This window comes from Elusimicrobiota bacterium (assembly GCA_028718185.1).
In the GTDB taxonomy this organism is placed as follows: Bacteria; Elusimicrobiota; UBA8919; order UBA8919; family UBA8919; genus JAQUMH01.
This window is the reverse complement of the sequence record JAQUMH010000015.1, coordinates 1-43,868: the sequence shown is the minus strand read 5'-3', so window position 1 is coordinate 43,868 and position 43,868 is coordinate 1. Positions and strand designations below refer to the sequence as shown.

Here is a 43,868-nt window from a genome sequence, read left to right as displayed (position 1 = left end):
TAGGTAATAGCGGTAAGGTAGTATGGGATGGTAAGAATGATGGTGGTAAGGGAGTAGCGAGTGGAGTATATATTATATTTATAGAAAACAGCACAGGAGTAAAGAAAATAAAGATTGGTGTGGAAAAGTAGCGCACCATCTTATGGCGCCGGTTAATTAGTGGATTAGAGAATTAGAGATTAGGAAGTCCAAAATCCCTGCCTAACCAATGTTTAGTGTCAGTCAAAGACACCGACAATGTTTAAACTTAAGAGCTCAGGAGACAATGACAATATAAAAATCTATCCTAACCCGTATGTTAGTCCGAAATCCAATGTCGAAATTTAAACAAAGCAATCTTGATTTATTGAGATTGCTTTGTTTTTTATGTATATACTGAACGATACTTTATTTGGAATTTAATATTGTTTATGCATCTTTCTTTTTGTTTCTTAGTAATAATTAGATAATATGTATTTTATTGAATAATTTTAGATAAAAATATTTTACGAGCAATCTCATGTAAATAAATGGCAATATTTCACAATAATTATTAGTTGACAAGTAAGCAAAAGGTTGTTAATATGTTGTGTGCGTAGTGAGTTATAATTTCTAAATCCAATAACCGATGTCATGATTGGCAACAGAAGAAAGAAACAAGATGCAAGAAGTAAGATTTGGACTGCTTGTTTCTGATTTCCGATTTTTTGCTTCTTGATTATAAAAAGGGAGGTAGGTAAAGATGAAAAACTGGTTAGTTGTAGGATTAGTATTTGGTATGTGTTTAACTTGTGTGGGACAAGTTGAGGCAGTGAAGAAATCTATAAGTAAAAAAACTGCTACTACAAAGAAAAACAATAGTAAAGCAAGTAAAAGTGACAGTAAATCAAATAAAACAGAAATAATGATTGAGGCAGAAGATTTTAGCGCCCAAGGCGGCGGAGAAATAAAAATAGAAGAAAATAAGGTAGGTGTAAGTAAAAAATCAATTGGGAATTGGAATACTCCTGGGCAATGGGTTGAATGGAAATTTTCTGTTGCAAAAGATGGTTTATTTACTATTACATTAAAATATGCAACACCGGAAGAACCTGTTCGCTCACTAATGATAGATGGAGTATACCCAACAGAAGATTTGAAAAGAATATTCTTTAAACCTACCGGCGGTTGGGGTGGTAAAGAAACTGAATGGCAACCATGGATTATCCTGAATCCAGATGGACAAACTCCCTTAAAATTTAACATTAAAGCGGGAGAACACATTCTCAAACTGCAGCAAGTATATTCTCCCGGGCTGAATTTAGATTATATTGTTATAAAAATTGCAAAATAATAGAAATTAAAATGACTTATTGTAATGTTGCGACCCTATGACGCTATGACACTAAGACCCTATACCACCCCAGCACTACTTTATAGAAAAGATTTGTTTCTTCGGAATTGACCGGGTGGTGTTCCAAATTGTTTTCTGAATACTTTTGAAAGCTGATATTCATCAGCAAATCCAACTTCTTTGGAAATAGCTTTTAATGGAGAATCAGTTGTAAAAAGCATATCCTTAGCAGTTTCAGCACGGATAATTCTTAAATCATCCATTGGTGTTCGTCCCGTAAGTTTCTTGTATGTTCTTAAAAAATGGTATTTACTCACACCGATATACTCTGCTAATTTTTCCAAATTCAAACGTTCTTTTAAATGCTCTTTCATAAAACTTCTTAAACTACTAATCATAGGATGAGATTCTTTAGATTTAGAAATTTTTTTTAATTCAATTAATATCACTTCAAATATTTTTTCTTGCAGTAAACTCCTGTAAGGAGAAACCAATTCTTTCTCTTCATATAACCATTGTGCCAAAAACCGGATTTTTTTATTTGTGTCATGGGTTAAAATGGGGATTTCTGTTTTTCCTTTTTCTTTCTTTTCTTTCCAGGCAAAGTAAAATATTTCAGCAGGGGTAGTACTAGTAAGATGTTCTTTATGAGATATTCCTGCAGGATAATTCAATATGTCACCTGGATTCGCAAAAATATTTTTTTTTAATACTTCAACACTTATGGAGCCCTTAATAAGAATCACCATTTCATTACATGGATGGTGATGTCTCTTTATTTCCGCTTCAGGGTAAGGATCAGCATGCCCTACGTAAATTAATTTATTAGGATTTTTTAAGTTCCAATTATAACCTAGTTTCATAATTTAAATTTATCCTTTGTAAAGATTGTTTGAGATATTTGATAGATTAACAATTTTCCAAATTATCTATTGACACGTTTTATCAGTTTTATTTAGGGTAATATATGGGTTCAAATAACGATAGCAACTTTTAACAAAAGAATAGCAACCATAACCATTGACATTTTTCACATTGTACGTTATACTTCGCTTAGAGAGTCTAAAAAGAAACACAAACAATTATATGAAAATATTTGAATTTGTCAATAGCAATATTTAACTAAAGAGGGATTAAACAAACAGCAATATTTGCAAACTCATTAACAATTAAGTCCAAGACAAAAGACCAATTGTATGTTATATATATACTGAAGAGCAAGTAATGACTAATCGTTAGCAAGTTACGAGTATTCAATAAGAAAACATTATACAGTTGAACAAAGGTCATCAGGATTCATCCGTCAAAATGCGTCGAAATATGGTGACTGAACTTTAGTGAGAGGAGATAAAAGAAATACATATTGTTTTACCTCGCATATTGCGGGGTTGTGTTCTCGCTCGGTCCAGTAGGTCCGAGCTCCGAGCACTAATCCGAAAAGGCTGCTCAAGGGAAACCTTGATGAGTTCGCAAAACCAAGGGCTAAGATAGTGAAAGCCAACAGGTTGCCGATAAACAAAAAGTCTTGATAATCGTGTTGTTAATAGCTATTATCAAGACTAAAAACTATCAAGCCAGCTAGGTTATCGAAAACAAAAGAAGTAAATTAGTAAATTAGTAAATTAGTGAATTAGGTTGAAAAAACTTAATTGACTGATTAGCTAGTTTTCTAATATGCTTCTTTTTTGTTTTATTGAGTCCCCTACCGGAGACCAATAAAACAATCTCAATCACATATTCAGTTATAAATAAAAATTGGGATCATCAACTCAAGAACTCAAGAACATAAGAACAGCAGTAAAGGGGGTTAATATGCGCAAGATGTTAAGTGCAGTAATGTTGGCAGTCCTGGTTGTACCTATTATATGTACAAGCAATGTACAAGCCGGCGTTGGCAGTTCAGCTATGCAGTTTTTGAAAGTGGGAGTAGGTGCCAAGCAGGAAGGAATGGGCGGCGCACAGGTAGCAGTAGCTGAAGACGTCAATAGCGTATATTGGAATCCCGCAGGGTTAGGTTCAGTAAGTGCAACCGAATTCTCCTTTATGCATTTATCATATTTTGAAGGAATAAGTTACGAGTATTTAGCAATCGGGCATCCAATAAATGAGAGTTCCACAATAGGCTTACAGATAATGTACCTTAATTATGGCAATATAGACAAAACATTAGAAGATGCAGCTGGAGCATATGATACAGTAGGCAGTGTAGGCACTTTCGGTGCCAAAGACATAGGTGGCGCAATAAGTTACGGTAAGCAGGTAGATGAGACAATAAATGTAGGTGGCAGTTTGAAGATGGCGAGCCAGAAGATAGATAGTGACAACACAACAGGATTTGGAATAGATTTAGGAGTAGAGTATGTTCCAGTAAAAGGCGGAATACAATTAGGGTTAGCAGTCCAGAACATAGGCAGTAAAGTAGGTAGTGACAGCTTACCCGGCAATATAAAAGCTGGATTAGGTAAGAAGCTATCAGCATTTGAAGGTGAGAACAATCTAACAATAGCAGCTGATGTCAATTATGGATTAGACAGTGCAACAACAAAAGAGAATATTGGTATGGAGTTAGTAATAGCCGAGATGATAGGAATCCGTGCAGGCTACAAGCTCGGCTATGATGAAGAGACATACACATTAGGCGGCGGGTTTAAGATAAATGGTGAAAGTTCAACATTCAATATAGATTACGCATTTGTTCCTACAAAAGATTTAGGCGATACGCACAGGATATCGTTAGGTATAAGGTTTGGGGGCGGTAAAGAATAGAAACAGAGGCGTCCGAAGTTCCTGCCCGCCCGATGGTTTAGTGGCGGGCGTAGTCCTTGGTCTTTAGTCCTTAGTCAAAAGTAGCAGCAGAGCAAAGCTCTGCTTCCGTAAAAAAAATTGAAAAATTAAACAATAAATGATAAGATGTTAAATAAAATTAACACAATTAAAAAAGTAAATAATATGAGAACATTAGAACTTAAGAACGCAAGAACGAATTTAAAGGAAACTGGAGGTAAAAGTATGGGTAAAATTATCAGATGGTGTATGCTATTTGCAGTCGTAATTATAGGGTTAAGTGCAATATCGCAATCGGCAATTGGACCAGGCGACATATTCAAGGAAAAATATATTTGGAGTACACCACCGGCAAAAAATTATAGTAATGCGTGGTGGAGAGTAACAGATCCTAATCCCAGTTATACGGATGGTCCATTACCCTATGATGCACCCCAGGATTTTCTCCCAAATTACGTCCAAACTTTTAGCGGACTTGATTTAGCAGGAGCAACGAGAGCAGAAATAGTAGTAGAGATGTGGGGTGGTCACATAGGTACTACCGGCAAACAATTCAAAGTAAATAACAATTCATGGATACCGGTACCGGAAAATACAGACATATCAAGTCCTGAATGTTATCTTAGTTTTAGATATCCTGTAGTTACTATACCGATTGGTCAGTTAACAAGTGGAACTAACACGATAGAATTTACCGCTGGACCCCAATCCTGCGGTAGTTTTAATTGGGGACAATGGGCATACTACGGATTAAAATTAAGAATATATTATGATGCAACTAAGACCCACCCGACAGGAAGTATAACCTCACCAACCGCCAGTTCAACAATAAATGATAATCCTGCAATAACTGCCGCAGTAAATACATATACCGGTGGAATAAACCGGGTAGATTTTATAGGATATTATGATGATTTTGACGAGGATGGTAATGGCATTTATTCACAATGGCATTACAGGTATGTGGTGCGTAATGGAGCTTTGGTAGGACACATAGGAACAGTTACATCATCACCATATACTAAGACATGGGATACAACTTGGGTACCTGACCAGGCAGCATCATCAATTAAGTTTATGGCAGTGATAGCAGGCAATGACGGGATGTGTTATGCAACACCTGAAGTAGCAGGTATAACCCTTGCACGCACTACCACTTCAGTTAAGATGTATAAACCGACCAATGTACCACAAGGTTTTTCAGTAACAGCTAGTGCTAGTCCTAGTTCAAAATCTTGCAGTATTGTAATCCCATCAAACGCATTAACAATCACCGGTGCAAGAATGTCAGTTGTTACATGGAATGGTGCAGAAGGTGGTTTAACTCAGTCAGTAACATTAGCAGGAACTGAAATAGCGACTTCATTTCCAACTTCAACAGATCACGATTATGGTTATAGTAATATAACAGTTCCAACAAGTCTTATAACAAGTGGAACAAAAGAATTTAAAGTAACTGCTTATCATCCAAGTAATACTGCATGGACTCACGGACCGGAGATAATTTGGCCGGGACCTGTTTTATTTGTACAATATAATACCGGTGGAATGTTACCGGTGGCAGATCCGGCAATAAATCCAAATGGGGGAACATATAGCAGTGCCCAGACAGTAAGTATTACTTGTGCAACCGGTGGAGCAATAATAAAGTATACAACCAATGGCAGTGACCCATCATCCACAAACGGCACTGTATATTCCGGTCCACTAACATTATCTAGCGACACTACTTTAAAAGCAATAGCAACTAAATCGGGAAATTTGGATAGTAATGTGGTAACAGCAAACTTTACAATAACAGCTCCTACTACTGGTGACCCTATTTATTTTGTGCCGGTAACAGTTGCAGTTGGTAGTTATGCAAGATATGATAAACCGGTAGAAGTAGCAGTTAATTTTACACAGTATCTTACAACTCTTGGCGTTGGCGGCAGTTTGAATGACCAATCTTTAAGAGTGAGAGAGACAGACAGCACAGGTACAACAGTAATAAATGACAGTGTAGTATTTCAGTTTGACGAAGATTCTACATATAATGCTTCAAACAATGCAATAGGCACAGTAACACTTATGATGAGTGGGACAACAAATGCCAGTGCAACAAGATATTTCAGGATATTTTTTGATGTAGATCCAACAATAACAAAAGTTAATTTTACAAAGCAGGTAACATTAACAGATAATGTAGATGACGAGGGACAGTCAAGTTACAAAATAGAGACAGTTAATGCGACCTATTATTATCACAAGCAAGGCGGTGGTTTTTCCAGTATGGTCGACACTCAAAACAACGACTGGTTAGGTTATCATGCTACGGGCGGTTCAGCGGGTAATTATCGCGGAATACCTAACATGGTATATCCCGCTTCTTATTTTCACCCTGGATTTGTAAATAGTAGCAGCAGTATATTAAATCAGGGTCCAATAAAGATTAAATATAAGACAGATAGTCTTGATGGTTTATGGTCATGTACCTGGGAAATATTCCCTAAATATGCAAGGATGACAGTAACAAAAAAGAACAGTGCATACTGGTTCTTATATGAAGGCACCCCTGGCGGAAATTTAGATGTAACCGGCACACAAGATTATTTCTACAGGTCAAACGATACAAGCCCGCAACTTTGCGGGTCATATCCTTCAACTAATATATTAAACGGCGATATCCCGGCACCGGAGTGGGTATATTTTGCAGATGGTACAATAAACAGGAGTATATATTTGATTAACCATCAGGATGATACAGCAAATGATTCATATTATCAGATGGAAAATAACATGACAGTATTCGGATTTGGCAGAACTGGTACAACTTCATCTTTAAATCCTGTTGTTCCTGCATACTATACAATAGGATTTGCAGACAGCCGTGATTTGACAACAACAAAAAACACAATAGAATCAGCATGGCGGGATCTGACAGAAACTATAGGAACACCCGGTAGTTCTTCAGGACCAATCAAAGTGGCGACACCACAGTTTAATTTACCGGCAGGCACTTATTCAGGCACACAATTAGTAATAATAACTTGTGGGACAAGTGGAGCAACTATAAAATATACGAAAGATAACACCCCTCCATTGACCAGTGGAACAGCTACTTCCGGCAGTTCGCCTCTTGTAGCAGCAATAACAACATCAGGAACGTTAAGAGCAGCAGCAGTAATATCAGGCAGTGACGACAGTTATGAAAATACAGCAGCATATACAATAACACCTTCAGCTTCACCTGTTGGCTTTACGAAATATTCAAGTAAAGATGGATATTTATCTTTACCAGGCACGACAGGTTCTGAATATGTAGATAGTGTAGTATTAGATGTAGATAATGATGGTTTGAGCGATTTTGTTATTATGAAAAGAGGGGAAGCGCCCGCATTAGTATGGTACAAGAAAAATGGAAATAACTGGGACCAAAAAAGTATAGACCCTGACGTATTAAAACTAGGTTGTTTTAGTCAACCTTATGATATAGACAATGATGGAGATTTGGACATAGTGAATATGGGTGATTGGAACGAGGTTCAGGGTTTTTGGTGGGAGAACCCGGGTCCCCAAGCAGTTGGAACAGCAACCAGATGGACAAAACATTTAATAAAGAACACAGGAACAGTAACCTGGCATGATGCATGTTTTGGCGATTTTGACAACGATGGTGTTGCAGAACTGGCAGCGTGGGGACGTCAATATGGGACTGGAGTAACAACATTATATTTATGGAAAGTACCCGCAGACGTAAAAACTCGTACTACAGTATGGCCGGCTCCTGCTACAATATATACAAAAACAAGTGCGCCTGAAGCTGAAGGAATGGCAGTTGCCGATATAGATTTAGACGGCAAAGTAGATATAGTCGGCGGTGGCGGATGGTTCAAGCATGTAAGCGGAACGACATATACATTTAATTCAATAGAGCCAGCCGAAAGTGCAGTAAGAGGCAAATGCGCTGTAGGACAGATAATAAAAGGCGGCAGACCTGAAGTGGCTTTTTCAGCGGGCGATTTCACCGGTTTTGCTGCATGGTATGAATCTACAAATGCTGCAGCAACTACATGGACAAAACATATAATAGATAGTAATGTAATCCAGGCACATAGTTTAAAAATAGGTGATTTAGATACAGATGGCGATAATGATATATTTATAGCAGAGATGAGCCGTGTTGGTGCTAATAGCTACCCTGCTGCAAGAATGACGATATACAAGAATGACGGTGCAGCAAGTCCTGCATTTACACCAACCATACTAGCAACAGGACTAAACAACCACGAAGATGCATTGGGCGATTTTAATGGAGATGGCCGTCTTGACATATTACAGAAGAGTTATTCCGACCCTGGTAATGTTGACAACGAAGTAGCAGTATGGATACAAACCGGTGGTGGAAAAAGAGGATTAACGGATTGGACATATAAAGAGTTAGACACAACTCGTGCAGTATATGGTAGTTGGTATGAATGGTTTGGATTAGCAGCTGTGGATTTGAATAATGACGGCTATAAAGATTTAGTATCAGGAAAATATAGCTACAAAAACCCTGGCGGTGATATGACCGGGACATGGACAAGAACAACATTCCCTGTAAATGTAGATGCCAGTTTGGTAACCGATGTAGATGGCGATGCATATCCTGATGTAATAGGTTTTGGACTTACAGCAGCATATACTCCTAATCCCGGTGTGTATTGGTTAGAGAAAACCGGTTCAGGAGATACAACAGCAGATTGGACAGCTACAAAAGTTGCAGTTATACCTCCGACTCTACATTCGCAATCACAGGGAATGAGAATGGCACAAATAGTTCCCGGTGGCAGGGAAGAGATAGTGTGTACTGGTGATTTACCTTATCCCGGCGATGGTGCCAGTAGCGGAAAATTGTATTACATCCAGATACCGTTAGTAAGTCCTCAAAACGGCAATTGGCCTGTTACGCAGATAAGCAATAGTGTAAGCAATAGTAGTAACAATCAAGGAATAGCAGTAGGCGATATAGACAAAGATGGCGATTTAGATATAGTAGGAGTGTTGGGTGATAACAAAACAGTAGTATGGTATGAAAATCCCGGTGTTGCCGGACAAGGTAACTGGGCAGTCCACAAGATAGGTGACGCAACCCCGATTAATAACGTAACAAGCGCTGATGGACCTGACCGGGTCCAATTGGCAGATTTGAATGGTGACGGCCGGCTTGACATGATACTGACAGATGAAATATGGGATGGTGCAAATCCACTTCGTGCGGAAAGCCGGACTTATTGGTTTAAGTGCCCTGCAGATCCCAAGACATTATGGGGAGCTTCAACACAGATAGTAAAACAGCAGTCAACTAATTCGCTGGATGTAGCCGATATGGATTTTGATGGCGACAAAGATGTAGTAACCGGTGAGCATAAAGGTGCCAAGGAGACAGCAATATGGGAAAACGACGGGAGTGCTACACCAAGTTTTACACAACATATAATATCAGCAGGGAAAGAAAGTCATAATTCAGCATACCTGTCTGATTTAGACGGCGATGGCGATTTAGACATAGTAAGCATTACATGGGATGATTTCTTTTCTACAACCGGCGGTTTGATGTACATATTGCGTAATAATAATACCTTTGGCGGTGGTGGTGGCAATCCTGTAGTAGTAATTACTAAACCAACAAATGGTCAGCAGTTTGACCAAGGTTCTAATATATTGATAGAAGCAACGGCAGTTGATGATGTTTCTGTTGCAAAAGTAGAATTTTACAATGGCACAACAAAACTTGGCGAAGACACCAGTTCGCCGTATAGCTACACATGGAATAGTGTTCCATCAGGCGATTTTAATATAAGAGCGGTAGTAACAGACAATATTGGATTAACAGGCAGTGCCCAAGTTACTATAAGTGTCAAAAACACAGGCCAGCCTACTCTTCCTGTAGGGAAATGGGATATGGAAGGCACATCAGGCAGTTCAACAGCGAGTGATACATCGGGTTATAATAACAATGGAACATTAACCAATATGGATACTGCCACTTGCTGGGTTGCCGGCAAGGTAGGTACCGGATTAAAATTTGACGGCACAAACGATTATGTCAGTGTCCCTAATTCCACATCGTTAGATATAAATGGCAGTCAGATGACATTGATAGCGTGGGTTAGAATAGACGCCATCGGTTCCGCTAGTACTGACAATCAGATATTTATAGGCAAACCGGCAGTAGATGGTAGTCATAGTTCGCCGTGGTTTGCATATTCCTTGCATGGAGTTTGGAATAGTGCAACACAGCTAACTCCGCGTTTCTGGTTAGATATAGGTGGTAGTGGAGTAAGCGTAGCAGCCACCCAGAACATAGGTGTTGATGCTACCTGGCATCACATAGCCGGAGTATATAATGGCGCTACAATGAAGATATATGTAGATGGCGTAGAAAGTAACAGTTCTGCACAGACCGGTAACATCGCAGCACTTGGCACTGCGTTAAGGTTAGGTGCTAACGGTGGAGGAACAGAACCTTTCAACGGTGCAATGGATGGAGTTAAGATATATAATATAGCGCTAACCGGCAGTGAGATATTAGCAGATAAGAATTTGACATCACAACCGCCGACAGTAAGCATAAGCACAATAGCGATAACGAATGGTAGTAATCCGCCTGCGACAGTCCGGATAGACGCGACTGCATCCGACAGTGACGGAACAGTAAGCAAAGTAGAATTTTTCAATGGAACTACAAAACTTGGTGAAGACACCAGTTCGCCGTATAGTTATACATGGAATACTGTGCCGACAGGGACTTATAGCATAACCGCGACAGCGACTGATAATAGCGCAGCAACAACGACAACAACAGCACAGGTAGTAACAATAACTAATGGTCCTGCTATGCCCCAGCAGGCATATCCGGGCGGAGTATCGTGGTCAATAGATACAGGAACTACAACTATACAGGCAGAAGATTATGATATGGTAACAAGCGGTTCTGCTGAGGGCGAGGCATATCATGATACAGAAATAGCTAATAAGGGTGGAGCAACTTACAGAACAGGTGACGGTGTAGATGTAGAGAATTGCACTGATACGGGTAATGGGTACGATATAGGTTATGCAATGCCCGGTGAGTGGTTGGAATATAGTGTAAATGTTAATCAAGGCGGCGACTATAAAATAGTTTTAAGAGTAGCCTCTGGCGATACTTCTGCCGGTCCTATACATCTTGAATTCGGTCAGCACAATTCAACACCATATCGTGTAACCCCTTCAACAAGCGTACCATTAACAGGTGGATGGCAGACATATGCAGATATAGAAGTTTCATCCAGTGTGACCTTAACTGCCGGCAACCAGATAATGAAAATAGTAATGGAAGCTGGCTTAGCACCTCATTGCGGTAATTTTAATTATATCCAGTTAACAAGGGTTAGTGCTGAGACACCTAATGCAGTAGCAACACCTACAATTAACCCCGGAGCAGGAACATATTCAGATTCTGTTACAGTAACATTAGGCTGTGCAACCAACGGGGCGGAAATAAGATATACAACAAATGGAAATGACCCGACATCATCGTCAACACTATATTCCGCACCGTTTGCTTTGAACCAGAGTGCGACAGTAAAAGCGCGTGCGTTCAAAGCTGCTATGACCGACAGTTCAGTAAATAACGTAGCATATATAGTAACGGGCACGACACCAAACCAACAGGCATATCCGAGCGGAGTAGCGTGGTTGATAGATACTGGAACGACAACGATACAGGCAGAAAATTACGACACAGTAACAAGCGGTTCCGGTGAAGGTGTTGCATACCATGATACAACTGTTGCCAACACTGGTGATGCATCATTCAGGACAACTGAAGGAGTAGATACAGAGAATTGCACTGATATAGGCGGCGGATATGATATAGGATATATATATCCTGGCGAGTGGTTAGAATACAGTGTAAATGTGAATCAAAGTGGTATATACAAGATAGTACTAAGAGCAGCAAATGGAGACACGAGTGCAAGTCCGGTACACCTTGAATTCGGTCCTCACAATGTAGTCCCGTATCTTATAACACCATCAGCAAGCGTGCCTGCAACAGGTGGATGGCAGACATGGACAGATTTAACACTTTCAACAGGAATAGCGCTAAACTCAGGTAACCAGATAATGAAGTTAGTAATGGATACAGGAACAGGCAATAATAACGGTAATTTTAACTACATTAATTTAATAAAAGTTAATGCAGATATACCTAATGCAGTAGCGACACCGACAATTAGTCCAAGTGCAGGGTCGTATGCAAGTTATGTTACAGTAACATTAGGCTGTGCAACCAGCGGGGCAGAAATAAGATACACGACAAATGGAGCAGACCCGACATCATCGTCAACATTATATTCTGCACCATTTACATTAACTGCGAGTGCAACAGTCCGGGCTCGTGCGTTCAAAGCTACAATGACTGACAGTTCAGTAAATAGTGCTGCATATACAGTAACAAATATTTCACCACAAACATCATTTGGAAACAATGGAAATCCATGGCAGTTAAGCGTAGGAACAACAACGATAGAGGTAGAGAATTACGATACAGTAACTTCCGGTTTAGCTGATGGTGAATCATATTATGATACAACTCCAGGTAATCAAGGAGGAGCGTACAGGACAACTGAAGGAGTAGATGTAGAGGCAGTCACTAATGCCAGTAACGGATATGATATCGGATTTGTAATGCCTGGCGAATGGTTAGAATACAGTGTAAATGTGAGTGAGACTGCTGATTACAAAATAATACTAAGTGTAGCCGCCGGTTCTATCGGTGCCGGTCCTATGCACATTGAATTTGGTCCACACAACTTAACTCCATATCGTGTAACAGCATCAGTAAGCGTACCTAATACGGGCGGGTGGAATACATGGACAGATTTAGAGGTTTCTTCTAATGTGACGCTTACAGCGGGTAACCAGATAATAAAGATGGTAATGGAATCCGGTTCTGCAGCAAATTGCGGTAATTTTGATTACATCAAGTTAATAAGATTAAGTGCAGACACAACACCTCCGGTAGTAAGTGCGGTAACACCATCTAACGTAACCGGTAGTGCAGCAGTAATAAAATGGACAACTAATGAGCTCGCTACCAGTAAAGTAGAATATGGATTAACAACAAGTTACGGCAGTGCAACACCGGTAACAGATACCGTTGGTGTGATCAATCACAGTGTTACATTAAGTGGCCTTACTGAAAACACAGCCTATCATTACAGGATGGTATCCGTTGATATGAACGGTAATACAATAACAACCGGAGATTACAGTTTTACAACGATATCTAATGATCCTTATCCACCTGTGATTAGCAACGTGGTAGCCGGTGTAACACAAAACAGCGCCGTAATAACATGGACAACTGATGAAAATTCAGATTCTCGGGTAGCATACGGAACTTCAACTGCGATGGGAACTACAACCACATTAGATCCGACAGCAACAAGGTTACACAGTGTTTCCATTAGCGCATTAGATAAAGGTAAGACCTATTATTACAAGGTCTACAGCCGTGACTCATCTAATAATCTTGCGATATCGTCACAATACATTTTCAAAACATATAACTTAAAGCACAGAATATATACCTATTACTATGATGACGGAACAACTGCAACCAAGACAGGAGCATCCGCAGCTGCGAGTTTGAAGTTCAAGGTTCAGGTATATAATGTAGATGAGAACAGTATTGCGACCGATTACACAGGTACAGTAACACTTACAACCAAGAACAGCAAGAGTAGTGTCCTGGATACAACAGATTCAACATTGACTGGGGCAGATTCCGGCGAGAAGGAAGTTTCAATACCGTTCCGTAGTGATATAAATACGATAGAACTAACAGGCGACACGACAGCGCCGGTCGTGATAAGTTTCAGTGATATGTATATCGCAAAGTTAGTAGGTTACCAGGGTGGAACAATACGGGGTGCTAACGGACTGAAGATACTCATCCCTACAGGAGTCTTGTCTGCTAACAAATATCTTGCTTCTATAAAGACAAGTTCATCACCGGAAGTAAAAAACAACATGAAATATGTTGACACGGTGAATCCGATATGTTACGACTTTGGCGAGTTAACATTTAACAATAATGCGCCTGTATTAGAAAACCAGGTATTCACAAGAGCAGTAAACATAACAATACCATACACAGCAGCGGATATAGGAACATTAAACGAAGATGGACTTAGAATCTACTACTGGACCGGAACAGATTGGGAATTAGCAACAGGAATCCAGACAGTAGACAAGTCAAACAACACAATAACCGCAACCGTCAAACATTTCTCAACATACCGGATATTAGGTAGTTATGTATCTGCTGATATGAGTAATGTGAAAGTCTATCCTAACCCGTATAATCCGGCGACAGCGGTACTGGGTAAATTGAAGATAATCAATTTACCAATGAATAGTACTATGAAGTTGTTTAGTGTAACAGGCGAAATAGTTCGTGAACTCAAAGAGACAGATTTTGGTAACCTTGGCTGGCTCGAGTGGGATGGCAAGAATGATAATGGAGACAAAGTAGGTAAAGGAGTATACATTTATCAGTTAGAAGACGCTACCGGTAGCAAAAAGACAGGGAAAATAGGACTGATTAAATAAAAACGTTATAGAGTTTTAGGGTTATAGGGTTAAAACTCTATAACTCTACAAACTCTACGAACTCTGCGATTCTACTACGATTATTTAATATAAAAAAGAACATCTTTAATGAATATGGATGTTCTTTTTTATATTATTTTTAAATCTTACATCTTACTTCTTATTTCTTTCTTCATATCTAAGTGCAATATTGGACAACATAACAGAAATTACCGATAAAATTAAATTTAGTTCTACGACTATAAGTAAAATTATGGCACAAATAATTTAGTTATTACAAATGACAATTTTTTACAACAAAAAGACCTTGACAAAAAATCAGTATTGTGTTATATAGATAGTAGAAGCAGATATTGATTATTAAGAGTGCAAAAATTCCGAAAAGGCTGCTCAAGGGAAACCTTGATGAGTTCGCAAAGCCGAGGGCTAAGATAGTTAATGCCAACAGGTTGCCGATAAACAAAAGGTGAGACAATAAAGATATTCTTTGTATATTTATACAAAGGATTACTATCAAGCTAGCAAGGTTACCGAAAACAAAAGAAGTTAATTAGAAAATTAGAGACTTGGTTTATTAGGTAATTAATAATAACAAAATACCTAATAACTAGTTAACTGATTTTCTGTTGTGCTTCTTTTTTTAATGCGCGGAAGTCGGACCTACTGGACCGACTGAGCACATAATCCCAATTACAAATTCTCTTATAAATAAGAATCGGGATAATCAACTGAGAACACAAGAACTTAAGAACAGTATCAGGGAGGATAATATGAAAAAACTAATAAGTTCTGTGATATTGGCAGTAATGATAACAGGTTTTATAAGTGTAGTTGATGTAGAAGCCGGTGTAGGCAGTTCAGCTATGCAATTTTTGAGAGTGGGCGTAGGTGCAAAGCAGGAAGGTATGGGTGGCGCACAGGTAGCAGTAGCCGAAGATGTCAATAGCGTATATTGGAATCCTGCAGGATTAGGTTCAGTCACTGCTACTGAACTCTCATTTATGCATTTATCATATTTTGAGGGAATAAATTACGAATATTTAGCAATAGGACATCCTGTAAATGAGAGTTCCACAATAGGATTACAGATAATGTATCTTAATTATGGCAATATAGACAAGACATTAGAAGATGCCAATGGTAACTATGATACAGCAGGCAGTGTAGGCAGTTATAGCGCGAAAGACATGGGTGGTGCGATAAGCTACGGCAAACAGGTAGATGAAACAATAAATATAGGTGGCAGTTTAAAGATGGTTAGTGAGAAGATAGACAGCGATACAGCATCAGGGTTTGGTTTAGACTTAGGAGTAGAGTATATTCCGGCTAAAGGCGGGTTACAATTAGGGTTAGCGGTTCAAAACATAGGTGGAAAAGTAGGCAGTGATAATTTACCCGGTAATATAAAAGCAGGATTAGGAAAGAAGCTATCAGTCTTTGACGGTGAGAACAATTTAACAGTAGCAACTGATGTTACTTATGAATTAGACAGTACAAATATAAAAGAGAACATCGGAATGGAGTTATTGTTAGCAGAATTATTATATTTAAGGGCAGGTTATAAGATAGGTTACGATGAAGAGAGCTACACATTAGGAGGTGGATTTAAAATAGCCGGTGAAAGTTCAACATTCAATATAGATTATGCATTCATACCCACAAAAGATTTAGGTGACACACACAGAGTATCTCTTGGTATAAGGTTTGGGGCAAAGGAATAGAAACAGAGGCGTACTTAATCCTTAGTCAAAAGTAGCGGCAGAGTCCCGCACAACAAATATGCGGGATAAACTCCGCTCTGCTTCTGTAAAGAGAAGAATTAGTAGATTAGTGAATTAGAGATTAAAATTAAAATATTGAAAAGATTTAAAAATTTAGAAATTAAAAATAATTGTTATAGAGTTAATAACGTTATAGAGTTTGTATAGTTAACCTCTATAACCCTAAATTAATAACTCTATGGCTTTTATTTATTTTTTTATACCTTAAAAAATAAAAATATAAAAAAACAAAATAATAATTGACAAAATAAAAGAAATGTGTTATATTATGCTGGAAATTTGGTAATTTTATATATCCATTAAATACTATCTTCAGAATTTGACAAACTATGGAGGGAAACAAAAATATTTACCCCGCTTATTGCGGGGTTGCATTCTCGGTCGGTGCAGTAGCTCCGACCTGCGAGTGCGAATTCCGAAAAGGCTACTCTCATGAAATTGAGATGCGTTCGCAAAACCAAGGGCTAAGATAGTCAAAGCCGAGTAGGTTACCGAAAAACAACAAACCACAAGCGGTTTATACGCTTGTGGCTATCAAGCTAGCAAGGTTACCGAAAACAAAAGAAGTGGATTAGTAAATTAGTAGATTAGCGAATTAGGTTAAAAACTTAATTAACTGATTAACTATTTTTCTAATATACTTCTTTTTTTTGTGCTCGGAGTTCGGAGCTACCGCACCGAATCGGGATCATCAACTCAAGACCAAAAGACCATAAGAACAGTAGTAAAAGGAGGGTAATCATGTCAAAACTGTTAAATGCAGTTCTGTTAGCAGTAATGGTAGTAGGTATTACATGTACAAACAATGTAGAAGCCGGAGTAGGTAGTTCAGCTATGCAATTTTTGAAAGTAGGTGTAGGTGCTAAACAGGAAGGTATGGGTGGCGCACAGGTAGCAGTAGCAGAAGATATTAATAGCGTATATTGGAACCCGGCAGGATTGGGTTCAGTCAGTGCTAACGAACTATCATTTATGCATTTATCACAATTTGAAGGAATAAACTACGAGTATTTAGCAATCGGGCACCCGATAAATGAAAGTGCAACAATAGGGTTACAGATAATGTATTTGAATTATGGAAATATAGACAAAACGTTAGAAGATGCAACAGGCGCATATGATACAATAGGCAGTGTAGGCAGTTATAGTGCAAAAGATATGGGCGGAGCAATAAGTTATGGCAGACAGGTAGATGAAACAATTAATATAGGTGGTAGTTTAAAGATGGTAAGCCAGAAGATAGATACAAACAGTGCATCCGGCTTTGGAATAGATTTAGGAGTAGAGTATATTCCTGTTAAAGGCGGATTACAATTAGGATTAGCGGTTCAGAACATAGGCGGTAAAGTGGGCAGTGACAATATGCCCGGGAATATAAAAGCGGGATTAGGCAAGAAGCTGTCAGCGTTTGAAGGTGAGAACAACCTTACAGTAGCAGCAGATGTCAATTATGGATTAGACAGTGCAAGTATAAAAGAGAATATAGGAATGGAGTTAATGATAGCCGAGATGGTAGGAATAAGAGCAGGATACAAGATAGGCTATGATGAAGAGACATACACATTAGGCGGTGGTTTTAAGATGAATAGTGAAAGTTCTACATTTAATATAGATTATGCGTTTGTTCCGACAAAAGATTTAGGCGACACGCACAGGATATCGCTTGGAATAAGGTTTGGCGGGAAATGATAAAGGAAAAAAGCGTTATAGAGTTATAGGGTTGTAGGGTTATAAGGTTTTAACTCTACAAACTCTAAAACTCTATAACTCTATAACTTTTCGATATGAAAACAAATCAAAATTGGAATAAAGCATATAGAAGAACCGGAGGGAAAAGTATGGGTAAGATTACCAGATGTTGTATGATGTCAATCGTACTCTTGGTTGGTTTAACAGCAATAACGCAGGCAATACAACAGGCATATCCAGCTGGTGTAGCCTGGGTAATAGGAACAGGGACAATAACAATACAGGCAGAAGATTATGATATGGTAGTAGATGGTAGTGGTTCCGGTGAAGCATATAGTGATACAACATCTGGTAATAGTGGTAACACATACAGAGCAAGCGAGAATGTAGATGTTACTGCAACAACCGATATAGGTGGCGGATACAAAGTAGGTTGGACAGTAACTGGTGAATGGATGGAATATAGTATAAATGTAAATGAGGGAGGACAATACAAAATAGTATTGAGAGCAGGCAGCGGATTGACAGTCACAGGTTGTCCTATACACATAGAATTTGGAACACATAAACAAACACCATATCTTCTAACAACACCTACAGGCGTACCACCAACAGGTAGTTATGATACCTTTACTGATGTAGTACTTGCAAATTCAGTTACACTGACAGCGGGAAGCCAGATAATGAAGCTAGTTCTCGATGACAGTGCAACAACAGGCGGCGGTGATTTTAATTACATCCAATTAATAAGAATAAGTGGAGATACATCTAATATAGTTAATATACCTACAATTAGTCCTGGAGCAGACACTTATGAAGTATCTGTTAATAGTGTAACGCTCGGCTGTACAACCGATGGAGCGACAACATATTATACATTAGATGGAAATAACCCGACATTAACATCGACTCAGTATTCTGCACCATTTACATTGACCAGTAATACAACGGTAAAAGCCAGGGCATTCAAAGCTGGAATGACAGACAGTTCAGTAAATAGCGTCCTATATACAATAACAGCCGCCATAGTACAACTGTCATATGGAAACGTTCCCGTAGGTACTCCGTGGTCAATAGGAACAGGTTCTACAACAATAGAGTTTGAAAATTATGATACAGTAGCTTCTGGTTCAGCATCAGGAAAAGGATACAATGATACATCACCCGGTAATAGCGGTAATGCATACAGGACAACTGAAAGTGTAGATATAGAGACATCAGTGAATGCCAGTGGTGGTTTTGATGTGGGATGGACAAAACCCGGCGAGTGGTTAGAATACAGTGTAAATGTAAATAATACTGGTGATTATAAAATATTAATAAGAGTAGGTAGTGGGCTGTTAGTCGATGGTGGTCCCGTACATTTTGAATTTGGAAATCATAATGAAACACCGTATCTTGTAACAGCATCAACAAGAGTACCACCAACGGGTGATTATCAAACTTATGTTGACCTGTTAGTCTCATCCGATGTTGTACTTACTTCAGGTCCCCAGATAATGAAATTCGTGATGGAAACAAACACAGCAGCCGGTTGTGGTAATCTTGATTGCCTTAAAATAATAAGTATAACCCCTGATACAACTCCTCCGGTAGTTAGTAGTACTGCAACAATAAGTATAACAGGAACTTCAGCAGTGGTGACATGGACAACTAATGAACCAGCAACCAGTAAAGTAGAGTATGGCTTAACAACAGGTTATGGCAGTGCATCACCGGTAACAGATAGCGGTGGAGTAACCAGCCATAGTGTACCAATAACAGGTCTTACTGAAAAAACAACATATCATTGCAGGGTAGTGACAACGGATATGAGTAATAACCCAACAACAACTGGTGATTTTACTTTTACAACAATTGCAAATGACCCGGATGCACCTATAATAAGCAATGTGAGTGCAGGCGTAACAGTAACTAGTGCTGTAATAATATGGACAACCAATGAGGTATCCGACTCACAGGTAGTATATGGACTTACAACAGCACTAGGCAGTACAACTACATTAAGTGCAACACCGGTAACCAGTCATAGTGTGGAACTTAGTAATTTAGATAAAGGAAAGACATATTATTACAGAGTCTATAGCAGGGATCCTGCTAATAATCTTGCAATATCAGCACAATACAGTTTTACGACATATAATTTAAAACACAGAATATATACTTATTACTATGATGAGATAACAACACCTGCAAGTTTGAAGTTCAAATTGCAGGTATTTAACATAGATGAAAACAGTATAGCAACCGATTATGCAGGAACACTAACCCTAACAACAAAAGATTCAAATGGTACAGTATTAGATGCTGTAAGTTCGACATTAACAGAAGCGGATTTAGGTGAGAAAAATGTTTCAATCGCATACCATAGCAACATAAATACAATAGAGTTAAGCGGTGACACAACCGCTACAATAGTAACAAAGTTTACTGACATGTATGCAGCAAATTTAGTCGGCAATAAGGGTGGGACAATAAAAGGAACAAATGGAATAGAGATAGTAGTACCGGCCGGAGTACTATCCAGTGACGAGAATCTTGCAGCAATACCGACAAGTGTCCCGCCGGCAGTTGGTAATACAATGGAATACGCTAATACAGTGAATCCTATCTGTTATGATTTTGGCGAGTTAATTTTTACAAATACCGTACCTGTCCTGCAAAACCAAATATTTACAAGGACGGTAAGTATAAAAATACCTTATACAGCGGAGGATATAGGAACGTTAGATGAAGACGGACTTAGAATTTACTTCTGGAATGGTACAGATTGGGATTTGGTATCAGGAGTCCAGACAGTAGATAAAACAAATAAAACAGTAACTGCAACCGTCAAACATTTTTCAACTTACCGTATATTAGGAAGTTATGTTTCTACAGACTTAAACACCGTAAAAGTTTATCCAAACCCGTATAATCCTACGACAGCTATAAACGGCATGTTAAAGGTTATAAACCTGCCGTTAAATGTCAAAATGAAATTTTACAGTGTAAATGGTGAATTAATCCGCGAGTTGAAAGAAATAGATTATGGTAATCTTGGATGGATAGTTTGGGACGGTAAAAATGATGATGGTGACAAAGTAGGAAGGGGAGTATATGTTTACCAGTTAGAAGATGCTAACGGTAAAAAGAAAACAGGTAAAGTAGGGTTAGTTAAATAGTAACAACAGTCCGATGTCCAAAGTTAAAAGTCGTAGTTGCAAAGCTTGTTTTGCTGCCGTGAAGTATGTAGTAGTTGCTTGCCCTCGGCAAGCTTAAACAAATCATAGAAAAGTTAATAAAAAAAAGAACATTTATTTTTTAAATGTTCTTTTTTTATTGGATTTTACATTACATTTCCGCAGTATACCTTAAGTTATATCTAAATCAATTCGCAAGTAACCGTTAGCTATTCACAATTAGCCGATAGACAAAATTCATGTTTTGTGTTATAAATATGGTAGAGAAACAGTCCGATGTCCGAAGTCCAATGTCAGAAGATGTAACACTAAGACACAATGACTCCAAAACACATTACACAGTTAAACGAAGTAGGAAAAAGAATTACAAGTTGTTTTACCCCGCAAAAAGCGGGGTTGCATTCTCGGTCGGTGCAGTAGCTCCGACCTGCGAGTGCTAATCCGAAAAGGCTGCTCCTGCGAAAGCGGGATGAGTTCGCAAAACCAAGGGCTAAGATAGTAACGCCAACAGGTTGCCGATAAACGACAAATGAGACAATAAAAGATTCTTTGTGTATTTTAAGTTGTCATTGCGAGCGTAAGCGAAGCAATCTAATAATATACAAAGGATACTATCAAGCCAACTAGGTTACCGAAAACAAAAGAGTTTATTAGTAAATTAGAGATTAGTTAATTAGTATAAAAACCTAATTAATTGATTATTTGGTTTTCTGATAAGCTTTTTTTTATTTACCAAATTACCAATTACTGTTTTTAAAGGAGTAGTTATGAAAATCACAAATAAGGAAACAAAAAATGAAATTAAAGGAGGAAAAATGCACAAGATGTTAAGTTTATTTGCGTTAGCAGTAATGGTCGTAAGTATTACATGTATCAGCAAATTAGAAGCTGGCGTATGCAGTTCAGCTATGGAGTTTTTGAAAGTAGGTATAGGTGCAAAACAGGAAGCTATGGGTGGCGCACAAGTAGCAGTAGCTGAAGATGTCAATAGCGTATATTGGAACCCGGCAGGGTTAGGGTCAGTAAGTTCAACTGAACTCTCATTTATGCATTTATCGCTTTTTGAAGGAATAAATTACGAATATTTAGCGCTCGGACATCCTGTTAGTGAAGACTCCACAATAGGGTTACAGATAATGTACCTTAATTATGGCAATATAGACAAGACATTAGAAGATGTCAATGGCGCATATGATACCGTAGGCAGTGTAGGCAGTTATAGTGCGAAGGATATGGGTGGCGCAATAAGTTACGGCAAACAGGTAGATGAGACAATAAACATAGGTGGTAGTTTAAAAATGGTAAGCCAGAAGATAGATAATGACACTGCATCGGGGTTTGGCTTAGATTTAGGAATAGAGTATATGCCTGTAAAAGGCGGATTACAATTAGGGTTAGCGGTCCAGAACATAGGCGGTAAAGTAGGCAGCGATAATTTACCCGGTAATATAAAAGCGGGATTAGGCAAGAAGCTCTCGACATTTGAAGGTGAGAACAATTTAACAGTAGCAGCTGATGCTAATTATGAATTAGACAGTGCTACAACAAAAGAGAATATAGGGTTAGAATTAATGGTAGCCGAGATGGTAGCAATTCGTGCTGGATACAAGATAGGATATGATGAAGAGACATACACATTAGGCGGCGGGTTTAAGATGAGCGGTGAAAGTTCTACATTTAATATAGATTATGCGTTTATACCTACAAAAGATTTAGGCGATACACACAGAGTATCGCTAGGTATAAGGTTTGGTGGGAAAGAGTAAAGACAGTCCGATGTTCTTGGTCCTTAGTCCGTAGTCAAAATGTAGTTGCAGAGCTTGCTCTGCTGAAGTTTTAAAGATTGAAAAATTAAAGAATAAATGATAAAATATGAAAGTAAATTGAAAGATTAAAAGATTTAAATATTTAGAAAATTAAAAAACATGAGAGCTTAAGAACACAAGAGCATAAGAACGACATTAAAAATTGGAGGTAAAATTATGGGTAAGATAATAAGACGATATCTGATTTTAGTTGCTGTAATGTTTGTGGTATGTTTTGTCACAAAAGGGTGGGCTGATTTTACTTCCGGGGATATTTATAAAGAATTTACTTATCCCACCAACTCTTATTATCCTGTTTGTGGAGACTGGATAAATTTTGCTGCTGCAACTTATTGTCCATATCCTACACTGGCGAATCAAAATCCGCCAACCTCTAACAATGTAAGCATTCCTCTAGCAAGCGACCTTACCGATTTAAAAAAAGCGGAATTGTATTCATCTATTTGGGGTGGACATTCATGGGGTACCGGAGGAACAACCCAACGGGAGACCCGTATAAATGGTGGAGCATTTCAACTTTTACCAATCCCTAATGTGCCTAGTGACTATATGTACTACTTTACGGAATATGCTACTCAACCGTTAGATATTCCAAATCCAGCGACCTCGTTGCATGTAGGTAATAACTTAATAGAAGCCTGGTGTCATAGAAGTATTACTTCTTTTGTTTTTCCGTTTATGTATGTATATTCAAATACAATACGTGTCTATTATAATTCAAAAACTCATCCTACAGGCACAATATCAGTGACACCGGGAGCTGATAGTCAGGTTTTCACTGCGAGTGTTCCTGCATACACGGGTGGAATAAGACAAGTAGACTATATTGGATATTATAAAGATTTTAACTGGGAAGGTGATGGTAAGTTTCTAAATTGGCATTATACATACAAGGGCGGTACACTTCTGAAACATATAGGTACTGCTACTTCCGGTACTTATTCAGTAACATGGGATACCAGATGGATACCTGACCAGGACCTGCCAGTACAAGTAATAGCCCGTATAGTTGGTAACGATGGTATGTGCTATATTACACCGGCAGTTACTCTTCCCCTTAATTCTAATACCAGAAACTACTCTGTAAAATTATTTTCTTCATCTAATATTCCACAAAGGTTTAGTTCAAGTAATAATAAAGTAATGACATGTTCTTACACCATTGGGACAATGGATAAGGCAATAGCCGCAAGACTTATTTTACATACTTGGTGCGGTGCAGGACAGGATGCTATTCCTGCAGTACGCGAAGTAGGAATTAATGGTAATGTAGTATCAACTACATTTGGTACAAGAACAGCTCCCGCTTTTGATACTATTGATATTACAAATCTTAGCTTTCTACAAGCTGGTACAAATACATTTCACATTAAGTCAGATACAGCAGGACATGCAGCTGAAGTAAACTGGCCGGGACCTGTAATATTAGTTAAATATAACACTGTTGGTATGCCTACAGCGAGTATAACAAGTCCAACTACCGACTCGACATTTTCAGCACCGGCAAATATAACTATAGGTGCGACAGCAACTGATAGTGATGGTACTATAACCAAAGTAGAATTTTTCCAAGGCACTACTAAATTAGGAGAAGACACAGTAAGCCCGTATAGTTATTCATGGTCGAATGTTCAGGCAGGTAGTTATGTTTTAACAGTTAAAGCAACAGATAATAGTGGAAATATAACGACATCAAATCCTGTTAGTATTTCTGTAGGCGGGGGTAAACCGGTTGGGGGTTGGTGGAATGACGGCTGGACTTACCGGTTTGGTGTGGATGTTCAGGCAGGAGCATATGAAAGAAAAAATAAACCGGTTGATGTAAATGTTAATTTTACTACATTATTAACCGGACTTAGTACAAGCGGAACATTTGATCCCGGTTCTATTCGTGTGATAGAAGTCCTTGGAGATGGTACGGTAGTCAATGCATCAGTTCCGTTCCAGTTTGACCAATCAAGCACATATAATGCAAGCAATAATGCGTCCGGAACAATTACTTTTATAATGGATAATACGACGATAGCAAATGCCACAAGATATTATCATATATATTTTAATACAGGAACCAATTTAATCGCTCCTTCAATAACACCGCAAGTAACACTAACAGACAATGTAACAGATGAGGGTCAGAGCAGTTTTAAAATAGAAACTCAACAGGGTACATATTATTATCAAAAACAAGGTGCTTCATTTTCAAGTCTTGTTGACAAAAATGGTAACGACTGGATAAATTACCATAATATTCCTACTACATCTGGCGATGTATACCGCGGAATACCAAACATGATTTACCCTGAAGGTAGTTTCCATCCGGGTGCTACTACAGGAACAAGTGTTCTTGTTAATTCAGGTCCACTTAAAACAACTATTAATTCAAAGGTAACCGGCGGGTGGGAATGCAATTGGGAAATATATCCTGAGTATGCAAAAATGACGCTTGTAACAGCCGGTCATGATTATTGGTTTTTATATGAAGGTACACCCGGTGGTGTATTGGATGATACTGACCAATGCGTCCGGTCTAACGGAACACAAACACCACTTTCAGCTGCAGGCACATGGTCAGGCGACCTGACTAACGAGTGGGCATATTTTGAAGATAATGCGATTACGCGTTCACTTTTCTTTGCACATCACGAAGATGATACTCAACCGGACTCTTATTGGCCAATCAATATAGCGTCATCGTATTTAACAGTATTCGGGTTTGGTAGAAAATCCAATGAAGCAGTTCCTTATATGAATGCATCTGCAGTTCCGGCACATTTCACAATGGGACTTTGGGATAGCAAAACGTATGCAGATATGACTAAAGTGGTAGAATCTGCATACCGTGATTTAGGGGTAATCCAGAGAGAAGCTGAACAAAAAACAGTATCTGCCGAACCAATAAAAATTCATCCTACTAATCCACATTACTTCGTATACAAAGGTCAGCCGACAATATTGATTGGCTCTAACGAACATTATGGCGCAGTCCTGAATCTTGATTTTGATTATGTCACATATTTAAATGAATTGCAGTCTAAAGGACTTAATTATGCACGTATATTTTCCGGTGTCTATGTTGAACCTTATAATAATCCGTTCAGCTATTGGGATATAGATGATAATACTCTTGGTCCGGCTAACAATAAACTTATCTGTCCTTTTGCAAGAAGTGTAGATTTAAACACTTTTAAATTTGACTTAAATAAATGGGATACCGCGTATTTCACCCGCCTTAAAGATTTTGTTTCAAAGGCAAGTGATAGAGGAATAGTAATAGAAATTACCTTTTTCTGTCCTTATTGGGCAAGCACTAATGTTGATTCATATGGAAACCCGATGTGGGCACGCAGTCCTTTTAATTCAACTAACAATATCAACGGTGTTGGAAATATTGCATCTCACACTAACAGTGGCACAAATAGTGTCTGGGATATTAATAATAATAATGGTTTAACAATTTATATGAGTAGTATGGTAGCAAAGACAGTTCAGGAATTGAATGACTATGATAATGTTATTTTTCAGGCATGTATTGAGCCTGACTATTATTCAGATTCTCATGCTATGGCAGCTACATTTGACCCTTATATGATATCTAAAATAGCTGCGGCAGAGGTATCACTCCCGAAAAAACATCTTATATCTCAAAATGGACCACCTGAAATACTTCGTCCAAATGCGTCTTATATCAGCCGCGATGGTCTTAGTGCTCAAAATATAGGAACAAGTTACAACAAAGATGTACCCTTAACATGTGACGAAATAACATATTTAGGCAGACCTGATGTTTCATATCGAACATGGGGATGGAAAAATATCCTCGCCGGTGCTGCAGGATTTAATATGCTCGACTTAACATTCACAACAACACTTGAAAATGGTACAAAAGTTTTACCTGCAACAACAGGAGCAAATCCGCCTGGAAACACCATTGGAGGAGGAGGTCAGACATTACGCACTCAATTAGTAATTTTAAAGAATTTTATGGGTAGTCTTGATTTTGTAAAAATGGTACCTAACAGTTCAATTGTAACCGGAGGAATTCCATCCGGTTCAACAGCATATGCATTGGTTGAACCCGGTAAACAGTATGCTGTTTATATTGGACCAACAAATTTAGGAAACCATGATAGTCCGATTTCACCACGAACGACTACACGGACAACCACACTTACACTTAATTTACAATCAGTCGCAGTTAGTTATAAAGCAGATTGGATTAACACTTTGACAGGTGTTATAGATAAAACAGAAACATTCGCACATACCGGAGGCAACAAGGCACTTATTTCTCCGGATTTTCTTGATGATATAGCGCTGCGAATAATGGATACTTCCATTTCGCAGCCACCTGTTGTGACTATAAGTACAATAGGCGTTATAAATGGTAGTACTCCTCCTGCTGCTTTAACAATAAAAGTAGACGCATCCAGCAGTAATGGTATAAAACAAGTAGATTTTTACAATGGTGCTTCATGGCTTGGAACAGATACCAGTTCGCCTTATGAGTTTGCATGGAATAATGTTGCTGCAGGAACTTACAGTATAACTACCAAAGCTACAGACAACAATAATAACACAGCCATATCGACAGCAAAAATAGTAACAATAGTTGACAATTCTGTTTCGCCTCAGCAGGCGTATCCTGCAGGAGTAGCGTGGTTGATAGGTGCAGGGACAACAACAATACAAGCGGAAAATTACGATATGGTAACAAGTGGTATAGGTGAAGGCGAGGCATATCATGATACAACAGCAGACAATAAAGGTGGCGGAGTATACAGGACAAGCGAGTATGTAGATGTGCAGGTATGTGGTGACACAGATGCCGGGTACAATATAGGCTGGACAATGCCCGGTGAATGGCTGGAATACAGCATAAATGTGAATCAGGGCGGCGAATACAAAATAATACTTAGGTGTGCCAGCGGTATGACAAGCAACGGAGGACCCATACATCTTGAATTTGGCACTCACAAGGAATCAGCATACGTTAAAACAGCATCTGTAAGCGTACCACCGACAGGCGGGTGGGGAACATGGACAGATTTAACACTATCAACAGGAGTAACGCTTACCGCAGGCAACCAGATAATGAAGTTAGTTATGGAAACTAGTGCAGCAACCGGCTGTGGTAATTTTAACTACATTAAATTAATAAAAGTGACTGCGGACACACCAAATACAGTAGAAACACCTACAATTGGCCCCGGTGCAGGAACATATCCGGATTCTGTTACAGTAACCCTTGGTTGTTTAACCAGCGGAGCGACAATAAGATATACAACAGACGGAACAGACCCGACATCAACATCAACCCAATATTCCGCACCATTTACACTATCTGCTAGCGCAACCGTCCGGGCACGTGCATTCAAAACTACTATGACCGACAGTTCCATAAATAGTGTGGCATATGTTATAACAAGCGTATCTACTCAACAGTCATATGGTAACAGCGGTAATCCATGGCAAATAATAGCAGGAACAACAACTATACAAGTTGAGAATTATGATACAGTAACAACCGGTTCTGCGTCCGGTGAGACTTATTTTGATACAACATCCGATAATAAAGGTGGTGGAGTATTCAGGACAACCGAAGGTGTAGATGTAGGAGTATGCACCGATATAGACGGTGGATATTATGTAGGTTGGACAGCACCAACTGAGTGGTTGGAATATAGTGTAAACGTAAATGAAACTGGCGAATATAAAATAATAATAAGAGCAGCCAATGGAGGTTCAACTGCAAGTCCTATACACATTGAGTTTGGAGATCACAATTTAGCACCATACAGGACAACACCATCAGTAAGTGTACCGGCGACAGGTGGATGGGCTACATGGGCAGATGTAATAGTTTCATCCAATGTGTCACTTACAGTAGGCAACCAGATAATGAAGTTAGTCATGGAAACCGGTAGCTCAGCCGGTAATGGTAATTTTAATTATGTTCGTTTAATAAGACTAACTGCCGACACAACACCGCCGGTGGTAAGTGTGGTAATACCAACTAATGTATCTGGCAGTGGAATAGTGATAACATGGACGACAAATGAACCTGCAACCAGTATGGTCGAGTATGGATTAACAACAAGTTATGGCAGCGTAACTCCCGTAACAGATACCGATGGTGTATACAACCACAACGTTACACTAAGTGGTCTTACTGAGAATACAGTATATCATTACCGTATGGTATCCGTAGATATGAATGGTAACCCAACAACTACCGGGGATTATAATTTTACAACAATATCTAATGATCCTAACCCGCCGGTAATAAGCAATGTAACAGCCGGTGTAACACTAAACAGTGCAGTAATAACATGGACAACCGATGAAGACTCAGATTCACAGGTTGCATACGGAACTTCAACTGCACTCGGTACTATAACTACATTAGATTCAATAGCAACAAGATTGCATAGTGTTCCACTTAACGGATTAGATAAAGGTAAGACATATTATTACAAGGTCTATAGTCGGGATGCATCTAATAATCTTGCAATATCGTCACAATACAGTTTCAAAACGTATAACTTAAAGCACAGAATATATACCTATTACTACGATGACGGGACAACTGCAACCAAGACAGGAGCATCTGCAGCTGCGAGTTTGAAGTTCAAAGTTCAGGTATATAATATAGATGAGAACAATATTGCGACCGATTACACAGGTACAGTAACACTTACAACCAAGAACAGCAAGAGTAGTGTCCTTGATACAACTAATTTAACATTAACCGAGTCAGATTCCGGCGAGAAGGAAGTTTCAATACCGTTCCGTAGTGATATAAATACTGTAGAACTAACCGGTGATGTAACAGCGCCTGTAGTAATAAGTTTCAATGAAATGTATATCGCAAAGTTAGTAGGCTACCAGGGTGGTTCAATACGGGGTGCTAACGGTCTAAAGATACTGATACCTACAGGAGTCTTATCTGCAAACAAGTATCTTGCTTCAATAAAGACAAGTGCAGCTCCGGCAGTAAAAAATAATATGAAATATGTTAACACTGTTAATCCGATATGTTATGATTTTGGCGAGTTATCATTTGGAACCGGAAATGCGCCAGTATTAGAAAACCAGGTATTCACAAGAGCAGTAAACATAACAATACCATACACAGCAGCGGATATAGGAACATTAAACAAAGATGGGCTTAGGATTTACTACTGGACCGGGACAGATTGGGATTTGGTATCAGGAGTCCAGACAGTAGACAAAGTAAACAATACGGTAACTGCGACAGTGAAACATTTCTCAACATATCGTATATTGGGAAGTTATGTATCTGTTGATATGAGTAATGTGAAAGTTTATCCTAACCCGTATAATCCTGAAACAGCAGTAAGTGGTAAATTAAAAGTAATAAATCTTCCAATGAACAGTACTATGAAGTTGTATAGTGTAGCCGGAAGAATCGTTCGTGAACTCAAAGAAGTAGATTTTGGTAATTTGGGTTGGCTCGAGTGGGATGGCAAGAATGACGATGGTGACAAGGTAGGTAGGGGAGTATATATTTATCAGTTAGAAGACGCTGCGGGTAGCAAGAAAACCGGGAAAATAGGATTAGTAAAATAAAAGACGCGTTATAGAGTTATTGGGTTATAGGGTTTTAACTCTACGAACTCTAAAACTCTATAACCCTAAGACGCTAAGTTGCCTACAATTTAGAAAAAACTGTTTGTTTAACCCAATCTGTGTTTTTACGGAAGTTGCCCGGCGGTGTGTTGTAATATTTCCGAAACAGCTTTGTAAAAAGGTATACGTTACTGAACCCTACTTTTGAAGCAATAGCTTTTAATGGCATACAAGTAGTTACTATCATATCTTTAGCAGTTTCAAGACGGATATTTCTTAAGTCCTCCATAGGTGTTCGTCCTGTTATTTTTTTATATTTTTTTAAGAAATGATATTTACTTGTATGTGCGTAATTTGCAAGATTTTTCAAAGCTAAAGGTTTATTTAAGTTATCTATCATAAAACTTTTTAACTTAGCTATAAACGGATGATTTTCTTCAGATTCAAAATCTTTTGTTAATTCAATTCTTATAACTTCAAATATTTTATCTTGTAGTAATCGTCTATACGGATAGTTTGATTGGTCTTGTTCATTTAGCCATTTAGCCAAAAAACATATTTTTCTGCTTGTGTTATGTATTAAAACAGGAAATTCTATTTTCCTTTTTTCTTCCCATTCAATACAGATAACTTCTGTTCCGCGGGTGGATTGCTCTTTATGGGCTGCCCCTGCATGATAAAACAGAATATCACCGGTTTTTGCACGAACTTCTTTTCCTGATATTTCGACACAAACTGAACCTTTAAGAATAATTACAAGTTCATGAAAAGAATGATAGTGTTTTTTCATCTTCCCGGTAGGATATGGACCCTGATGTGACACATGATGCGACACATCGATTAATTTAGCTCCCTTGAAATTCAGCACATTATACGGAATTAAATTTGGTTTATTCATTTTAAATGACACCGGACATAAAGTCAGGATAGCTTTTTTGTTTTTCAAGAGCAATGAAATTAATTATATAAAATAATTAAAAAAAGTCAATTTTGATTCCTGCATATTATTTTCATTGCTTTTTTTTTGCTATTTTGTATAATAAATTTTTAAGAAAATCTAACCATTATTATATAATTCACAATTTTGCTGAGGTAAATAAATGAAATTTCTTAAGTATACTTTTCCTTTCCCGGAAAAAGATTATCCTTTTCAGATAACCACACAAAATATTGTTCACAGAACTTATCATGTCCATCCTTTTATTATTGAGTTCCAATATATCCGTTCCGGAAATGGCTTTTTTTATATTAAAGACAAGCGATATGCGACTAAAGATAAATCATTATTCATTATTCACGAACACGACATTCATACTTATATTAACGAGGGGAAAAAAGCACCGGATGTCAATATAACTCTTATGGTTTTTTCTAAATATTTATTTGAAGATTATCCTGCTATTCAACCTTTATTAAAAAGTATTATTAATTGCCATAAAAACTTTCCGCATCAAATATGTTTTAATGAAAAGGAAGCAAATGATATAGAATTAATTTTATATATGCTTGAGCAGGAAAGAAAAAAGAAAGGAGAAAATTATCATGAAATTATGACAACTTTGCTTATAACATTTTTAATGTTAATAAAGAGAAATATTTCTAATACAAAAAAAAATATCATTTCCACCGAAGAGCACAATCATATAATTGATGTGGTTTTGGAATATATTGATAAACACTTTAAAGAACATATAACTCTTTCAAATTTATCAAAGCATGTGGGATATTCTCCTTATCATATAAGTCATTTGTTTAAGAAATTTAGCGGATTAAGTTTTAAGGCGTCCATAGCCAACAGAAGAGTCCTTGAAGCAAAACGTATTTTGGAGCTGGATAACAATAAAAAAATAATTGCTATTGCATACGAAGTTGGTTTTAAAAATCTCGGTGCTTTTAATTGGAATTTCAAACGTCTTACCGATATAACTCCTTCACTATACCGCAAGTTATATATGTCTGTTCAAAAGTAAACCAAAGAAAAAACATATCAATTCCTGCACATTAACAGCAAGTACCCGTTACTAATTCGCAAGCAACCGATAGACAGAATTCGTGCTTTGTGTTATATATATAGTAACAGACAACAAAACACTACAACACTAACACACATTACACAGTTAAATAAGGAGGAAAAGAAAATATTGAAGTAGTATCCCGAAAAGGCTGCTCCCGAGAAATTGGGATGAGTTCGCAAAACCAAGGGCTAAGATAGTGAAGCCAACAGGTTGCCGATAAACGACAAAATAAGAAAACCAGGTTCTTCGTAGAAGCAGGTAGAGGTAAAGGTAAAGAGATAAGGCAGCTACGAAGAGCAACTATCAAGCTAGCAAGGTTATCGAAAACAGAAGAAGTGGATTAGTAAATTAGTGAATTAGCGAATTAGGTTGAAAAAACTTAATTAACTGATTAGCTAGTTTTCTAATATGCTTCTTTTTTGTTTTATTGAGTCCCCTACTGGAGACCAATAAAACAATCCCGATAACATATTTAGTTATGAATAAAAATCGGGGTAATCAATATTGAGTCCCCTACCGGAGACCAATAAAACAATCCCAATCACATATTCAGTTATAAATAAAAATTGGGATCATCAACTCAAGAACTCAAGAACTTAAGAACATAAGAACAGCAGTAAAGGAGGTCAATATGCGTAAGATGTTAAGTTCAGTAATGTTGGCAATTATGGTAGTAGGTACTATATGTACAGGTAATTTACAAGCCGGTGTATGCAGTTCAGCTATGGAGTTTTTGAAAGTAGGTATAGGTGCAAAACAGGAAGCTATGGGTGGCGCACAAGTAGCAGTAGCTGAAGATGTCAATAGCGTATATTGGAACCCGGCAGGGTTAGGGTCAGTAAGTTCAACTGAACTCTCATTTATGCATTTATCGCTTTTTGAAGGAATAAATTACGAATATTTAGCGCTCGGACATCCTGTTAGTGAAGACTCCACAATAGGGTTACAGATAATGTACCTTAATTATGGCAATATAGACAAGACATTAGAAGATGTCAATGGCGCATATGATACCGTAGGCAGTGTAGGCAGTTATAGTGCGAAGGATATGGGTGGCGCAATAAGTTACGGCAAACAGGTAGATGAGACAATAAACATAGGTGGTAGTTTAAAAATGGTAAGCCAGAAGATAGATAATGACACTGCATCGGGGTTTGGCTTAGATTTAGGAATAGAGTATATGCCTGTAAAAGGCGGATTACAATTAGGGTTAGCGGTCCAGAACATAGGCGGTAAAGTAGGCAGCGATAATTTACCCGGTAATATAAAAGCAGGATTAGGCAAGAAGTTCTCAGCATTTGAAGGAGAGAACAACCTTACAGTAGCAGCTGATGCTAATTATGAATTAGACAGTGCGACCACAAAAGAGAATATAGGTTTAGAGTTAGTGGTTGCCGAGATGGTAGCAATTCGTGCTGGTTATAAGCTCGGATATGATGAAGAGACATACACATTAGGCGGCGGATTTAAGATGAGTGGTGAAAGTTCTACATTCAATATAGATTATGCGTTTATACCTACAAAAGATTTAGGCGATACACACAGAGTATCGCTAGGGATAAAGTTTGGAGGGAAAGAGTAAGAGACAGAGCGGGTAAGCAGGTAAGCGGATTAGTGAATTAGTTAATTAGAAGATTAAAAAAGAAGTTCAATGTCCGATGTAGCTGCACCATCTTATGGTGCCAATAAATATGAAAACAAACCAAATTAGGAATAAAATATATAGAAGGATGGGAGGACAAATTATGGGTAAGATTATCAGATGGTGTATGATGTTTGCAGTAGTGATGTTAGGTTTAAGTACAGTATCACAAGCAGCAACGGGTTATGCGGATTTTACTCCTGGTGATATTTACAAAGATTTTACGGCAAAACCAAATACCTATGGTAAATTAGGTATTCTAGGGCAAATTTTAACTTATGGTTGTGATACAAATCCAGTACAAGCAAATTTATGTAATAATAATAAGCCACCAACTGATTTGTATGTAACTATAGGTACAGGTGACCTTCAAGATGCAATAAAAGCAGAAGTATATGTAACTATGTGGGGGGGACATTATGGTACTACAGAGGAAAGGATACGTGTAAATAGCGCAAGTGATCTCGACTGGAAACCTTTACCACTACCTGTTAGTACACCCACTCAGACTATATCAGCCGCTAGGTCTATTTATTATCTTAGAACATTATATTCTACAGTACCGATAGAAATTTCACCATCCTCGTTACACGTAGGGACTGATAATAAAATTCAATTTTGGGCCACACAACAGCCGGCGTGGGGCTATCCACACTACTGGGTATATTCATTTACAGTGCGTGTCTATTATGATGGTTCAAAAAAACTTCATCCTACAGGAACTATATCAGTGGTTCAAAACGGTGATACTCAAACTTTCACTGCCAATGTAGACACATATTCAGCTGGAATAAGCTCAGTAAACTATATAGGATGGTATAAAGATTTTAATTGGGAAGGCGATGGTCGTTTTCAAAACTGGCATTATATATGTAGAAACGGTATACTTGATAAACATATAGGCACATCTATTACTGGTCCTTCTTATTCAGTACCATGGAATACTGCTTGGATACCGGACCAGGATGAGCCAATTAAGGTAGTAGCTCGTATAGTTGGTAAAGATGGTATGTGCTTTATCACAAATACAGTTAATCCTACATTTTCCAGCAGAAATTACTCCGTAAAACTATATTCTGCAAAGAACGTTCCGGAAAGTTTTAGTTCCAGTGGGAATGTTATAAAGACATGTGATATTAATATTAGCGATTCAATGACTAATATAAAAGAAGCAAAACTTATTGTTCCTACATGGGGTGGTGCAGGAGAGTCAGGTCATACTACGAGTCGTGAAGTGGGAATTAATAATACAATGTTATCAAATACGTTTGGTAATCAGGTAAATTACAACACATCTCCTGCTCCAGATTACACTTTTGATACTATGGATATTACACCTCTTAGTGTCTTAAAAGGAGGTATAGGTGACACTGGTAAAAACACATTTTACATTAAATCCCTTTATACTGATACTCCCACACAGCATCATGCTGCTGAAGTAAACTGGCCAGGACCGGTGATATTAGTGAAATATAATACTCAAGGTATACCTACCGCGAGTATAACAAGTCCGACTAATAATGCAACATATTCAGCACCAGCAACTATAACTATAAATGCAACAGCAACTGATTCTGATGGTACTATAAGCAAGGTAGAATTTTTTTACAATGGTACTTATAAAATCGGAGAAGATACTGTATTCCCATATACTTATACATGGTTAAATGTACAAGCAGGTAGTTATGTGCTTACAGTAAAAGCGACAGATAATAGTGGAAACGTAACGACATCAAATCCTATTAGTATAACCGTTGGAGGAGGTAAACCGGTTGGTGGTTGGTGGAGTGAAGATTTTAATTATCGGTTTGGTGTAGATGTCCAGGCAGGAGCATATGAAAGGACCAACAAGCCTGTTGAGATAGCTATCAATTTTACAGAATTACTAACTGGACTTAGTGCAAGTGGAACATTTGATCCCGGTTCTATCCGGGTGGTAGAAGTGCTTGGAGATGGAACAGCAAAGAATACAGTTCCGTTCCAGTTTGACCAATCAAGCACATATAATGCAACTACTAATGCGGCTGGTACACTTGTTTTTATTATGGATAATATGACAACAGCAAATGCAACAAGATATTATCATATATATTTTAACACAGGTCCAGAAACTGTTTATACAGTAACACCGCAAATAACACTAACAGATAATGTCCAAGATGAGGGAAAGGACTGTTTTAAAATAGTAACAGGTCGGGGAACATATTATTATTCAAAAAAAGGAGCTGCTTTTTCAAGCATGAATGATATTGCTGGTAATGACTGGATAGATTATCAAACCACTCAGCCACAAAAATTCCGAGGTATACCTAATATTAGACCTTTCCATCCGGACGAGACAATTAGCGCAAGTTCCATAGTGAGTCAGGGACCATTGAAAGTGAAAATTAAATCCGATAGCAATGATGGTTTATGGGGATGCACGTGGGATATATATCCTGAGTATGCAAAGATGACAATGACAAAATATCCCAATGCATACTCGTTCTTATATGAAGGAAACATAGGTGGAACATTTGATACTGCCGGCACAGCGGATTATTTATATATGTCAGATGGCATCAAACATTTTTCCGGAGAATATGAAGATTATGAAAGTAAAAGTCTTTTTAACTCTGATATACCAAATCCGGAGTGGATATATTTTGCGGATGGTACTTTAAACCGCAGTTTATTTTTAGTAAATCATCAGGATGATACTAATAAAGATATATATTATAAGTCTAATCCTGCTCTTTCATATGGTAATTTGACAGTATTTGGTTTTGGCAGAACAAATAGTCCGGTAACAGGATATTTGAATCCAGCTCTCCCTGCATACTATACAATAGGGTTTGCAGAAAGCAAAGATTTAACAACAACATCAAAGACAATAGAATCATCATGGAGAGATTTGAATGTGATACCGAGAGATGCAGAGAAAAAACCTGCATCATTATCAGAACCGATAACAGTTCATACTACCAATCCACATTACTTTTTATATAAAGATAAACCAACAATATTAATTGGTTCTAACGAACATTACGGTGCAGTCCTTAATCTTGATTTTTCCACTGCAACATATTTGAATACACTCCAGGCTGACGGACTTAATTATGTCCGCATATTTTCCGGACCATATATTGAGCCGGCACAGAATATAGCTACAGATAATTTTCATTACTGGAATATCGATAATAATACCCTTGGTCCAACTAACAATGGCTTTATCTGTCCTTGGGCAAGAAGTACTAATCCTGCTGATACTGGATTTGCGAATGATTCAAACAGTCGCAAGTTTGACCTATCCAAGTGGGATGAAAACTATTTTAGCCGTCTCAAGGATTTTGTTAAAGGGGCCAGTGATCGGAATATAATAGTAGAAATTACCTTTTTCTGTCCTTTTTGGATGACTAGCAACGTAAAAAGCGTTCCACCTAATATTATGTGGTTCCGCTCTCCAATGAATGTAAATAATAATATCAACGGTGTGGGAAATATTGCATCTTACACTTCTGATGGTCAGAATAGCGTTTGGGATGTTAGCAGTAACGCTGCGCATGATGATATTAGCGGTGACGGTTTGCGCAATGGCGGTTTAACGCCCTATATGGGTAAAATGGTAGCTGAAGTAGTTAGGCGACTGAATGAATATAACAATGTCATTTATCAGCCGAGTATTGAGCCTACTATCAATTATAGTTTAACTAACAAAGGTACTATGTCAACTATATTTGATTCTTACATTATTTCTACAATTACCGTGACAGAAGCAGCCCTTCCTAAAAAACACCTTATTTCTCAAAATCATACTTTAGATAAATCTACTATCCTTTCGAATGTGACTGTTCTTACATGGGATAGTGATGATCCAAATATACCGGGAACATACTCCGATCAAAATAAACCCATGATAATGGATGAAGGTACATATAAAGGCTGGCCTGATGCCGCATATCGCCCTGGAGCATGGAGATGGATGTTGGCTGGTGGTGCAGTATTTAACATGCTTGACATAACATTCACCCCTAATGATGAAAGTGGGACAAATGTTCCTCCTCTACCTCCGCTTACATCCCGTTCGGCGTTCTTCACTAAACCGAACGACTCATTCACCATCGGAGGAGGAGGTCCAGCCTTCCGTACTCAAATGAAAGTTTTGAATGACTTTATGAATAAATTCGGTTTTGTAAATATGGAGCCTAATAATTCAGTTGTAACATCACTCCCATCTGGAGTAGGTGTGCGGGCATTGGTTCAGACTGGCCAGCAATATGCTATTTATTTATCAAAAACTCTTTCAATACCGCTACCAGCACCTGTTGGATATACTCTACCTGCAAATCAAAAAATTTCTGCATCTAGTACCTTTAATGTTAATCTACCGGCAGGTAGTTATAAAGCTGAGTGGGTCGATACTTTGACAGGAAATCCATCTAATACAGACGAAACATTTACACACCCTGGAGGTAACAAGTTAATGACTACTCCCCCGGTTGCGTGTGAAGATATAGCATTGAGGATTCTTAATACAGCCATTTCACAACCACCGACTGTAAACATAAATACAATAGATGTTATAAATGGCAGTAATCCGCCTGCTGCTTTAACAATAAAAGTAGACGCATCCAGCAGTAACGGTATTAAACAAGTAGATTTTTACAATGGTGCTTCATGGCTTGGAACAGATACCAGTTCGCCTTATGAGTTTGCATGGAATAATGTTGCTGCAGGGAGTTATAGTATAACAGCGAAAGCAACCGATAATAATAATACTACGGCGATGTCAGCACCAAAAATGGTAACAATAACCGACGCTTCTGTTTCACCCCAGCAGTCATATGGAAACACTCCAGCAGGTACTCCGTGGTTGATATCAAGTACTTTGTTAAGTGAAACAATAATACAGTCAGAAAATTACGATATGCTAACAACCGGCATTGGTGAAGGAGAAGCATATCATGATACAACACATGGCCAAGCAGACACTAAAAATACACTTAGAACAACAGAAGATGTAGATTTGCAGACATGCACTGACACTGATGGTGGATATCTTATAGGATATACAAAACCTGGCGAGTGGCTGGAATACAGTATAAATGTTAATCAAGGTGGCGACTATAAAATAATACTTAGGGGAGCCAGTGGTCTGACAAGTAACGGAGGTCCCGTACACCTTGAATTTGGTCAGCATAATGTAGCACCGTATATTAAAACAACATCAGTAAGCGTACCACCAACAGGTGGATGGGGGACATGGACTGATGTAACACTTTCACCTAGCGTAACGCTTACCGCAGGCAACCAGATAATGAAGTTAGTTCTTGAGACCAGTGCAGCAACTGGCTGTGGTAATTTTAATTACATAAAATTAATAAGAATAAGTGCTGAAACACCTAATACCGTAGCAACACCAACAATCAGCCCGAGTGCAGGAACTTACGCAGGCTCTGTTATAGTAACTCTTGATTGTGCAACCAGTGGAGCGCCAATAAGATATACAACAGATGGAACAGACCCGACGTTATCGTCAACGCTATATTCTGCACCATTTACATTAACTGCAAGTGCAACAGTCCGAGCACGTGCGTTCAAAGATACTATGACAGACAGTTCTGTAAATAGCGTGGCATATGTGATAACAAACATTTCAACGCAACAGTCATATGGAAACAACGGGAACCCGTGGCAGATAATAACAGGAATAACAACTATAGAATTAGAAAATTACGATATGGTAACAACTGGTTCTGCGTCTGGTGAGACATATAATGATACAACACCTGGCAACACTCCCAACAAATACAGGACAACCGAAGCAGTAGATATAGCGAATTGCACCGATGCAGGTAGTGGATACGATGTGGAATATACAGCACCCACCGAATGGTTAGAATACAGTGTAAATGTTAATGAGAGTGCTGATTACAAAATAATACTAAGAGGAGCAAATGGAACATCAAGCGCAAACCCCATACATCTTGAATTCGGAGATCATAACACAGTACCATATAGAACAACACCATCAGTAAGTGTACCGGCGACAGGGGGATGGCAGACATGGACAGATGTAACAGTTGCAGATTCAGTAACGCTTACTCAAGGCAATCAGATAATGAAGTTAGTCATGGAAACTGGCAGTGCAGCTGGTAATGGTAATTTAAATTATGTTAAATTAATAAGACTAACTCCCGATACGACACCACCGGTAGTAAGTGCAGTAATACCAACTAACATAACCGGCAGTGGAACAGTGATAACATGGACAACAAATGAACCTGCGAACAGTCAGGTACAATATGGAACAATACTACCGTATAGTAACACAACAACATTATCAGATACCAGTGGTGTATACACCCACAGTGTTACGCTAAGCGGTCTTACTGAGAACACAGTCTATCACTACAGAATGGTGTCAGTTGATATGAATGGCAACACAACAACAACCGGAGATTACAGTTTTACAACAATATCTAATGATCCTAATCCACCGGTAATAAGCGATGTCCGTGCCGGAGTAAAACTAAACAATGCAGTCCTAACATGGACAACCGATGAGAACTCAGATTCGCAGGTAGCATATGGAACTACAACTGCATTAGGCACTCTAACGACATTAGATACCAACATGAATAGACTACACAGTGTCCCCATTAATGGATTACTGAAAAACAAAACCTATTATTACAAGGTCTACAGCCGGGATACATCTAGTAACCTTGCAGAATCAGCACAATATAGTTTTAAGACATATAACATAAAACACAGAATATATACTTATTACTATGATGATGGGACAACCACGACCAAGGTAGGCGCATCGGCATCTTCGAGTTTGAAGTTTAAGTTGCAGGTTTACAATGTAGATGAGAATAGTTTAGCAACCGATTACACAGGGACAGTAACACTTACAACAAAAAACAACAAGAGTAGTGTCCTGGATACAACAGATTCAACGTTAATTGGGGCAGATGCAGGTGAGAAAGAGGTTTCAATCCCGTTCCGTAGTGATATAAATACTGTAGAACTAACCGGTGATGTAACAGCACCGATAGTGGTAAATTTCAATGATATGTATATATCAAAGTTAGTAGGTTACCAGGGTGGTTTAATACGAGGTACTAATGGACTAAAGATACTAATACCTACAGGGGTCCTGTCCGCAAATAAGTATCTTGCGTCAATAAAGACGAGTGCAGCACCAGTAGTAAAGAACACAATGAAATATGTTAACACAGTTAATCCGATATGTTATGATTTTGGTGAGTTGACATATGGTGCTGAAAATGCGCCAATACTTCAAAACCAGACATTTACACGTGCAGTTAACATAACTATACCATATACAGCATCGGATATAGGGACTTTAAACGAAGATGGACTTAGAATCTACTACTGGACCGGGACAGATTGGGATTTAGCATCGGGCGTTCAGACAGTAGATAAAACAAACAGGACAGTAACTGCAACGGTGAAACATTTTTCAACATATCGTATATTAGGTAGTTATGTATCTGCGGATTTAAGTAATATTAAAATCTATCCTAACCCGTATAATCCAGATACAGCTATCCAAGGTAAGCTAAAGATAATTAATTTACCAATGAATAGCATCATGAGATTGTATAGTGTAGCTGGAAGATTAGCCCGGGAACTTAAAGAGATAGATTTTGGTAATCTTGGCTGGCTCGAGTGGGATGGTAAAAATGACGATGGTGATAAAGTAGGCAGAGGAATATATATTTATCAGGTAGAAGACGCTGCCGGTAACAAGAAGACAGGTAAGATAGGATTAATTAAATAAGTATGATTAATAAAATAAGAGAAGAGTTATAGAGCTATTGGGTTATGGTGTTTTAGGGTCTACGACTCTAGAACTCTACAAACTCTATAACCCTAAAACATTGATATAAATTTATGACTAAACCCATTAAATTATTTTTATTATTTACAGGTCTGATATTAATAAGCATTATTACAGCGAAAACATTATCAGCAACACTAAGTTTCAATAGAGGAGCAATACATAACTGGAGTGATTTATCTCTATTAAACTCCGACATTGATTATGCAGCATACTGTGGCGTAGATTCAATTTCACCCGGTTTAATTCCATCCTATATAGCTGGTGTAAAAAATGGTGAGCCGGATTATATTGGTGACGGAATAGTTTATGCTCACTCAAAAGGTATAAAAACATATCTATTTATGAACATGAATAAATATACCGGTGGCGATCGTGATGCCTTTAAAAACAGTGTTTCTGCACAAAACCTGTTTCTTTCAGACCTGGCTTGGTTATTACAAAGGTATCCAACTCTTGATGGTATAGAAATGGAAGAGCCGCACGCAGGCGGCATACCACCTGATGGTGGTGCCGCATGGCGAGCGTTCACTAATAGTTTTTTCACGAAGTGTAAAAATGTAATTTCCCAATATAAACCCACTGACCAGCCCAATACCTTCGTGTGGTCATTTAATTGCGCTAGTAATTCTGAATCCGGGGTTTGGGGAGTCGGAATTGATACTGCCTACATAAACGCGAACAAATTATTCAATGCATATGAAATTCAAAACAACAATCAAACTCTCTCGGACTTTCAGAATAATTTTTCAGTATGGCAGTCAAGGCTTCCAAATCTTGAAGTTTTTTCAAGCGTATTTTTGACATGGACGACTCTATTGAGTGCTTGTGAGGTCCAGTATCCAAATTGGAACAGTCCTACCTGTTGGAACCAGGCAATTTTTGACCAGCTTAAATGGGCAAAGTCTGTTGGTCATTCTGTCCGTGTATTCACATTTGGCAGATTCGGTCAGCTCGCCTCAATGTGGCCGAACGACACCACACCGGGCGCAACAGCAGGTGATAAAATAAGATATATCTGGGGCGGCACCCAGCAGGCATACCCTGCAGGTGTTCCATGGTCGATAACTTCCAGTACGAGTACACCTACAAAAATAGAGGCAGAGAATTTTGATATGATGTCCGCCGGTTCAGGCCAGAATGAAGCATATTATGATACTACCTGGGATAATCAAGGTGGTTCATACAGGACAACAGAATATGTAGATATGGGTAATTGCACAGATACCGGTGGCGGGTATTATGTAGGCTGGACAAAACCCGGTGAGTGGCTGGAATATACAATAAACGTGCCAAAGAATAACGAATACAGGATAATCTTGCGAGGCGCGCGTGGCGGCAGCGGACTAGGCGGACTTTTACATCTTGAATTCGGGAAACATAATGAAGCGGCATACTGTAAAACAGAATCCGTCCGAATTCCTACTGTCAGTTGGACCAGTTGGAGCGATGTATTATTAGCCCAATCAATCCCTTTAACAGCCGGCACTCAGGTAATGAAGTTAGTAATGGAGTCCGGCAGTGCCGCTGATTGCGGTAATTTCAATTACATAAGCATAGTAGTAGAAC

At 38.3% G+C, this 43,868-nt stretch carries 14 protein-coding genes; 12 read left to right on the top strand and 2 right to left on the bottom strand.

Annotated features, from left to right (window positions below):
• The first annotated feature begins 721 nt into the window (after positions 1 to 721).
• The gene (locus PHE88_11470; GenBank protein ID MDD5688436.1) at positions 722 to 1,312 is read left to right on the top strand and encodes a hypothetical protein; all 591 of its coding nucleotides are present in this window, start codon (positions 722 to 724) and stop codon (positions 1,310 to 1,312) included.
• 80 nt (positions 1,313 to 1,392) lie between these two features.
• Here PHE88_11470 and PHE88_11465 read toward each other — a convergent pair whose 3' ends face one another.
• Positions 1,393 to 2,175 carry a helix-turn-helix domain-containing protein gene (locus tag PHE88_11465; protein MDD5688435.1) on the bottom strand — a complete coding sequence of 261 codons (783 nt, stop codon included), beginning with the start codon at positions 2,173 to 2,175 and terminating at the stop codon, positions 1,393 to 1,395.
• A 949-nt stretch (positions 2,176 to 3,124) separates the two neighbouring features.
• On the opposite strand from PHE88_11465, the gene PHE88_11460 reads away from it, so the two are divergent.
• The 7 genes from PHE88_11460 (at position 3,125) to PHE88_11430 (ending at position 30,790) form a co-directional block, all read left to right on the top strand.
• Positions 3,125 to 4,078 (top strand): PorV/PorQ family protein, encoded by a 954-nt coding sequence (locus PHE88_11460; GenBank protein ID MDD5688434.1) that lies wholly within the window; start codon positions 3,125 to 3,127, stop codon positions 4,076 to 4,078.
• 243 nt (positions 4,079 to 4,321) lie between these two features.
• Positions 4,322 to 14,722 (top strand): chitobiase/beta-hexosaminidase C-terminal domain-containing protein, encoded by a 10,401-nt coding sequence (locus tag PHE88_11455; protein ID MDD5688433.1) that lies wholly within the window; start codon positions 4,322 to 4,324, stop codon positions 14,720 to 14,722.
• Positions 14,723 to 15,492: 770 nt separating this feature from the next.
• Complete coding sequence (locus tag PHE88_11450) at positions 15,493 to 16,443, top strand: PorV/PorQ family protein (protein MDD5688432.1); 951 nt, start codon at positions 15,493 to 15,495, stop codon at positions 16,441 to 16,443.
• An 801-nt stretch (positions 16,444 to 17,244) separates the two neighbouring features.
• Positions 17,245 to 18,192, top strand: coding sequence for a PorV/PorQ family protein (locus PHE88_11445; protein MDD5688431.1), 948 nt, complete (start codon positions 17,245 to 17,247; stop codon positions 18,190 to 18,192).
• Between the two features lie 149 nt (positions 18,193 to 18,341).
• Positions 18,342 to 21,356, top strand: coding sequence for a carbohydrate-binding protein (locus PHE88_11440; GenBank protein MDD5688430.1), 3,015 nt, complete (start codon positions 18,342 to 18,344; stop codon positions 21,354 to 21,356).
• A gap of 785 nt (positions 21,357 to 22,141) precedes the next feature.
• Positions 22,142 to 23,140, top strand: a complete 999-nt coding sequence (locus PHE88_11435) for a PorV/PorQ family protein (protein MDD5688429.1) — start codon at positions 22,142 to 22,144, stop codon at positions 23,138 to 23,140.
• A gap of 216 nt (positions 23,141 to 23,356) precedes the next feature.
• A complete protein-coding gene (locus PHE88_11430; GenBank protein MDD5688428.1) occupies positions 23,357 to 30,790 on the top strand; it encodes a carbohydrate-binding protein in 7,434 nt (2,477 codons plus the stop codon).
• Between the two features lie 82 nt (positions 30,791 to 30,872).
• Here PHE88_11430 and PHE88_11425 read toward each other — a convergent pair whose 3' ends face one another.
• Positions 30,873 to 31,688, bottom strand: a complete 816-nt coding sequence (locus PHE88_11425) for a helix-turn-helix domain-containing protein (protein MDD5688427.1) — start codon at positions 31,686 to 31,688, stop codon at positions 30,873 to 30,875.
• A gap of 202 nt (positions 31,689 to 31,890) precedes the next feature.
• Here PHE88_11425 and PHE88_11420 point away from each other — a divergent pair, with 202 nt between their 5' ends.
• The 4 genes from PHE88_11420 to PHE88_11405 all read left to right on the top strand — a co-directional run.
• A complete protein-coding gene (locus tag PHE88_11420) occupies positions 31,891 to 32,760 on the top strand; it encodes an AraC family transcriptional regulator (protein ID MDD5688426.1) in 870 nt (289 codons plus the stop codon).
• A gap of 676 nt (positions 32,761 to 33,436) precedes the next feature.
• Entirely contained in the window at positions 33,437 to 34,387 is a 951-nt protein-coding gene (locus tag PHE88_11415) for a PorV/PorQ family protein (GenBank protein ID MDD5688425.1), read from the top strand.
• Between the two features lie 163 nt (positions 34,388 to 34,550).
• Complete coding sequence (locus PHE88_11410; GenBank protein ID MDD5688424.1) at positions 34,551 to 42,239, top strand: carbohydrate-binding protein; 7,689 nt, start codon at positions 34,551 to 34,553, stop codon at positions 42,237 to 42,239.
• 113 nt (positions 42,240 to 42,352) lie between these two features.
• On the top strand, positions 42,353 to 43,868 hold a 1,516-nt coding region (locus PHE88_11405), incomplete at its 3' end, for a carbohydrate-binding protein (GenBank protein MDD5688423.1).

Coding starts and splice junctions, on each gene's coding strand:
- PHE88_11445 (MDD5688431.1), top strand. CDS start 17,245: ATGTCAAAACTGTTAAATGCAGTTCTGTTAGCAGTAATGGTAGTAGGT.
- PHE88_11435 (MDD5688429.1), top strand. CDS start 22,142: ATGAAAATCACAAATAAGGAAACAAAAAATGAAATTAAAGGAGGAAAA.
- PHE88_11410 (MDD5688424.1), top strand. CDS start 34,551: ATGGGTAAGATTATCAGATGGTGTATGATGTTTGCAGTAGTGATGTTA.
- PHE88_11455 (MDD5688433.1), top strand. CDS start 4,322: ATGGGTAAAATTATCAGATGGTGTATGCTATTTGCAGTCGTAATTATA.
- PHE88_11460 (MDD5688434.1), top strand. CDS start 3,125: ATGCGCAAGATGTTAAGTGCAGTAATGTTGGCAGTCCTGGTTGTACCT.
- PHE88_11420 (MDD5688426.1), top strand. CDS start 31,891: ATGAAATTTCTTAAGTATACTTTTCCTTTCCCGGAAAAAGATTATCCT.
- PHE88_11430 (MDD5688428.1), top strand. CDS start 23,357: ATGGGTAAGATAATAAGACGATATCTGATTTTAGTTGCTGTAATGTTT.
- PHE88_11465 (MDD5688435.1), bottom strand. CDS start 2,175: ATGAAACTAGGTTATAATTGGAACTTAAAAAATCCTAATAAATTAATT.
- PHE88_11425 (MDD5688427.1), bottom strand. CDS start 31,688: ATGAATAAACCAAATTTAATTCCGTATAATGTGCTGAATTTCAAGGGA.
- PHE88_11440 (MDD5688430.1), top strand. CDS start 18,342: ATGGGTAAGATTACCAGATGTTGTATGATGTCAATCGTACTCTTGGTT.
- PHE88_11470 (MDD5688436.1), top strand. CDS start 722: ATGAAAAACTGGTTAGTTGTAGGATTAGTATTTGGTATGTGTTTAACT.
- PHE88_11450 (MDD5688432.1), top strand. CDS start 15,493: ATGAAAAAACTAATAAGTTCTGTGATATTGGCAGTAATGATAACAGGT.
- PHE88_11415 (MDD5688425.1), top strand. CDS start 33,437: ATGCGTAAGATGTTAAGTTCAGTAATGTTGGCAATTATGGTAGTAGGT.